The sequence below is a fragment of the uncultured Rhodospira sp. genome (genome assembly GCF_937138205.1).
Lineage (GTDB): Bacteria > Pseudomonadota > Alphaproteobacteria > Rhodospirillales > Rhodospirillaceae > Rhodospira.
In genome coordinates, this window is record NZ_CAKZOT010000014.1 from 1 (window position 1) to 40,503 (window position 40,503).

Sequence of the window (40,503 nt, forward strand, 5' to 3'; positions counted from 1 at the left end):
GAATGGGTGTCCGGATGTTGGTGGAATGGGTGTCCGGATGCCGTGGAATACGCAGTGGATTGCGCATTGTCGCGCAACATTCTCTAAAGTTAATAAAAAACTCCGCCACTTCTCCATAGTTTTTGCGCACGCACATTTCCTGTGGTGCCAATAATGTCACGTTCACAATTTTGCCGCGTGACTTTTTGGCTTCAACAAATTTCCCGATTGCGCCGCCCCTGGAAAATTTCTCAGAACTAAGTCTCTCCCTACTATTCTTATGCTTCAACCTATTTTGCCGCCGAAGCAAAATTGACCGATGTCTTTTCCTCTGCTTGCTCGATAGCTTTTTCATATCAGGGCACCAACAGACCTATCTTTCCTGCAATTCGAACAGAAATGGCACCACCTTAACGCTCACGCCCCCCTCACACATCCAGCCCCTCAACAAACCGCGCGTTCTCCTGAATGAACGCGAACCGGGTCTCGGCTTTCCGCCCCATCAGGCGTTCGACCAGCCCGGCCGTCTCGCGCGCCTCTTCCTGGTCCTCTTCCGTTTTCCTCCCGGGCACCTTCACCCGCAGCAGCACGCGGCCCTTGGGGTCCATGGTGGTCTCGCGCAGTTGCGCCGGTGGCATCTCGCCCAGGCCCTTGAAGCGGCTGACCTCGGTCTTGCCCCGTCCGGTCAGCACCTCGCGCGTCAGCCGCTCCCGGTCGGCGTCGTCGCGGGCGTAGACCACGGTGCCCCCCTGCGCCAGCCGGTACAGCGGCGGCTGGGCCAGGTACAGGTGCCCGCGCTCGATCAGCCCGGGCATCTCGCGGTAGAAGAAGGTCATCAGCAGCGACGCGATGTGGGCGCCGTCGACGTCGGCGTCGGTCATGATGACGACCTTGTCGTAGCGCAACTTCTCGACGTCGAAGCGCGCCCCCATGCCGCAGCCCAGGGCCTCGACCAGATCGGTCAGCTCCTGGTTGGCGCGCAGCTTGTCGGCGGACGCGGAGGCCACGTTGAGGATCTTGCCGCGCAGGGGCAGCACGGCCTGGGTTTCCCGCGCGCGCGCCTGCTTGGCCGAGCCGCCGGCCGAGTCGCCCTCGACGATGAACAGCTCGGTCCCCGCCGCGCCCGACCGCGAGCAGTCGGCCAGCTTGCCGGGCAGGCGCAGCCGGTTGGTGGCGGTCTTGCGGGCCGGGTCCTTGGCGGCCTTGCGGCGTTGGCGTTCCTCGGCGCGTTCCAGGGCAGCGGCCAGCAGCTTGCCGGCGCCGTCCGGGTCGGCCGACAGCCAGTGGTCCAGGTGGTCGCGCATGGCCTGCTCGACCAGCCGGGTGGCCTCGGCGCTGGCCAGCTTCTCCTTGGTCTGGCCCTGGAACTGCGGATCGCGCAGGAACAGCGACAGCAGCACGCAGGCGCCGCCGGTGACGTCGTCGGCGGTGAGCTGGCCGCCCTTTTTGTTCCCCGCCATCTCGGCATAGCCGCGAACGCCGCGCAGCAGCGCGTTGCGCAGGCCGGTTTCGTGCGTGCCGCCGTCCGGGGTCGGCACGGTGTTGCAGTAGGAGCCGAGGAACGGCTCGCCCTCCGCCGGCCAGGCGATGGCCCACTCGACGCGCCCCCGGTCCTCGGCCAGGTCGGCGCTGCCGGCGAAGAGGCCGGGGCCGATCACCGAGCGGCCCTTCAGGGTGGTTTCCAGGAAATCGCGCAGGCCGTTGGGGAAGTGCAGGTCCTCGCTGGCCGGGGTGGTCTCGCCCTCGCCGATCAGCGACTCGTCGCAGCGCCAGCGGATCTTCACGCCCCGGAACAGATAGGCCTTCGACCGCACCATGCGGTACAGCGCCGAGGGGCGGAAGCGGGCGCGCGGGCCGAAGATCTCCGGGTCGGGGCGGAAGCTGAGGGTGGTGCCGCGCCGGCGGCCGGGCAGCGAGCCTTTCTCCAGCGGGCCGGTGGGCACGCCGCGCACGTAGGCCTGGGTCCACAGGGCACCGTCGCGGGCGACCTCGACGCGCAGGTCGTCCGCCAGGGCGTTGACGGCGGAGACGCCGACGCCGTGCAGACCGCCCGAGACCTTGTACGCCCCGCCGCCGAACTTGCCGCCGGAATGCAGGGTGGTGAGGATCACCTCCAGCGCCGATTTGTCCGGGTGCTTCGGGTGCGGGTCCACCGGGATGCCGCGCCCGTTGTCGCGCACGGTCACGCGGTTGTCGGGGTCCAGCCGCACCTCGATGGTGGTGGCGTGGCCGGCCACCGCCTCGTCCATGCTGTTGTCCAGCACCTCGGCGACGAGGTGGTGCAACGCGCGTTCGTCGGTGCCGCCCACGTACATGCCGGGGCGCAGGCGCACGGGCTCCAGGCCCTCCAGCACGGCGATGTGGCGGGCGGTATAGTCGCCGTCTGTTGCCGGGGCGGAGCCGCTTTCGAAGAGATCATCCATGGGCCGGGAGTATAGAGGCGCGGGCGTCGCCGAACAAGGCGATCTGGTAGCCTGATGGCGGGCCGGCTACCCTATGTCGTGGTGTCGGGCCGGTGAGCGTCGTACACGCCTCGCCAGTCGAAGAACGGCGGCAACAAGTCGGGCGCCTGGAAATGCGCCGCCAGCGCCGGAATGGGGCAGAAGCCGGGGATCACCTCCAGCACCCGGTTGGTGGTGTTGCGCTCGGCGCCCTTGTGCGCCTTACGCTTCTCCTTGTGACCGACGTAGCGGGTGTTCTCGAAGCAGTCCCAGTGATCGCGCACCACCGACCCGTGGGTGAACAGGGTGTGGCTCATGTGCTGGGTGGTGCGCCAGCGCCGGTCCGCCCCCAGCACCACGTAACTGGGATAATGGTGGGTGTACAGCACGCGCTGTTCCTGTGGGTGCAGCATCATGGGGCCGCCGGTGGCGGCGTGGACCTGTCGGGAGAACCCGACCATGGAGGCGATGGCCTCCAGCGTGTGCAGGTAGTCGTCCTCGACGAAATATACTAGGCGGTCGGCCCCGGCGGCACGGCGGAACTGGGCGTGCAGCACCGGCCCGGCCAGGGTGTCCTCGGGCGTGCGCAGGGTCCAGGGGACGGTCAGGGCGCCCAGAACGGACTCGATGTGGGCGCGGGCGTCGGGGTCGGAGCGGTCGTCGTCCACCTCGACCGTGAGATCCGACAGGCCGGCGGTCGCGGCGGCGTGGTTGACGCTGGCCACCAGCGAGCCCAGGCAGGCCAGCACCGCCGTCTCCTGCGGCGCGTCGACGATGGGGTGGACGCGCGCGCGGCGCGCCCCGCGCAGGCAGGTGCGGACCATCACCGTCAGGGCATCGGGCGGCGCCGTCCCGTCGCCGGCGCGGTCGAACAGGGCCTGGGCGGCGGCCAGATTGCCGTCGGTGTCGATCCGCTCCAGGGCCTTGACCGGGCGCAGGTGGACCTGTCCGGACCGGACGATGCGGTAACCCTGGGGGCGGACCACCAAGCGGTCGAGGAGTCGCAGGAGTTCGTTCATGGGCAGAACACCATAGAAATACGGCTCGGTTAGCTCCAATATGGATCCGCCATGACGAAAGGGTCCAGCCACTGACTCGAGTTCACAGCTATAGATCGTTTTTTTCGTTTTGCAGTGCCACGAGTTGATTGCGTTTCGGGGAATTTTGGGTATGTCAATTATGAAAATAGAGTTCGGATATCTCCCGCGAAGGTTCAATATGAAATCTGGGCCTATATCAATAGAAACGTTACCGGATTTGAGTGAAAAAATTAGTTCCATAGAATCCGATGAAAGAGTGTATAATGGATGGCTTCACATTGGGTGTGGTTCGCGCGTTTTTGGGCTGCCAAAAACACACTACTTGTGCCACGAAGGATGTGATGATAGCGCGAAAATTGGTTTTTTGGTCTGGGGTTTGTCGTTCTTCACTGGGATGAGACTGACCACAACTGAAGCGGGCTTTCTGGATGCTACTCCCATTAAAATGCATTCATTGGTTGATTTCCACACAACCGACAGCACCCTCGGGACAGCCTTGGAGCTTTGTGAGACCTTTTGGAACAACAACAAACACATAGAAAAACACGTGAAATGGTGGGCTGCCGCCGTTCATGCCTTGTTTCTCAGTAAAAACCCAAAAAATCTACAGTTTGAGAGCTTTATTCTCCTTTATATTGCCCTTGATGCGTGCGCCGCTTTGACAGAGCCGCTTCGTGAACGAAAAAGACCAGTGCACAACAAAAGAATTGATTGGATGTGTTCTGAGTTTGGCATTCCGGTGCCGGAATGGGCATCCTTATTGAAAAGCGAGAATGAAAATGAAAGCGAAAGATCAACAATCTCCGTTCTCCGTAACGCACTCATTCATGAAGCGCTGTTTCTTGATGAACCTCTTGGATTTGCTTTGCACGGGATCGGCACCAATCAAAACATAACTCTTGAGATGCAGGGACTGGTTTGTCGTTTACTGGTAGCTTTGATTGGTGGGGGCAGTGCTGATTACATTCATACACCAGTAAGCACGCGGATGGCATATGGTCTCAGACTTGCATAAAAAACTCAATTGTACACATGGGTCTTTTTTGCTCACGCTTTAATATCCGGTGAATTTGCCATTTTTCGTTGCATAGCCTTGAGGCGAAACACAAGAGATATGTGGCGGCGATGAGATTTGACACTGCACGAGGCACCACATGACCGACCAGGACCGACCGCACGGCGTCGTTTCCATCCGCACTATCGCCATGCCGGCCGACACCAACCCGCACGGCGACATCTTCGGCGGCTGGGTCATGAGCCAGATGGACCTGGCCGGCGGCAGCCATGCCCGCGCCCTGTCGCAGGGGCGGGTGGCGACCATCGCCGTCGACGGCTTCACCTTTCACCGGCCCGTCGCCGTCGGCGGCGAGGTGACCTGCTACACGCGGCTTGTGAAGGTCGGACGCACCTCGCTGACCCTGAAGGTCGAAGCCTGGGCGCGCCGGGCCGAGGTCAACACTTGCGAGAAAGTGACCGAGGGCACCTTCGTGTTCGTCGCCCTGGACGGCGACGGCCGCCCCCGGCCGGTGCCCGACGGCGCCGCCGCGCGCGAGGCCGCGCTTCTGAACGGGCCGTGATCCCCAACCATGTTTCCCAGCCTTGATCCCCTGGAGCGCGCCGCGTACCAAGGCGGTCTCGCCGCGTCGACGTCCGCATGAGGGCCCATGCCCGATCCCGTCCTGATCGTCGTCCACCAGCCGCACTCGGATCCGGGACGGGTCGGCGCCATGCTGCGCGCGCGCGGCCACGCGCTGGATCGGCGCTGTCCGCTGCATGGCGACGCGCTGCCGGAGGACCTGTCGGGATACGCCGGCACGGTGGTCTTCGGCGGCCCGATGAGCGCCAACGACGACCACCTGCCGGGCCTGCGCGACGAACTGCGCCTGATCGACCGGGCGCTGGCGCGGGATCATCCGCTGCTGGGCATCTGTCTGGGCGGACAGATGATGGCCCGCGTGCTGGGCGGGCGGGTGGCTCGCCGGCCCGACGCGCGCGTCGAGATCGGCTACTATCCGATCCAGGGAACGGGCGAGGGCCGGCGGATGGGTCTGTTCGACGGCGAGATGGGCGTGTACCAGTGGCACCAGGAAGGCTTCGACCTGCCCGTGGGCGCCCGGCTGCTGGCGCGCGGTGGGGACTATCCGAACCAAGCCTTCGCGGTGGGGCGCAACGGCTATGGCCTCCAGTTCCACCCGGAGGTCACGCACGAGATGATGGAACGCTGGATGAGCAAGGCCGGGCACATGCTGACCTGGCCGGGCGCGCGCGACGCCGCCGCGCATCGGGCCGGCCGCGCGCGCCACGACGCCGCGCTCGGCCGCTGGCTGGGGCGGTTCCTGGATCGGTGGCTGACGCGGGACCGGTGACGATCCTGGTCGGTGACGGCCACGCCAAAAATAACGGGGGATGGAGGGACCACAATGATCGGAGCCGTTGCCGCCCTGGGGCGGCCGTTTGTCCACGCGCGGGTCGCCTTCGGGTTTGTCGCGCTGCTGCTGGCCGGTGTGGTCGCCCTGCAGGTCTGGCTGCAGACCGGCGGGCGCAACGACGACGCCGAGCTGCTGCTGTTCTCGCAGACGCTGGCGCTGGGCTATGACCCGCTCAACCCGCCGCTGGTGGTGTGGCTGCACTGGCTGATCGCCCAAGCACTTGGTCCGGCCTTGGGGGCGACGCTGCTGTCGACGCGCGTGCTGGTGGCCGTGCTGCTGTTCGCCGCCTATCCGCTGGCTTGGCGGGCGACGCGCCACCTGACACCCGACCGGGGCATGGCCACGCTGGCCGGCCTGTCGCTGGCCGGGCTGGTGGCCTGGAACTGGGCGCCGCACCTCAACCTGACCCACACCCTCGCCCTGACCACCGCCAGTTTCGCCCTGCTGTGGGCGGCGCTGCGGGTACTGCACCGACCAAGCTGGAGCGCATGGCTCCTGCTCGGCCTGATCGCCGGCCTGGGCCTGCTGACCAAGTACAGCTTCGTGCTGGTGCTGGGGGCGGTGGTCCTGGCGGCGCTGGTCGCGCCGACGACGCGGGCCGTGCTGGGCACCTGGAAGATGCTTGTGGCGGTGCTGGTGGCGGCCGTGGTGGCGGCGCCGCACTATGTGTGGCTGCTGCTGCACTGGCGCACGGCCCTGCCGCTGTTCGACCGCAAGCTGGACCTTGACCCCGCTCTGCCCGAGACCTGGGAGGCCGCCGTTCCGGGCCTGCTGGGCCTGGGGGAACACGCGCTGATGGTCCTGTTGCCGGCGGTGGCCGTGGCCCTGCTGCTGTTCCTGCCGGCGGCCGGGCGGGCGCTGGGCCGGCCGGAGCCGATCGCCCCGGTCACCCGCGCCAAGAAGCGGTTCGCCTGGCTGGTGCCGGTGCTGTTCCTGATCGAGCTTCTGATTCTGGTCGGTGTGTTCGGCATGACGCTGAAGCCGCACCACGTCTATCCGCTGATCCTGGTGGTGGTGCCGCTGTTCGCTTGGTTGGCGCGCGGCCGCCCGGGGCCGACCGCGCAGGGGCTGTTCGCTTTGGTGACGGTGCTGCTGGCGCTGGCGGTGCCGGTGTTCCTGGCCCGCTTCATCGTCGTCGACACGGCCCAAACCTGCGAGGGCAAGTGCAACATCGTCCTGCCGTACGAGACCTATGCGGCCGACCTGAAGGATGCCGGGTTTGAGGGCGGAACGGTGGTGCTGCTGGGGCGGGTCCATTTCATGCCGCTGGAGAACCTGCGCAGCCACCTGCCGCCGGCCCGTTTCGTGCGCCCTGCCGATTCGCAGAAGGCCGGATTCGCGCCCCCGGCGAACGCGACGGCGGGGGACTGCCTCGTTCTTTGGCCGGCCGACAGGATGCCGGACATGGTGGACCTGTTGCGCGCGGACGGTGTTCCGGGCCAAGAGGCGACCCTGCCCGAGGACGCGGTGGTTGGGCAGAGCTCCGATGCCCTGGCCCATTCCGACCGCCCGGCGCCGACGCTGGGGTACGCCCTGGTGAAGGGCGGGGTCGGTCTCTGTCGATAGGGCGCGGTGCCCTGCGGACGAAACCGGATCCGGAACGGTTTCGTCCGCACGTCGGTTCGGGCATTTCCTTCTTTTGGCGTGCGAATCCCACCGCTATACTGTGCGGCCCGCGCCGGGCTGTCCGGTGCCGTCCTCCCTCGTGACAACGACCCGGCCATGCAGCTGACCATCGAGCGTTCCGCCCTGCTCAAGTCCCTGGGGCACATCCAAAGCGTTGTCGAGCGCCGCACCACCATCCCCATCCTGTCCAACGTCAGGCTGGACGCGCACGACGGCGCGCTGGGCCTGAACGCCACCGACATGGACCTGGAGATCGCGGAATCGGTCGGCGGCGAGGTGGCCCAGGCGGGCGCCTCGACAGCCCCGGCGCACACGCTTTACGACATCGTCCGCAAGCTGCCCGATGGCGCCCAGGTCGAACTGACCCTGAACGGCGAGGCCGACCGGCTCGTCCTGCGCTCGGGCCGCTCGCGCTTCAACCTCGCCTGCCTGCCGGTCGAGGACTTCCCGGTCATGAGCGCGGGCAGCTACAGCCATGCCTTCTCGCTGTCGGCGGCCGACCTGCGCGGCATGATCGACCGCACGCGCTTCGCCATCTCGACCGAGGAAACGCGCTATTACCTGAACGGCATCCACCTGCACGCCACCACCAGCGACGGCGTGCCCGTGCTGCGCGCCGTGGCCACCGACGGCCACCGGCTGGCGCGGGTCGAGGTGCCCCTGCCCGAGGGCGCGGCCGGAATGCCGGGCATCATCGTGCCGCGCAAGGCCGTCGCGGAGCTGCGCAAGCTGATCGACGAGACCGGCATGGACGTCGCCGTCTCGCTGTCCGAGACCAAGATCCGCTTCGCCTTCGACGACAGCGTGCTGGTCTCAAAGCTGATCGACGGCACCTTTCCCGACTATGAACGCGTCATCCCGATCAACAACGACAAGGTCGTCGAGGTGGACTGCGCCACCCTGGCCAAGGCCGTCGACCGCGTCTCCGCCATCTCGACCGAAAAGTCGCGGGCGGTGAAGATGACGGTCGAGAAGGGGCAGATCACGCTGTCGGCCAGCAGCCCCGACGCAGGCAGCGCGGTCGAGGAGATCGAGGCCAGCTACGACGGACCGCCCATCGAGATCGGCTTCAACAGCCGCTATCTGCTGGACATCCTGAGCCAGATCGAGGGCGACGCGGTGCGCCTGATCATGGCCGACGCCTCGGCGCCGACCATCCTGCGCGATGTCGCCGACGGCTCGGCGGTCTACGTCCTCATGCCCATGAGGGTGTGACGGGGCGGATGTGATGGCCGAGGCCGGATCGGGGCCGCCCGGCGCCCCCGGGGCCGCCACTCTTCCCGCCGTCACCCGTCTGACCCTGACGGACTTTCGCGGCTACCGGCGCCTGCGGCTGGAGGTCGAGCCGGCCGCCGTGGTGCTGACCGGCCCCAACGGCGCCGGCAAGACCAACGTGCTGGAGGCACTGTCGCTGCTCACCCCGGGCCGGGGCCTGCGCGCGGCGCGCCTGGGCGAGATCACGCGGCACGGCGCCGACTCCGGCGCCTGGGCGGTGGCCGCCACCGTGCGGACGGCCGAGGGCGCGGTCTCGCTGGGCACCGGCCTGGAGCCGAACAGCCCCACCGACCGCCGGGTGGTGCGCGTCGACGGCGAGACCATGCGCGGCCAGACGGTGCTGGGGGCGCATCTGGCGGCATTGTGGCTGGTGCCGGCCATGGACGGCCTGTTCCGCGACGGCGCGGGCGAGCGCCGCCGCTTTCTCGATCGGCTGGTGCAGGCGCTGGATCCGGACCACGCCGGCCGCTGCGCCGCGCACGCCCATGCCCTGCGCGAAAGGGGCCGGTTGCTGCGCGAGGGCCGCGCCGACCCCGCGTGGCTGGACGCGCTGGAGGACACCCTGGCCCGCCACGGTGTGGCCATCGCGGCGGCGCGGCGCGATCTGGTGGCGCGCCTGTCGATGGCCCTGGCCGAGGCCGAGGGGCCGTTCCCCGGCGCCGTCCTGGGGCTGGAGGGCTTGGCTGAGCAGGCGCTGGACTCGCAGCCGGCACTGACGGTCGAGGACCGCTTGCGCGAGGCCATGGCGGCGTCTCGCGCCGCCGATGCCGAGGCCGGCGGCACGACGCTGGGGCCGCACCGCACCGACCTGCTGGTGCGCCACGCCCGCCTCGACCGCCCGGCGGCCCAGTGCTCGACGGGTGAGCAGAAGGCCGTGCTCATCGCCCTGGTGCTGGCGCAGGCGCGGGTGGTGGCGGCGGCGCGCGGCGGGCCGCCGCTGCTGCTGCTGGACGAGGTGGTGGCCCATCTCGACGCCGAGCGGCGCGCCGCCCTGGCCGACGCGCTGGCGCGGCTGCGGGCGCAGGCCTGGCTGACCGGCACCGACGCCGCGCTGTTCGGCGATTTCGCCGATCAGGCGCAATTTGTCGGCCTGCGGGACGGCAATCTGGTAGACTGACGTGTTCTCTTCGCTCAAACAGGATCCAGCATGGCGCAGCACGCTTACGACGCCGAATCCATCAAGGTTCTCAAAGGTCTGGACGCGGTCCGCAAGCGCCCGGGCATGTACATCGGCGACACCGACGACGGCTCCGGCCTGCATCACATGGTCTACGAGGTGGTGGACAACGCCATCGACGAGGCGCTGGCCGGGCACTGCGACCGCACCGACGTGATCCTCAACGCCGACGGTTCGGTGACGGTGCGCGACAACGGGCGCGGCGTCCCGGTGGACCTGCACAAGGGCGAGGGTGTGTCGGCCGCCGAAGTCATCATGACGCAGCTGCACGCGGGCGGAAAATTCAACCAGGACAGCTACAAGGTCTCCGGCGGCCTGCACGGGGTCGGCGTCTCGGTGGTCAACGCGCTGTCGGAGTGGCTCGACCTGCGCATCTGGCGCGACGGCCACGCCCACCATATGCGCTTCCGCGACGGCAAGGCGGAGGCGCCGCTGGCCGTGGTGGGGGATTGCGGCGACCGCACCGGCACCGAGATCACCTTCAAGGCCTCGCCCGCCGTCTTTTCCAACACGACCTACGAGTTCAAGACGCTGGAACACCGCCTGCGCGAGTTGGCCTTTCTGAACTCCGGCGTCTACCTGAAACTGACCGACGCGCGGTCGGCCGAGCCAGTGACGGTGGACCTGCATTACGAGGGCGGCATCGAGGCCTTCGTGCGCTACCTCGACCAGTCGAAGACCGCGCTGCACACGCCGCCGATCGCCATTCACGGTGAGCGCGACGGCATCATCGTCGAACTGGCGATGGAGTGGACCGACAGCTACCACGAGACGGTGCTGTGCTTCACCAACAACATCCCGCAGCGCGACGGCGGCACCCATCTGGCCGGATTCCGGGGGGCGCTGACCCGCACGCTGAACCAGTACGCCCAGGACTCCGGCCTGCTGAAGAAGGAGAAGGTCACCCCCACCGGTGACGACATGCGCGAGGGGCTGACCTGTGTCCTGTCGGTCAAGGTGCCGGACCCCAAGTTCTCCAGCCAGACCAAGGACAAGCTCGTCTCCTCCGAGGTGCGCCCGGTGGTCGAGCAGGTGGCCGCCGACAAGCTCGGCCAGTGGCTGGAGGAACACCCGGCCGAGGCCCGCAAGATCGTCGGCAAGATTGTCGAGGCGGCGGCGGCGCGTGAGGCGGCGCGGCGCGCCCGCGAACTGACCCGGCGCAAGGGCGCGCTCGACATCTCCAGCCTGCCCGGCAAGCTGGCCGACTGCCAGAACCGCGACCCGTCGCAGTCGGAACTGTTCATCGTCGAGGGCGATTCCGCCGGTGGCTCGGCCAAGCAGGGGCGAGACCGGGGCTTCCAGGCCATCCTGCCGCTGAAGGGCAAGATCCTGAACGTTGAGCGGGCGCGCTTCGACAAGATGCTGTCGTCGCAGGAGATCGGCACGCTGATCGCGGCCCTGGGCACGGGCATCGGCCGCGATGACTTCGATATCGCGAAAATCCGCTATCACAAGATCATCATCATGACGGACGCCGATGTGGACGGCAGCCACATCCGCACTCTTTTGCTCACGTTCTTCTTCCGCCAGATGCCGGAGATCATTGAGAAGGGCTATCTGTACATCGCCCAGCCGCCGCTGTTCCGCGCCAAGCGCGGCAATTCCGAGGTCTACCTCAAGGACGAGCGCGCCATGGAGCGCCACTTGATCGACAGCGGCCTGAGCGACCTGCGCCTGACCCTGGCCGACGGGGCGTCGATCGTGGGGGAGGACCTGCGGGCGCTGGCCGAACAGGCGCGGCAACTCAAGCACACGCTGGAGGGCCTCAGCCGCCGCGTGCCGGTCTGGATCGTGGAGCAGTTGGCCATCGCCGGGATGTTCGATCCGGAGGTGCTCGCCGACCCCGCCGCCGCCCAGCGCCGGGCGGGGGAGGTGGCCACGCGGATGAACCGGCAGGACGCCCTGAGTGAGGCCGGGTGGGCCGGCGAGGCGCTGGGCGCGGACGGCGGGTTGCAGTTCTCGCGCACCGTGCGCGGCGTGACCGAACGCTATCCGGTCGACCCCACCACCTTGCACAGCGCCGAGGCGCTGTACCTGCACGGCCGCGCCGAGGACCTGCGCGCCGTCTACGAGCAGCCGGTGACGCTGACCACGGCGGACGGAGACCGGACCATCCACGGCCCGGTGGGCCTGGCCGACGCGGTCATGGCCGCCGGCCGCAAGGGCATCAGCCTGTCGCGCTACAAGGGCCTGGGGGAGATGAACCCGGACCAGTTGTGGGAAACCACGCTGGACCCCAACGCGCGCTCGCTGTTGCAGGTGAAGGTGAGCCAGGTGGACGACGCCGAGGCCATCTTCTCGCGCCTGATGGGCGACCTGGTCGAGCCGCGCCGCGACTTCATCCAGGAAAACGCGCTCAACGTGGTCAACCTGGATATTTGAGGGACGCAGGGGCTCGGAAAAGAGTCGGCTTGCCGGACGGGGCGGCAAACACCATCCGACAACCTCCCTGTCACGGGCCGGCCTTGGGGGCGTCCGACACAGGCATCCGGATGCGCACCAGGGCGCCGCCTTCGGGGCCATTGCCGGCCCGCAGGTCCCAGCCGACACTCCGGCACAGGCGGCCGACCGAGGCCAGGCCGTGGCGCAGAAGCGGCCCCCCCTGCGGCGGCACGGTTTCGAATCCGACGCCGTTGTCCGTCACGCTGAGATCATAGGCCTTGCCTTCAATGCGGCCCCGGACCATGAGCTGCTTGCTCGTGTCTTCGGTGGCACCGCCGCCGGGCGGCCAGGCATGACGCAGGGCATTGCGGATCAGGTTCCCCAGCACCCGCAGGCACACCAGGCCGTTGTAGGGCACGACGCCGGCGTCGTCGTCGAGGCTCACCTCCAACGCCACGTCGGGCCGGCCGGCCAACAGGGTGGCGACCACGCCCCGGATATGGCTGTTGGCGACGGCAATCGGGGTCTGGCGCGCCGCGTGTTGTTCTTCCTCCTCAAGCAGGGTCGCGGCGACGTCCTTGAAGATCGCACAGGCCCCGTCCAGCGCCGGATCGTCCGGGTATTTCAGGGCCAGCAATTCCAGATAGCCCAGGACCGGCGTCATCAGGGTCTTCATGTCATGGACGTATTCCTGGCGTTTCTTTTCGTCCTCTTCGCACAGGCGGTCGCGAATCTCCTCGATGTCGATCAGGTGGGCCAGGAAGCCGTCGCCGGGCAGCGGCACGACCCGCCCATACAGAGTCGTGGCGGCCTCGGGGTGGCCGGACCGCGTGCAGGTCTCCTGGAAGGTCACCGGACCGCCGGACAGCGCCGCCTCGATGATCGGCCGGTGGTTCTCGTAGGCGGGTTCTCCCAGCACGTCGCGGACGCGCTGGTTGACCAGATCCTCGCGCGGCACGTTGAGCCACGAGGCAAGCGCTTGATTGACGAACTGGCAGCGCTCACCCTCGGAGACGTGGGCCACCATGCCGGCCACGGCGTCGAGAAGCCGCATGTAATAGTATTCAACATTCGAGCGTGCAGGGCACATGTGGCCTCCGATTGGCAAGGCAAATGCCCCAGAACTCCGACCATGAATAATTCTAGGTTGCGGAGTCTGCCCCCCACACAACTGAATCACTAAGCCACGATCCGCCGATGGCCGTCAAACCAAAACTGATCAATCCTACAGCAAAGCGGCGTGTTTGATCGGCCGGCACAAGACATGCGTGGGGTCGAACGTCCGGTCCTGCTTTGCCCTCCGCGAGGCGACGCTGGCTGGCGGTGGCGCGGCGCCGGCCGTGTGGGGTCCGGGCGTTTTGCCGTCGCGGGGTGGGTCCGGCCTACAGGCTGCCGTAAACGGAGATCGCGGCCAGGACGATATAGGCAATGTATATATGCCGAACGATATTGCTGTGAATGGTCATGTCAGCCTCCAGCGTTCTGCTGAATGTCTGTCTTCACAGTAGCACTCTCGGACTGCCTTTTGAATGGGAGGAACAGTCAAGGACTCCGACCCGAACGGCACTGTGACAATTGACACACGCACGGAAATCAATTGTGTAAAACTTGAGCCGAAACGAGTCGCACACGAACTGGCGAATGCCATCTAAGCGGTTTATAGCGGCCGCGCACCCGGTTAGCGCGCGCTGACCCCGTCCCGGGGCGAGGCGGGCGGGCGGGCCGCGCTCCCACCCGCGCCCCGATCCACCGCGACTCCGCGTCCGCCCCCGGACGGCGCCCGTGGGGGGTTGAACCGGCGCCCCGAACCGGGTTGAGTGGGCGGACGCTGGGTCCGTCGCGGTCCCCCCCCGCCCCCCGTTTCCCGCCCTCCAACACAGAGCCGCCCCATGCCCCGTGCCGAGTTCACCGTCGAGGAGCATGTCGCCGGCGTGCGTTCCGGCGACCGCGCCGCCCTGGGCCGCGCCATCACCCTGGTCGAGAGCCGCGCCCGGCGCCATCAGGACCTCGCCCAGGCCATGCTGCTGGAGCTGTTGCCGCTCACCGGCAAGGCCCACCGGGTCGGCATCACTGGCGTGCCCGGCGTGGGCAAGTCCACCTTCATCGAATCGCTGGGGCGGATGCTCACGGCCAAGGGGCACAAGGTGGCCGTGCTGGCGGTCGACCCGTCCTCCACCCGTTCGGGCGGGTCGATCCTGGGCGACAAGACGCGCATGGAGGCGCTGGCCACCGACCCCAACGCCTTCATCCGGCCGTCGCCCTCGGGCGGGCGCCTGGGCGGCGTCAACCGGGCCACGCGCGAGACCATGGTCGTGTGCGAGGCCGCCGGCTTCGACGTGATCCTGGTGGAGACCGTCGGCGCCGGCCAGAACGAGACCGTGGTCGCCGACATGGTCGACGTGTTCCTGGTGCTGATGCTGGCCGGCGCGGGTGACGAGCTTCAGGGCATCAAGAAGGGCGTGCTGGAACTGGCCGACGTGATCGCCGTCAACAAGGCGGACAGCCTGGGCGCGCAGGCGACCCACCAGGCCGTGCACCAGTACAAGAACGCCGTGCACATCCTGCAGCCGCCCAGTCCGAACTGGTCGGTGCCCGTGCTGACCTGCTCCGGTCTGTCGGGCAAGGGGCTCGATGCGTTGTGGGAGAAAGTCGAGGAGCACTGGCGCACGCTGTCGGCCACCGGCGAGATCGCCGAGAAGCGTCGGCGTCAACGTGTCAACTGGATGTGGTCGATGGTCGAGGACCGCGTGCTCGACGCGGTCAGATCACACCCAGAGGTCCGCGCGCGCCTGCCAGAGTTGTTGAAGGGAATCGATGACGGATCCTTGACCGTTACACTGGCGGCGACGGAGATCCTGGAGCGGTTCGGCGTGTCGGCGGATTAGAACGAAATACGAACATATAGGACGTTCGTCGAGGATCAGGGGCCTCGCGGCGTCAGCGTTCACGCTTTGGCCTCGGTCATTCGGTGGAGGGGGCTCTTGTGCAGCGCACCAAAGGGGCGTGCACCTCCATCGAATGGTCTAACTCTTTTGGGTAGTGCCGAGGAGTTTGGTGCGCAATTTAAAATCGATATGAACAAAAACACATCAAGAGTATACCTGCATCCGTCTTCCCTTTACTTTTGGACGATTGGCGGGTTTCGCCGCAGGCTGTGCCCTTCACTTGTAAAGGCCGGCACAATGGGGGTGCCGGCTTATCCACTTGGGTCCGGTTGGCGCGGCCGGTGGTGGATCCAGCGACCGGACGTCCCCCACGGCAAGGGGGGCCCGGAAACAGGGGGTAAGCCTTTGCAGGTGATCGCCCACCTGGTCAGCGACTCGGGACCACCTCACAGCACCACCCCGCTCCTCCTACCAACCCTCTCACGTGTCCTTGCCGTGAGGGGTGGGAGGAGGAACGGGGTGGGCCGTCCGTCAACCTCGAAGCGTTTAGCCCACGGTATCCCAGCCGTCACCAATCGACGCCACCAGGGTATCCGGCGTTTCAAGCCGGACGTCGCGGATCAGCGTTTCGGCAGCACCCGAGGCGTCCTGATCATGGATGAAGGTGAGGTAGCCGCCGCCGGTGAAGTCGGCGCCCACGTCGATGCTCACCGTGGTCCACTCACTGCCCGCCGTGCCGTCGAGGGTGTAGTCAAGCATATCCCAGTTCACCCGGCCCTGCGTGCCGCCGACGACATAGGCAACATCGTTGCCGTTGTTGGCCGTCGCGTCGGCATCCAGGCCGATGGCCAGGATTTCGGGCACCGCGCCGGTCTTGACGTCGAAGGTCAACACCGTATCGGCCGTGATCTCCGTGTCGAGCGCCATCATCTTCCAGGTGTTGCCCTGGAACTGCAGCGTCGCGCCGTCATCCTGCACGCTGACCGTCCCCGAGCCGTCCTGCGAGCCGGCGTAGGACTTGAACGCGCTCGCCTCGAACGCCATCGCCGTGGTCGTGGTCGTGTCCGTGGTGGAAGACGGGGCAACGACCGTCTCCGTGGCGGAGGGCTGGACGAGCGTCACATCACGGATGAACGTTTCCGCGGCACCCGAGGCGTCCTGATCGTGGATGAAGGTGAGGTAGCCGCCGCCGGTGAAGTCGGCGCCCACGTCGATGCTCACCGTGGTCCACTCACTGCCCGCCGTGCCGTCGAGGGTGTAGTCAAGCATATCCCAGTTCACCCGGCCCTGCGTGCCGCCGACGACATAGGCAACATCGTTGCCGTTGTTGGTCGTCGTATCGGCATCCAGGCCGATGGCCAGGATCTCGGGCATCGCGGACGTCTTGACGTCGAAGGTCAAGACCGTGTCGGCCGTGATTTCGGTGTCGAGCGCCATCACTTTCCAGGTGTTGCCCTGGAACTGCAGCGTCGCGCCGCCATCCTGCACGCTGACCGAACCGGAGCCGTCCTGCGTGCCGCCATAGGAGTGGAACGCACTCGCCTCGAACGCCATCGCCGCAGGCTGGGCTCCATCCTGATCCGTCGGCGAGCCAAGGTCGCCAACACCCACGCTGTCCTTGAACGCCGCGTCCATTTCCTGCGCCAGACTGGCTGATGCCGGTTGAGCGTTCCAGTTGAAGTGAGCGATCTGTGCCTCAACAGTGTTGACCCACCCCGACCCAAAACTCGGCGAGTTGCCGTCCGGCCTTGTCGGGTTTTCGACGGCACCCTCAGCCGCGACGTTCCCGTCAACATAGATGGTCGCAGTCCCAACAACGCTGTCATAAGACAGAGTGATGTGGTGCCACTCGGTGTCGTAAATTTGCGGTGTATCGGAGGTTACTTTCACCTCATCGCCGGCGGCGTCTCTGATCCAGAATACGACCCGTCCAGAGTCGTCCAGAGAGATGCTGTACGATCCCCAACTGCCGAACAGATAACCACCAGGGGACTGCGCGTCATCGAGCCGCAAGCCGATGTCGATCGTGAACGTCTCCAACTCGTACAGATGTGAGACGGTGTGTCTGAGGTGGCCGGGTGGCGGCGTGACAGACAACGACACACCATCACGAAGCGCAAGCACGTCCACACCGTCCACTTCCTGGATTGCCGCAGGGTCGCTGACAGTGAAGCCGACGCCGTACGGCGACACATCCGTCGCCACGCCGCCATCCATGTCGAGCGCCAACAGCGTCGGCGTGTCCATATCGGCGCCATCCTGATCGGTACTGGCACCATCCTGATCCGTGACGGATCCGTCCTGAACCGGCGGAGAGCCAAGGTCGCCAACACCCACGCTGTCCTTGAACGCCGCGTCCATTTCCTGCGCCAGACTGGCTGATGCCGGTTGAGCGTTCCAGTTGAAGTGAGCGATCTGTGCCTCAACAGTGTTGACCCACCCCGACCCAAAACTCGGCGAGTTGCCGTCCGGCCTTGTCGGGTTTTCGACGGCACCCTCAGCCGCGACGTTCCCGTCAACATAGATGGTCGCAGTCCCAACAACGCTGTCATAAGACAGAGTGATGTGGTGCCACTCGGTGTCGTAAATTTGCGGTGTATCGGAGGTTACTTTCACCTCATCGCCGGCGGCGTCTCTGATCCAGAATACGACCCGTCCAGAGTCGTCCAGAGAGATGCTGTACGATCCCCAACTGCCGAACAGATAACCACCAGGGGACTGCGCGTCATCGAGCCGCAAGCCGATGTCGATCGTGAACGTCTCCAACTCGTACAGATGTGAGACGGTGTGTCTGAGGTGGCCGGGTGGCGGCGTGACAGACAACGACACACCATCACGAAGCGCAAGCACGTCCACACCGTCCACTTCCTGGATTGCCGCAGGGTCGCTGACAGTGAAGCCGACGCCGTACGGCGACACATCCGTCGCCACGCCGCCATCCATGTCGAGCGCCAACAGCGCGCTTGGACGGACCTCAAGGTCGATGCTCTTTGTGTTGACCTCTCCTTCCGGACCTTCGGCAAACAGCTGCACTTCGTAGGAGCCGGCCGTCAGACCACTCAGTTGAAGGGTCGATCCCTGGTCCACCATCACGACCTGGCCGTTTTCGTCGATCACCTGCCACCCGAAGTTATATTCGGTGTCCGACAACAGGCCGTGCTCGTCTCGACTCCAGTCCGAGGTCAGTTCGATCACCTCATGTTCGAACAACCTGCCGACACCCCCGTCAATGTTCAGGACCACATCGTCAGGCGTCGGCTCATAAACGGACAGGACCGAGCCACGGCCTTCGGCAATACTACCCGGCCGGATTTGGAGGTCTTGCAGCGTCGTGTGGCCCCCGGCAAAGGGGTTCAAAAAAATATCAGCCTCATGCGATTCATCGAAGTCCGTGACATTATCGTGAACCACAATGTTAGGGCCAGCTGCATCGGAAATGTTTATCGCATCTACAATATTATTACTCACTTCCACCTGATTCGCGACCCTGTTAACATTAATGCTAGGCGCCCACGAAGCACCGCTGCTGTCAACAAGCGTGTTGTTCTTAACAAGCGTGTTGTTTTTAATCACCAACCCTTCAACATCGCCTACCGTTATACCGTTAATGTGACTATTGTGGATCACATTGTTTTCAATTGTGAAGTTCCGGTACAGCATTTCCGGACCGGCACCCTGGCTATCGACAGCTTCATTCCGAATAAAAATGCTTTGCGTATCGACGCCACTCCCATTGTTCATGAAGTTGTTGCGGATGATGACATTCTCGGTCGGGGTTCTAGCACCAGCCGTCCAAAACTGCATCATGTCTTTGTGTTCGATCGACTCTATCGGAGCAAAAGAGTCGTGGAGATGATTGTCTTCAATCACCGCATTTGTGACTTCCACGAACACCATGAAATCATGCCGCATTTGGCTGATTTCGTTGTTGACATAGTGTACATTGTCGATAGTTGCGGTAGTAATCCCGGACTGATAGTGCTGAATAGTGTTGGAGTCCATCGTAATGTGGCTTGAGTCACGGAACTTCACCGCATGGCCGGCAGGATACCCGTGATAGACCGAACCTGGATCGTCGACAGTCCCACCGCGGAAATCGCAGTCCTTTACAGTAATGTGGGAAGAACCATGCGTGACAGACAAGTTGCCCTCGTGGTCCGACGATGCCCTGAAGTTTAGGCCCTCAAGCGTCAGGTTCTCCACCCCAACCAAGTTCATGTTTTCGAAAACAGCCGGATCATCCATGTCGGCTGAACGAATTGTGATCATACCAGGGAACTTCGCCCAGGCATAGTGGTACTTTGCATTCAGGTCAAACCTACCATAATTACCTGCCGCAAGCTCGACAACATCGCCAGCCGATGCGTTCTGAAGAGCATTGAACAGTTCCGTCGCATTCGACGCATAAAACGTATGCATTGCTTTCTGCTCCTGTGCATCACGGGCGAGCACTCGATGCGTCTGCCCAACGTGTTTGTGATGCTCATGAGTATATATGCCGGCACCAGAAAAGCTGTATCCGGCATCACAAATACCTGTGCCTACGCCCGGCATGTAACAGTCAGCTTTTTTCTCGGTTCTATGAAAAAACAGTTCAAAATTGTTTGTTTCCAGTGTCGGGCGCGATGTTCCGTAACCTGTTTTCTGGTCGCGCTCATTCGTACCATTTTTATTAAACATGGTTGCTTCTCCCCACACCGGTCGACCAAAGCCATCCCCCGGGACGGGTGAGATCACCCCGTACCCGGTGCCAACAGGACCCAACTCACGGCCGGGCGGAGGAACGTAGGCGGAAACAACGGCTGACAAAAAAACTAAAAAGGCACAGACGAAAATCCCGAATGCTTTCGCTTTCATTTCTTTCCTCCTGCAACGCTAACGCTGGTATTTTCCGACATCTCATGGGAAACGCCGGCGTGCCTTGGGGCGCCGCTCGCGGGACCCCGGACACGACGCGCGCTTCGATGGCGTTGGCCCTGAGCCCTGGCGGTCCGGGACAGGCTGTTGAGGCCTTTGCGGCGGTCGATGACGCGGCCTGACGCCTGCGGCCCATTGCAGAAAAATGCGCCCGACGTGCGTCTCCCGGGTCGCCGGCGTCGTCAGCATGGGTGCCAGACGCGGCGCGTTGCCGATTGTCTCGCGGGCTGGGACGGGTGCGGCAGGGGATCCGGAGAACGCGCGCTGTGTACGGCAGTGGTACTGAAAAATGGTCGGGGGGCGCTAGGAAAACCTCAAAGCGTTCGACCTTTTCCTAAGTGCCCGTCCGGAAAGTCTCGAAGACCACAATATGTGGAATACCGGCCCCCAGAACGAGCACCGTCCTTGGTACCCATAAGGGCTTTCCAGACAGACACTAAGGGCTGCAGATCGGGCAGGCCAGGGTCGTGCCGCGATCATTTGCCGCCGTCAGGTCGAGCTGCCAAAGCGTGCGCGGGGTGTCCGGCGCCACCTTGGGCTTGCCGCGACGGCGCGGCGCGAGTTTTTGGGCCGGCTGGTCCAGGTCCGGTGCGGTGCCGCTTTCGGGCGCGGCGTCGGTCTTTTCGTCCCCAGCCAGCCCGGGTTCGGCCACCGCCGCCGCCGTTCAACTCCCGTCAGGATCTCCTACCGTATCGTTCGACCCGCTTGCTGACGTCAGTGATGACGTCGTTACCGACGTCTGTAACGACAAACGCTACTCGTTACACGCCAGCGCGCAAGGCGGCCCAAACCGGCCGGTTACTCTGTCGCCTCCCCTCCCCTCCGCTCGCCCACGATTGCGCGCCGAGCCGCGCGCACCTACCCTGCTCGCCTTCCCTCCCCGCCGGAGCCCGCGCCATGCCGCTTCAGGGTCGCCGCGTCCTGTTGATCGTCACCGGCGGCATCGCCGCCTGCAAGGTGCCGGAGCTGGTGCGCCGGCTTCGCGAGGCCGGCGGCGTGACTGCCCTCGCGGGGGTGGTGATCGTGCAGCGTTGGAGCCGAGAGCGTCCGTCGGCGGCGGGGTAGGCAAGGGCGGATCGGATCACGCCGACGGCGCGCCCACACCGGGTCGGTGCCGGCCGCCGTGTGTCGCCGCCTCGGCGCCGATCCAATCCCGCAGGGCGTCGAGAAGGCCGACCAGCCCGGTCGCCGTCACCAGCGCGCCGACTGCCGCCAGCAGGCCGCGCATCAGACGCGCGCGGCCGAACAGGCGGGCCGAGGCGGTGCCGAACGCCGCATAGGCCATGAAGCTGACCAGCGCCACGCCCACCAGCGGCAGGAACAGCGCGGCCAGATCGGCGGTCCCGACCGCACCCGGCTCCACGAACTGGGGAAACAGGGCGATGAAGAACAGCACCGCCTTGGGATTGAACACCGTGATCAGAACGCCGGTCAGGAACCGCCGCCGCCGCTCCGCCGCCACCGAGGGCACGCCGTCCGCCGTCAACCGGGTGCGCAGGGCGGTACGGACCAGACTGATGCCGATCACCATCAGCACCACCGCGCCCACGCCCTGGGTGACCACGAACACGCGCGGGTCGATGGCCGTGACCGTGCGTAACGCGATATAGGCGGCGCCGGCCTGAAGGACGGTGGCCGCGACATTGCCCAGCGCCGTCGGCAGCGTGCCGAGAATGCCGAAGCGCGCGCCGTGGGCGAACGCCAGCGCCATGCTGGGGCCGGGCAGGATGGCCACGGACAGCGCGGTGATCGTGTAGACGACAAGGACGGTTGTGTCCATCGGCTTGCGTCCTTGGTTTCGGCCGGTGACCCGGCGCCAAGAGTCCAGAATCTATCGGCGTTTCAACCCACCGTGCAAACGATTCAGCCCGCCGGGGAAACGAAAAGCCGCGAGCCGCCTTCACGTCGCCAAGCCGAACCGCAGGGCCAGAAGCACGAAGGCGGCGGCGAAGCCGCGACGGCCCCAGGCCATCACGTCCGGCGGCTGATGACATGGCGGCACACGCGCGCCGCGAAGGCGCCATACCCGACGAAGACCACGAAGGTCAGCGCCATGAACACCGCACGCAGGCCGATCATGCGCGACAGCGGCGCCGCCGCGTCGGACGGCACGAACTGCGACAGGAAGGCCAGGAAGAAGATCGACAGCTTGGGACTCAGGATGTTGGTCAGAACCCCGCCGGTCACGACCTGGGTCAAGGGCTTGCTGTCGCCTTCGGGACTCACGGCCAGCGCGCCGTCATGCCGATACCGTGGTTCATGCCGGCCGGGGCGAACCGGTCTTGGCATGGTGGGATCGAGACAGTAGCCTTCGCCCGCGCGGTCGCTCACGACGGCGAGGCCCGAGCCTCTGACCGGAATGGGCGGGCGCTCATTGCACCGCCATAGCGGGAAAGGTCAATGCGCGTTCTTGTCTACAACGAACTGGTTCCCGAGAAGATTCCGAATTTCGACAAGGTCGTCCGCGCCCTGGGGGAACGCGATTTCGCCCGCGCCGATGTGCGCAAGCTGACGGACACGCTCTATCGCGCCCGCCTGAACAAGAGCGACCGTCTGCTGTTCTCGCTGTACCGGGCGCGCGGCGAGACCTGCTGCCTGATCCTGGAGCACATCCGCAATCACGCCTATGAGAAATCGCGCTTTCTCAGCCGGGGCGCCGAGATCGACGAGGAAAAAGTCCCCGCGATCGACGCGGACGCCGCCACGCCGGCCGGCGACCTGCCGCTGCTGGACCCGGACAAGCCGCGCTTCAACATCCTCGACAAGATCCTGACGTTCGACGACGAGCAGGAGGCCATCCACGCCCTGTCGCCGCCGGTCATCATCATCGGCTCCGCCGGCAGCGGAAAGACCGCACTGACCCTGGAGAAGATGAAGCAGATGGTCGGCGACATGCTGTATGTCAGCCTGTCGCCGTACCTGGTCCGGAATGCGCGCGATCTGTACTACGCCCGGAACTACACGAACGACGATCAGGAGATCGACTTTCTTTCGTTCCAGGAATTCCTGGAGAGCATCCGCGTGCCCGAGGGCCGCGAGGTCACGCCCCGCGACTTCCAGGCGTGGTTCGTCCGCCAGCCGGCGGCGCGCCGCCTGCGCGACGCCCACAAGGTGTTCGAGGAGATCCGGGGCGTCATCACCGGCCCAGTCGGCGACGCGGGGTGGCTGAGTCGCGAGGATTATCTCGATCTGGGGGTCAAGCAATCGATCTTCAGCGAGGAGGACCGTCCGGCGGTCTATGACCTGTTCGAGAAGTACCGCGGCTTCCTGCGCGAGTCGGGCCTGTACGACCCCAATATCCTCAGTCACGAATACGTGGGGGCGGTTGAGCCGCGATATGATTTCCTGGTGGTGGACGAGGTCCAGGACATCACCAACATTCAGCTTTATCTGATCCTGAAGTCGCTGCGTACCGCCGGCGAGTTCATCCTCACCGGCGATTCCAACCAAATCGTCCACCCGAACTTCTTTTCCTGGGCACACATCAAGTCGCTGTTCTTCGAGGAACGCGGGCTGTCGGGGGCGCACGACGGCGAGATCGTGCGCATCCTGCGCACCAACTACCGCAACACCCCGACCGTCACCGAGGTGGCCAACCGCATCCTGAAACTCAAGCACGCCCGGTTCGGGTCGGTGGACCGGGAGAGCAACTATCTGGTCCGCAGCGTGGCGCGGGAGCCGGGCCGGCTCCAGTTGCTGCCCCACACCCCGGAGGTCCTGAGCGATCTGGACGACCGCACCCGGCGCTCCACGCGCGTGGCCGTGCTGGTGCTGCACCCGGACCAGAAGGACGAGGCCCGACGCTGGTTCAACACCCCGCTGGTGTTCTCCATCCAGGAAGCGAAGGGCCTGGAATACGACAGCATCATCCTGTTCAACGTGGTCAGCGACGAGGCCAAGGCATTCCGCGAGGTCGCCCGGGACGTCGATCCGGCGGCCCTGGAGACCGAGACGCTCACCTACGCCCGCGCCCGCGACAAGCGCGACAAGTCGCTGGAAGTCTACAAGTTCTATATCAACGCCCTGTTCGTCGCGATCACCCGCGCCGTGCGCAACCTGTACTGGGTCGAATCCGACCACGGGCATCCTCTCATGGATTTGTTGCAGATGGCCCGGTTCTCGGAGGCCACCGTCTCGGCCGAGCGGGAGGACTCCAGTCTGGAACAGTGGCAACGCGAGGCCAGTCGCCTGGAGATGCAGGGCAAGACGGAACAGGCCCAGGACATCCGCGACCGCGTCCTGAAGCAGAAGCCGGTGCCGTGGACCGTGGTGGACCGCGCCACCTTCGACGTGCAGAGCGAGGCCGCGTTCGCCTCCGGTGCCCGCAAGCAGCTTCTGCCGGTGTTCGAACATGCCCTGCTGCACTGCTACCGGCCGATGCTCAACCGGCTCACCCTGGACGGCTTCAAGCCCGCCCTGGACCCCGAGGACAAGGCGGTCACCCTGTTGCACCAGAAACACTTCGAGGCCTACGCGTTCAAGAACCCGGGCGCGGTGCTGCGCGATGTGGAGCGGTACGGCATCGACCACCGCACCCCCTTCAACATGACCCCGCTCATGGCGGCGGCCCGCGTCGGCAATGTTCCGGTCGCGCAAACGCTCATTAAACGCGGGGCCGACCCCACCCTGACGGCCAACCACGGCTTCACCGCCGTGGACTTCGCCCTGGAACGCGGCCTGACCGACGAGCGGTTCGCCCGCCAGAAACTGCCCGAGCTGTTCGACCTTCTGGCGCCTCCCAGCATTGATGTCCAGGCCCGGGGCCGGCTGATCAAGCTCGACCGCCGCCTGATGGAATACGTCCTGCTGCGCATCATGGGGGCGCTGTTCTATCGCCGCCTGGGTCCCTGGATCGCGGAGAGATACGGACACAACGAGGGCTTCACGGCGAAGGCCCTCGCCGAGGTCGTCGCCATCCTGCCCGAGGATGTGCTGCCGGAGCGGCGCAAGCAGCGGACCTACATCTCAAGCATCCTGTCCAAGAACGAGGTCGATGGCACGTCGCCGTACAATCGGTTCCTGTTCCGGCGCTTCCGGCGCGGGCACTATATCGTCGACCCGGACTTGAAGATCCGCGCGGGTTCCGCGTGGGTCCCCTATTACCAGGTGTTCCGACCGGAGGCCTGGGGACCTGACTATCCGCCGGATTATTACGCGCGATCCGGACTGTTCAGCGAAGCCGACATCAAGGCCATGAACACCAGGGATATCGAGAGGGGGATGCAACAGTTGGCGGCGTTTCGCGCTGACGTTCTGGGGCTTAAAACGGATGGGGGAGATCCATAACCACAGTCGTCGTGAACGGGGGTGAGTGGCGTGAGACCGGGTATCCCGAAGCGGCATTTGCCGGACGTGCCCGTTCCTATTGTCCAGAGAACGTCCGACCCCGGCCCCACCCCCTCCGCCAGTTATGCTAGAAAACGCAGGATCCAAGCCCGGCTCCGGCCGGGTTCTTGCGTTGTTTCAACCTTAGTTCCGCAGTTGGGCGCCAAGGATTTGTGCGATCAGGGGTTTGTGCGCCATGGGAGGTTGCGGGCGCGTTTGCGCTTTTCTCGATGGGGTTCAAAGCCCTGCGTTTTGATAAAGCGCGCACCTTCGGAATCTGGGATTGTTGCGTTTACTTCCTTGTCTGGCCTCATGCGGGCACACCTCTCCCGTCAGGCGGCCAAGGTCGGCGCGCGGCGCAGTACACAAGGACGGCGCCCGCGCCGCCCTGATGGGGTTGGGCGAGGTCGTGGCCTGGATGGTCTCCAGCAAGGAGGCCAAAGAGAAGCTGTCTCCGCCGCCCCGCCTGCGCTCGGCCTGGATCAAGGCGGCCGACGACGGCTCCGCCGAATTCCGTGTCGCCGCCGCGCTGGCGAGTCTGGGGTGGCCCGACGGGACCGATCCCGATGCGTCACCAGGACAGGCGATGGCGGACGCTGAAGACGGTAACCCGCCGACCGACTCCGCGCCCGCGCACCCGTCCGATGAGGCGATCGACGGCGAGGACGATGAGGGCGGACAAGACGACCGCTCGCTCTGGTTCCGTTGGCAGGACCAAGCCAATCGCCTCCTGCCCCTGGCCGTGTGAGGCGCGGGCGGGCTGATGCGCACCATGGTCGGGGTGTTGGACCGCCGCCTGATCGAGCAGGCCACGCGTGGCCTGGAGGACAAGCCCCTGGCCGCCGCCGTGCCGGCGCGCCTGGCCAGCACGGCCGGTTATTTTGTTTTCGCTCGACCACCTTCACGCCTGCCGCACTCGACGCTGGCGACTTCCGGCGCGGTCATACCCCGGCCTCATTGAAGCCGCATTCGGCGCGCAAAGCCCATCCTATGAACGCTTCCAACCACGCTTCCCCGGTCAAGGCGCGCACGCTCGCCTTGGACGCGGGCAGGAGTGAATCCTCCGCCGTGAGTGCAATTTCACGGAGGAATCACACATTGATCCCGTCAGCAGGACTTGCAGATTAGAACAGGTCTTGATAATAGGGTCTGCCAGTTAGTCGGCGATGCTATCAATGGAAGATAGAAACAAGACCCTCACTCAAGGCTAAGACAGCGGTGGACGCTGCGGCACGCCGGACGACTGCGAGGATGGGATGGGTGGAGATTTAGGGCGACGTTGGCTGGCCCGCGTGGCTGGCCAAGGGGACATTTGCGCGACGGCCCCGCACCGGGAGCGGGCCGCCAAGGGGTGCCCGCGGCACGTCAGCGGCGCTATCGCGGCGATCCTGTTGCTGGTGCTGGCCGGGATGGTGACGCTCCCGTCGCCGTTGCGTGCGAGCGGGCCGCCGTCAGGCACGCGGGCCGATCACGCGATCGCGATCCGGACCACCGAGACCGTGACCGAAGGCGGCTGGGTCTGGATTCTGGAGCAGGCCAAGGCGGCGGGGATCACGCGCATCGACGTCCTGGTGAAGCAGGACGAAGACGACTATTACAGTCAGCGGACCGACCGGGTGCTGCAATCCGGCGAACTGCTGGTGGCGTTGCCGGGAGAGGTCACCGCCGAAGGCTGGGAAGACTCCGCCTGGCTGGAAGAAATGCTCGTCCGGGGCGACGAGCTGGGGATCGAGATCTGGGCCTGGTGGCCGGTGTTTCACGATTCCGTCGCGGCGCGCGCCTTTCCGGAGGCCGGCTATACCGCGGGCGACGGGTCGGTCTTTGTTGATGCGGCGGTACCCGCCGTGCGCAACTACCAGACGACTCTCCTGACCAAGCTGCTGGAGACCTATGCCTTCGACGGTATCTCGCTTGACTGGATCCGGTACGACACCTGGCCGGACGGTGGCGACGGACCGCTCGCCGAGGTGTACCGCGAGCGTACGGGCCAAACCTGGAGCGAGCTTGGACTGCGCGACCCGCTCAATCGGGCGATTTGGGGCGATATCCGCGAGACCAGCGTGGCCAGTTGGCTGGAAACCATGGTCCGCAAGGCCAAGGCGCGCTGGCCCGAGGTCGCCTGGGGCGGCTACCTGTTGCCGCCGCAGTTCAAGGAGGTCTCTCAGGACTATGCGGCGCTGACGGCCGCGGGCCTGGAGGCCGTGCAGCCGATGATCTACTGGTCGCTGTGGCACTATCCGGCCGTCTGGTCCGGCGAGGTGGTCGGGCAGCACGCGTTCTGGGCGCAACCCGACACCAAGCTGGTGCCCACCCTGGATCTGAACCGGCCGGACCAAGAACACATGGCCGCGGCGGCGGCCATGCGCACGGCCCCGGTATCAGAATACCTTTGGTACCTGGATACCGCCTGGACCGAACGGCACTTCAAGCGCGTCCGCACGCTGGCGCACCGGATGCGGGAAGCGCGGGCGCAGGCGGACCCCCACCATCTGGCGCTGCCCGACACACTGGACCAGGGTCCGACCCCCGCCCGGTTTCCACCCGACAGCACGGCCTGGACCCTCGTGCTGTTCGCGGCGTTGCACGATCAGGGGCTGCTTGCCGGGTCGGACCCGATCGTGCCGGTGCTGGCGCTTCACCGCTTCACGCCTGGGCCGGCGCGTGCGGACGGCCCGGCGTGGAGCAACAGCGCGGGCTACGTCCGACGGCTGTTCCGCTTCCTGGACGACCGGGGCTTTTCGGTCATCCCGTTGCGGGACCTTCAGGCCGCGATGCTGCAGGGCTACGCGCAGGATTTGCCGGCAAAAGCGGTCGTGTTGACGGTGGATGATGCGGCGCAATCGGTCGCCCGGCACTTCCACCCTCTGGCGGTCGAATTCGGATATCCGTACACGCTGTCCGTGATCACGCGCCCGCTCAATGGACCCGACGCCTACCTCGACGAGGCGAGAACCGACCCGCAAATGGATTGGGATACCCTGGAGCAGTTGGCGGACTCCGACCTTGTCCAGCTCGTCTCTCACAGCCATGCCTTGCACACCTATGTCGGTCAGGGGCCGGAAGGGACGAATCTGGAAGCCGCCGCCATGGCGCGGCGCTGGCTGGCGGACGCCCAGCGCACGGAGACGGACGCCGAGCGTTTCGAGCGGGTGCGGACCGATCTCGCCCGCTCGCGCGCCGCGCTGGAGTCTCTCACGGGCGCACGCGTGACCGTTCTGGCCTGGCCCTACGGGCGATTCGATCGGCTCGCCGAGCGCGCCGCGCGCGCCGCTGGATTCCGGCACTTCCTGCTGTTTGGCGGGTCGCGCTATGCCAAGCCCGCCTGGGCGCCCCACCGAATCGGCCGCATTCCGGTCGGCCGTGGGGAGGAGGGGGTGGCGCTGTCTCTGCCGGAGGATCCCGCCGTCGAGCAGGCATGGTGGCTCGCCTATCTGACCTACGCTCGGCACACGGCGGCGCGCCCGTTGATAGAGGCCGTCTTGTTGCAGCTCGACGACCAAGCGGCCGCCCATCCCGAAGCCGTGCTCGCGCGCGCGGCCCTGGACGTCCTCGCCGGGCGCACGGCCCGGGCGAACGTGCGGATCGCGCGCCTTGGCGCCGCCTATCCAGAGGACCGCGCATTCGCGCAGGCACTTCAGACATTCCGCGACATCTACCGCTTGACCGAGTGACCTCGAACGGCGGAACCAGGGGAGGCACTCATCATGCCGGAGTTCGTGGCCGACGGGCTTTTTGTGTTTTTGCTGGCGCATCCCTTCTGCGTCAGTGTTCTGTGGACCATTTACGGTCTGATCGACCTTGCGCGGCCTGCGGCCTCAAAGCGAGACCCGACCACCGACACGGCCCTGGATTACACCGTGATCATCCCCTTCTACAACGAGCCGGAAGGGGCATTGGTCAGCGCTCGATCGCTGGCCGGGGTCAGTCCGGAGCCGCGAGAGATTCTTCTGATCGACGACGGGTCCGTTCGGGGAATGCCGGACGATGTCGCGCTGCCCCGGAAGACGCGGGTTTTGCGGCTGGAAACGAACGGGGGCAAGGCCCGCGCGCTCAATGCGGCACTGCGTGCCGTCCGGACCGAACTCGTGGTCTGCCTTGATGCGGACACGCAGGCGGTCAGTCAGGACTGGCGCGTCATGTTGGCCCGGTTCCGCGACCCGACGCTGGGCGCCGTGACCGGCAAGATCTGGCCGGCACAGCCGACCCGGCTGATCCAACAGTTTCAGCACCTTGACTACGTTGCGGTGATCGGGCTGATCAAGGCGGCGGAGACGAACTGGGGCGCCCTTCTGACGGTCTCGGGCGCTTTTGTCGCCTACCGCCGTCGCGCCCTGGAGGCGATCGGCGGCTGGCGCGACTGCACCGCGACCGAGGACATCGACGCCAGTTGGCGCCTGCAAGAGTTGGGATGGCGCCTCGGCTACGAGCGGCGTTGGGTCTGCCAAGCGGAGATGGTGCCCTCGATCCGCGGGCTGTGGCGCCAGCGCCGACGCTGGAGCATGGGAATGGGTCGATGCGGGCGCGATCACCTCCTGAAGGCGGCCCGGCCGCGAGCGCGCCAGTTGCCGGTCGCCGTCACCGCAACATTCAATGTCGGCTGGATCTTCGCAAGCCTGGCGGCCGCCAGCGCGCTTCTTGCGGATTTTCTGTTCGCGACCGAGGGTGCGAGCCTTGGCTGGATCCCCGAAGCCGAGGATCTGTCGATCTACCTGCTGGGCAGCGTGGTGATTTTCAGTGCCCAGTTGATCTGCGCCGCGGCGCTTGACGGCAAGCCCTGGACAGCCTACGCGCGGCTATTTCTTCTCGGCCCATTCTACCCATTTTACTATTGGAGCCTGCTGTTCACCAGCTTTCTGGTCGGGTTCCCTCTCGGCCTGATGCGTCGCGATCGGGGGAAATGGCGGCGAACCCTGCGGCAGCGCGAGGCCGCCCTCGCGGAGGTGCGCGCATGATGATGACACTGCGCCGGATCGGGGCGATGCTGGCCCTGCTCGCCGGGTATGGCCTGATCCTTGCCGGAATCGCGACCGTGCTGGGTCCGCGCTGGAGCGGCGGGCTGGAGCCGGCCTTGGTTCCGGGCCTTCTGTTGACGGGGTTCAGTTCGTGGTGGCTGGGATGCCGCCTGGCGGCCGGACCGAGCCACGGGCCGCCCGACGGTCTGGCTCTACCGCGAACAGTTGGTCCCGGCGAAGGTGGTCGAGGACCTGTTCGCCCCGTTCGACGGCGCTCCGCGCGACCTGGGCTTTCTGGCGATAGGCGGGCCGATGATCGATGCCGCCATCGTGCCGGGGCCGAAGCAGCGCAACACGCGCGAGAACAACGTCACCATCAAGGCGGGTGAGGCGCCGCAGGATTGGGAGGACAAACCCGCCAAGCGCCGCCAGAAGGCCACCGACACGGCCCAGGCCGTCGCCGCCCTTTTCGCCGCCATCGGCGCGTCGACCAACCCAGCCGATTTCGAACCCGAGAGAGGCCAGACGTGACCGATTCAATCCGACGCTCTCGCCCACTCTGTGCGCCCGAACAGTCGCGACGCGCTGTGTGGGCTGGTTAGCGCTTCTATCCTTGCAATGGCAGTTGGCTGATGACGCGCCACAGAGCGGACGCTTCCACGCTCGTGACTAAACCCATTTCAGGTCTTCCTGTCCTAGGCATGGGGACCTGGACTACGTTCAACGTGGGCGAGGATGACGGCCCATCTCGACGATGCGCTGGCCATCGGCTTCATCTTCACGGCCCTCAGCATAGTCCGATCTTACCTGCTGCGCCGGCTGTGGACAGCGCCGCCCCGGCTCCTCCGAGGCGGCGTGTCGGACCCAGTATGACCCAGGTCAGGCGAGGACCACATCCGGGTCGGTGCGTTAGACCCGGCCGCGTTCGCCCTCCTTTTCGGAGGTGACGGTCAGGCCCAGTCTCTCCTCAGGGCCTCGGCGAAAGGGCCGCGAACCGTATGCGGCTGCCATCCGGTGGCCTCGACCAATTCGGCGATGGTGGCTCCCTCGGGCCGCCGCAGCATGTCAACCACGAAGGCCTGCTTGGTGTCGCCCCGGACCCGTCGGGTGGCGGGCTCGGCCGACACCGTCTCGGTGGGTTCCGTGGGCGCGTGCTCCGAGGGCGCGTCGTCGCCCACGGGCCAGAACGGGTGGTCTTGACGAGCGTCACCGTCTGGGCCAACGGGGATCTCCCGTCAGGGCCGGATGGAAGACGAGAAGGAGTGCATCCTGGTCATCGCCGAAGCCAAGAGAACGTCCGGTTTCGGGAACGAGGCCGTGCGATCCGAGCAACCGACTTGGGCGCAAATCTGAAGCTGATGAGTCGTACCCGTTTTGGGTCACCGATGCATCAGTTGTCACACCAGGATGGTGGCGTCTGCGCGGCTTTGCCGCCGCGCGTCGGGCTCTCGTGAACCGAGCCGCCTCTCGGCGTCTCGGCCTACGCCCTCGATCCCTGCCGCAAGGAAGACAAAGGAAACTTGGGCGACGGTGCAGGCGGTCAGCGGCCGCCCGACGAAGCCTGCCGTCTGTCCGCTGAAAGCCTGCCCGACGATGGCCTTTTCGGTCTCCAATGTCGTCCGGGTCCTAAGCGCGCGACCATCCCTGCAGGTCTCCGGAAGGCCGTGGACCCGCGCCGCGCCGGTCCAACCCCGCGCCCCGACAAATTTCCCCTGGCCGGGTCTTTTGAAAAGCCCATCGTCGCGTCCCGCGCCGATGGGTGGGGGTCATTCCTCGCGGAACAAATTTGCCGGGCCCCGGAGCCGATTCAGGGGAATCGTCTCCAGACCCATAATACCGTGCGACGATAGGAACGACTCGTCCGGTCAGGATCACTTCGACGCACCGATGATGCCGAGTCTTTGTTTTTGTCGCCGCGGCGCCCCTTAGGGGCGCGCGGCTCCGGGCGTCCGGTAAGGTCACGCTTTCCGGAGGCCGGACTCACACCGCCTGACTGTGCCGTTTCTCGCCCACGTTCAGGTATTTGTCGAACTTGGCGCACACCGCCCGCACCAGCGGCCGGCCCAGGTCGGTGACGCGCAGCCGCCAGCCGTCGCGCACCACCACCCCGTCGCCTTCCAGGTCGGCGAGTTGCGACAGTTCGGGCTCGAAGTCGGCGGGCGAGGCGCCGTATTCCGCCGCCACCGTTTCCAGGTCCACGCCCATGTCGCACATCAGGCGTTCGATGATGGCGCGGCGCAGCTTGTCCTCGTGCTTGACCTCCAGCCCGCGCGTGATCGGCGGCGTGCCCTCGCGTACCGTGCGCTTGTAGGCGCCGATCTCGCCCTGGTTGCCCACGTACCCTTGCGGCAGCGAGCCGATGCCCGACGCACCGAAGGCGATCAGGGCCGGCGCGGTGTCGGTGGTATAGCCCTGGAAATTGCGGTGAAGGGTCTGCTTGTTCAGGGCCAACGCCAGTTCGTCGTCGGGTGCCGCGAAGTGGTCCAGGCCGACCGTGACATAGCCGTTGTGCTCGAACCGCTTGGAGCCGTTGAGGTACTGGCTCCAGCGCTCGGGCACGCTGGGCAGCGCCTCTTCCGGGATCATCTTCATGTGCGTGCGCATCCACGGCACGTGGGCATAGCCGAAGTACGACACCCGGTGCGGTTTCAGCGCCAGCGCGCGGTCGATGGTCCGTTCGATGCTTTCTGTGGTCTGGTGCGGCAGGCCGTACATCAGGTCCATGTTGATGTCGGTGATGCCGTGTTTGCGCAGCCAGTCGATGACCTGGACCACCTGCTCGTACGGCTGGACGCGATGGACCGCCTCCTGCACCTGCTCGTCGAAGTCCTGCACGCCGATGCTGGCGCGGGTGACGCCGACGGCGGCCATGGCCTTGACGTAGTCCTCGGTGGCCGTGCGCGGGTCCATCTCCACCGCGATCTCGGCGCCGTCCAGCATGTCGAAGCGCGCGCGCAGGTGGGTGATCAGGCGCTGGAAGTCCCCGGCCGACAGCACGGTCGGGCTGCCGCCGCCGAAGTGCATGAACTTGAAGCCCATCTTGGCGGGCAGCAGGCCGGCGATCAGGTCGATCTCGGCCAGAACCGCCTCCAGGTAGTCGGCGATCGGCTCGTAGCGCTTGGCGATCTTGGTGTGGCAGCCGCAGAACCAGCACATCTCCTCGCAATAGGCGATGTGGGTGTACAGCGACAGCGGCGTCGCCGGGTCCAGCTCGCCCAGCCAGCGCGCATAGGTCTCCGGGCCGACCTCGGGCGAGAAGTGCGGGGCGGTGGGGTACGAGGTATACCGGGGCAGCCGCAGATCATACTTCGCGGCCAGGTCCTGAATGGTCATGATGAGGCGTCCGTCCTTTCCAGATGGGCCGCATTTTAACGCGCCTGGGGCGGCAAAAAACCTATATTTTCCGTAAGAGCCCGCCGGTCAACCGGGAGAACTGGCCCCATGCCCCGCTTCGCCGCCAATGTGTCCCTGCTGTTCACCGAGGTCCCCCTGGCCGAGCGCTTCGCCGCCGCCGCGCGCGCCGGGTTCAAGGGGGTCGAGTGCCAGTTCCCCTACCAACTTTCCGCCGAGCAGATCGGCGACCTGGTGGCCGTGAGCGAGCTGGCCATGGTGTTGTTCAACGCACCGCCGGGCGACTGGGCGGCGGGGGAACGCGGGCTGGCGGCGCTGCCCGGGCGCGACTCGGAGTTTCGCGACGGGCTCGACTTGGCGCTGGACTACGCCGAATTCCTGGAGTGCGAGCAAATCCATGTGATGGCCGGCGTGGTGGCCGAGGAGGACTGGGGGCCGGCACTGGACACGTATCTGGACAACCTCGCCTGGGCCGCCGACCGAGCACGCGAGCAGGGCGTGCGCATCCTGATCGAGCCGATCAACCCGGTGGACATGCCGGGGTACTTCCTGACCCGGCCGGAGGACGCCCTGCGCGTGATCGAGGACCTGGACCACCCCAACCTCGGCCTGTTGTACGACGTCTACCACGCGCAGATGGAACGCGGCGCGCTAACCGACACGCTGGAGGCCGCCCTGGCCCACATCGCCCACATCCAGATCGCCGGCGTGCCCGGCCGTCACGAGCCCGACGCCCAGGGCGAGATGAACTGGCCCTATCTGTTCGACCTGCTGGACGCGCACGGCTATGCGGGATGGATCGGCTGCGAATACCGCCCCCGCGCCGGCACCCTGCCCGGCCTGCGCTGGGCGCGGCCGTGGGGGATTGGGGCCTGACATGGCCACGCAGCCTCCCGACACACCCCACGACGCCCTCTTCCGGCCCTTGCTGTCCGATCCCGGCGACGCGGCGGTGCTCTTACGCGAGCAGTTACCGACGGAGATCGCCGGCTTGATGTCCGATGACCCACCGCGTCTGCTCGACGGCCATTTCGTCGACGCGCATTTGCGAAACAGCACCGGGGATTGCTTGTTCTCGGTGACACTGCGGACGGGGCGACCCGCATTCCTGTACGTGCTGCTGGAACACAAGAGCACGCCCGATCCGCGTACGCCGTTGCAAGTGTTGGGCTACATGGTGCGCATCTGGGAACGCCACGTGCGGGAACACCCCGGCGATGCGAGCCGGTTGCCGCCGATCCTGCCGCTGGTTCTGTACCACGGCCAGGCCCCGTGGCGCGTGCCGACATCGCTCTTGGACAGTCTGGACCTGGACGACGACCTGCATCCGGTGGTTCGAGATTTCCGCTATACGGTGCGCGACCTGGGCCGCATGGCGCCGGAGTCGCTGTCGGCGGCGCCGCATGTGCGCGCCGTGCTGATGGCCCTGCGCATCGGCACTGGCGATGACGCGCCGCTGGACCGGCTGGTCGAGATCGTAGCCGCACTGCCGGACAACACCCTGTTGGAGCGCCAGGTGATCCGCTATATCCTGCATGTGGTCGCACGGTTGACAGGGGCCGACTGGCATCAGGTCGCCGTCCGCGCCAAACCGCAGCGGGAGGACGCCATGGTTTCGCTGGCCGCGCAGGAATGGATGGCACAAGGACGCCAGCAGGGGCTTGAACAGGGGCTTGAACAGGGGCTTGAACAGGGTCGGACAGAAGCCATGCGCGAGTCCGTGGCCGAGGTTCTAGAAAGCCGGTTCGGGCGGTTGCCACAGGCCACCCGGGATCGGCTGTCGGCGCTGGCGCTGCATGACCTCCGCCCCTTGTTGGCGCGGGCGGCAACGGCGCCGACGCCTGAGGCCGTGTTCGACGAGTCTTTCCGGCACTAGGCCCGCCAATGCCCCGCCTGACCGCCGGCCTGCGCGCCCGCGCCATCCTGCGTCTGGTCGAGACGCGCGGCGGCTTCGCGGCCGTGGCCCGGCGGGGGGATGACACCGCCGGCGACCTGCTGTTGCGCGTACGCGATCCGGCGGGCGGGGTGGACCTCTACAGCCCGGCCACCGCTCCCGACGGCACCGCCGGCTGGATGCGGCTCGGCCGCCCCGGTTTTGCCGACGCGGCCGCCGCCGACGCGGCCATCGACCGCGCCATCACCCGCGATCCCGACCTGTGGGTGCTGGATCTGGAGCCGCCCGAGCCGGGATTCCCGCTCGACGACCCGGTGCTGGACACCACCCCGGAACCCGACCCGACCCGTGCGGCGGCGGAAGCCCTGTTCCGCGCACGGCGCGCTTGATCCAACCTGACCGCTCGGGCATCGTCCGGCCGTTTCCCGTTCGCGGCCCGGATGGCGCCGCCCCTGGAGGTGATTGGCGTGGCCGCCTCGCGTATCGCAGAGTCCTTGTCGGCGGTTCGTCCCCTGGACGGGCCGCCGGTGCGGTTCCTGGTGGTGGATGGCTACCCGGCGGACCGACGCCGCGCCATCGAACAGGCCGGCGCCACGGTCGCCGGCGCGCTCTACTGTCAGGTGCTGCTGGCCCTGGCCCCGCCCGGCTCGCGTTGCGCGGTCGTCCAGGCCGCCGACCCCGGGGCCGAGGCGCTACCCGGCGGCCTCGACTGGGGCCAGATCGACGCCGTGGCCTGGACCGGCTCGGCCCTCAGCCTCACCGCCATGACCCCGGAGGTCACGCGCCAGCTCGACCTGTCGCGCGCCGTATTCGACACCGGCCGGCCCTACTTCGGCAGTTGCTGGGCCTTGCAGGTCGCCGCCGTGGTCGCCGGCGGCACGGTCGAGGCCAACCCACGCGGGCGCGAGGTTGGCGTCGCCCGCAAGATCGCGCTGACCGAGAGCGGCCGGACGCATCCCCTGTATCGTGGCCGACCGTCGGTGTTCGACGCGGTGGCCATTCATACCGACGAGATCACGCGGCCGCCGCCGGGCTGTGTCATGCTGTCCGGCAATGCGATGAGCCCGATCCAGGCCGCCGAGATCCGCCATGGCAACGGCGTCTTCTGGGGTATTCAGTACCATCCCGAATTCGACCTGCACGAGATCGCGCGGCTGGTGACCTTGCACACCGACGCCCTGATCGCCGCCGGCCTGTTCGCGGACCCGGAGGCCGTCAGCCGTTTCACGGCGGAGGCCGATGCCCTGGCCGTCGATCCGGCGCGCCGCGACCTGGCGTGGCGTCTGGGCGTGGACCGCGACATTCTGGACCCCTCGACCCGGTTGACCGAGGTCCGGAACTGGATCGAGCATCAGGTGTTGCCATCGCTCGGCAATCGGTAAGCGCCGTCCCGTTCCAATCCGTATCATCCCAATCCGTATCATCGTCGTTTCCGCCCCACCGGAGCCCCGCCGTCATGTGGCTTACGTTCCGTTCCATTGCCTCTTTGCTGATCGGCGTCAGCATCATGTTCCTGGGCCAGGGCCTGTTGGGGACCCTGCTGGGCGTCAACCTGGCCGCCTCCGACCTGCCCTCGACGGTGAGCGGCCTTGTGATGTCCGGCTACTTCCTCGGGCTGGTGCTGGGCTCGCTGTTCGCCATCCATATCATTCGGCGGGTCGGGCACATCCGGGCCTTCGCCGCCCTGGCCTCGATCTTTTCGGCGGCGGCACTGACGCACGCGTTCTTTTCCGACCCGATCCTGTGGGGCGTCTTGCGGGTGATCGCCGGCTTCTGCATGGCCGGCCTGCTGATGTGCACCGAAAGCTGGTTGAACGAGAAAGCCACGCGCGAGACCCGGGGCACCGTCCTGTCCCTGTACATGATCGCCACCTATCTGTCCCTGGGTGTGGGGCAGTTCCTGCTGCAATTGGGGGATACCGCCGGCTATATGCTGTACGCCTTGGTGTCCATCCTGCTGTCGATGGCCCTCGTGCCGGTCGCCCTGACCACCATGCCCGGTCCGGCGTTGCCGACCCCGCGCCGCTTCGGCATCACCCACCTGTTCCGGATTTCACCGGCCGGCGTGATGGGCTGCCTGGGCTCCGGGCTGGCGCAAGGCGCGTTCTACGGCATGGGACCGCTGTTCGCGCGCCAGCTCGGGCTGGATCTGGCGGGCACGGCGGCGTTCATGTCGGCCGTCATTCTTGGCGGGCTGGTGCTGCAATGGCCCCTGGGGTGGATGTCCGACCGGCTGGACCGGCGCCTGGTCATCGTGCTCGTCAGTCTGGCCATGGCGGCCTCCGGCGCGGGCGTGGTGGCGCTCAGCTTCGGCGGCCTGGATGCGGATTCGTTGACGTTCGTGGCCAGCCTGCTCGGCCTGTCGGCCCTGTTCGGTGCCCTGTTGAGCACCCTGTATCCGCTGGCCATCGCGCTGGCCAACGACTGGATCGAGCCGCAGGACATGGTGCCGGCCAGCGGCGGCCTGCTGCTGGCCTACAGCATCGGCGCGGTGGCCGGGCCGATCGCCGCCTCGCTGCTGATGGACCTGATCGGGCCGGCGGGCCTGTTCGTCCTGGTGGTCGCCGTGGGGATCGTCGTGGCGATCTTTACGTGGGTGCGGATGCAGATGCGCGAGTCCGTGCCGATGGAAGAGCAGGCCCCGGTGCAGATCGTGCCGCGCATGACCGCCGTGGCCTACACCCTGCTGCCGACCGAGGACGAGGACGGCCAGCTCGCCTTCGACTTCGACGCCCCGCCCGACCCGGTCAACGATCCGGACGCGGACCCGGCGGTCGAGGCCGAGGCGGCCGCCTGAGGACGCGCGCATGGCCTCCCGCCCCCGTACCCCGGCGCCCGCGCCGCCGACCCGGCCGGAAACGCACGCCCGCCTCGCCACGCACGCGCCGCGCACGTGGCAGCGGATGCTGTCGGGCCGGCGGCTGAACCTGCTCGACCCCTCACCCATGGACATCGAAATCGGCGACATCGCCCTGGGCCTGTCGCGCAACACGCGCTGGAACGGCCAGACCGAGGGCGATCACGCTTGGTCGGTGGCGCAGCATTCGGTGGTCGTGGTCGAGGTGGTGCGCCGGCTGCTCGCCCCCCGCCGCGACAGCGAACTGGAGATGGCCGCGCTGCTGCACGACGCCTCCGAATACGTTACCCACGACCTGATCACGCCCTTGAAGGCGGTGGTCGGCGACGTCTTCAAGGAGGTCGAGGACCGCCTGATGGTGGCCGTGCATCTGCGCTTCGGCCTGCCGCCGCGCCTGGACGTGGAGCGCAAGGCGCTGGTCAAGCGCGCCGACCTGATTGTCGGCGCCACCGAGGCCGTGCAACTGGCCGGCTTCCGCGCCGGCGAGGTCAAGACCCTGCTGGGCATCAAGGAAAAGCCCTGGCCGGACCTGACCTTGACCCCGCTGCCCTCGCGCGAGGCGGAACGGCGCTTCCTGGAGACGTTCGAGGCCATCGGTGCTAGGCTGGCGCTGGAGCGGCGGTAGGGGGCGGTATGCGGATCATTTCGCGCGGCTCGGTTTGTCGGGACACATGCCGAGTACGATCGCATCGACGCGGAGTCCATCTGATGCCGCCTGTCACCGTCCATCCCATCCGCACCGACGCCGACCACCGGGCCGCCCTGGCGCGGATCGAGCATCTGATGGCGGCGGACAACCCGGCCGACGACGATGAACTCGCCGTGCTGGCGGCCCTGGTCGAGGACTGGGAGGATCGGCATATGCCCATGGATCCGCCCGAGCCCCTGGCCGCGATCCGTTTCCGCATGGAGCAGCAGGACATGACCCTCGACGATCTGGCGCATCTGTTGGGCGGACAGGCCGAGGCCGAGGCGGTCTTGGCCGGTCGGCGCGACCTGACCGTGCCCATGATCCGCGCCCTGCGCGACCATCTGGGGATCCCGGCCGATGTTTTGATCGGCCATGGCCCCGCGTCGGCGGCGTAAGCCATCGCGTTGACTGTTTCGGGTTGATTTCCATGCCCATCACCCTGCGTCCCCTGACCGGCGCTGACCTGGAGGCCGCGTTGCCCGATCTGGCGCGGTTGCGCATCAGCGTGTTCCGGGCCTTCCCGTACCTCTATGACGGGGACGAGGCCTACGAGAGACGCTACCTGCGCACCTACGTCGAGACCCCCGGTGGCGTGCTGATCGCCGCGCTGGATGGCGACCGGGTGGTTGGCGCCGCGACCGGTGTGCCGCTGGCCGGCGAGCCGGAGGACGTGCGCGCCGCCGTCGCCGCCGCCGGCCTGGACGTGGCGACCACCTTCTACTTCGGCGAATCGGTTCTGGAGCCGGCCTACCGGGGCCAGGGGATCGGCGTGCGCTTTTTCGAGCACCGCGAGGCGCACGCGCGCGCCCTGGGCGGGTTCACCCATGCCGTCTTCTGCGCCGTCGAGCGCCCCGTCGATCACCCGCGCCGCCCGCCGGGCTATCAGCCGCTGGACGAATTCTGGCGCCGGCGCGGGTATGCGCCGCTGCCAAACGCCCGCTGCACGTTCTCATGGCGCGACCTGGACGACGCAACGGAGAGCCCCAAGCCGATGGCGTTCTGGGGTCGCCGCCTGGAGACGGAACAGGCGCGGACCGGCGCCTGACCGCTTTCCCTGACCGACCGGCGCGCGGTCGTCGGGTCGTGTTGGCGTGGGGATCGAATCCGGGGGATGCCTTCTCGGTTCGCTATTGCAGGACCGTCGACGCCGCAACGCCGGCAAGACGCCCGCGGGGCGGAGTCGGCGCGCGTCAGCGGGCCAATCCGCCGCCCGGACCGTGGATGGAGGCTTGCGCATGGGACGCGAAGGCGGCCTGCGGGCTCTGGGGGCCGCGCCATGGGC

At 66.5% G+C, this 40,503-nt stretch carries 33 protein-coding genes and 1 pseudogene; 23 read left to right on the forward strand and 11 right to left on the reverse strand.

The window, feature by feature from the left end; translation table 11 throughout:
• The 3 genes from Q0309_RS01800 to Q0309_RS01810 form a co-directional block, all read right to left on the reverse strand.
• On the reverse strand, positions 1-334 hold a 334-nt coding region (locus tag Q0309_RS01800; RefSeq protein WP_299436831.1), incomplete at its 3' end, for a hypothetical protein.
• A 73-nt stretch (positions 335-407) separates the two neighbouring features.
• Entirely contained in the window at positions 408-2,402 is a 1,995-nt protein-coding gene (gene parE / locus Q0309_RS01805; protein WP_299436832.1) for a DNA topoisomerase IV subunit B, read from the reverse strand.
• A 71-nt stretch (positions 2,403-2,473) separates the two neighbouring features.
• Positions 2,474-3,439: a hypothetical protein gene (locus Q0309_RS01810; protein WP_299436833.1), complete on the reverse strand. Its 966-nt coding sequence runs from the start codon at positions 3,437-3,439 to the stop codon at positions 2,474-2,476.
• 151 nt (positions 3,440-3,590) lie between these two features.
• Here Q0309_RS01810 and Q0309_RS01815 point away from each other — a divergent pair, with 151 nt between their 5' ends.
• From Q0309_RS01815 to gyrB, 7 genes are all read left to right on the forward strand, one after another.
• Positions 3,591-4,475, forward strand: coding sequence for a hypothetical protein (locus Q0309_RS01815; RefSeq protein ID WP_299436835.1), 885 nt, complete (start codon positions 3,591-3,593; stop codon positions 4,473-4,475).
• A gap of 139 nt (positions 4,476-4,614) precedes the next feature.
• On the forward strand, positions 4,615-5,037 hold the full coding sequence (locus tag Q0309_RS01820; RefSeq protein WP_299436837.1) for an acyl-CoA thioesterase: 423 nt from the start codon (positions 4,615-4,617) through the stop codon (positions 5,035-5,037).
• Between the two features lie 87 nt (positions 5,038-5,124).
• The gene (locus Q0309_RS01825; protein WP_299436839.1) at positions 5,125-5,826 is read left to right on the forward strand and encodes a gamma-glutamyl-gamma-aminobutyrate hydrolase family protein; all 702 of its coding nucleotides are present in this window, start codon (positions 5,125-5,127) and stop codon (positions 5,824-5,826) included.
• Between the two features lie 54 nt (positions 5,827-5,880).
• Positions 5,881-7,455: a glycosyltransferase family 39 protein gene (locus Q0309_RS01830; protein ID WP_299436841.1), complete on the forward strand. Its 1,575-nt coding sequence runs from the start codon at positions 5,881-5,883 to the stop codon at positions 7,453-7,455.
• A 156-nt stretch (positions 7,456-7,611) separates the two neighbouring features.
• Positions 7,612-8,730, forward strand: a complete 1,119-nt coding sequence (dnaN, locus tag Q0309_RS01835) for a DNA polymerase III subunit beta (RefSeq protein WP_299436843.1) — start codon at positions 7,612-7,614, stop codon at positions 8,728-8,730.
• 13 nt (positions 8,731-8,743) lie between these two features.
• Positions 8,744-9,907, forward strand: a complete 1,164-nt coding sequence (recF, locus tag Q0309_RS01840) for a DNA replication/repair protein RecF (RefSeq protein WP_299436845.1) — start codon at positions 8,744-8,746, stop codon at positions 9,905-9,907.
• Between the two features lie 30 nt (positions 9,908-9,937).
• Positions 9,938-12,349 (forward strand): DNA topoisomerase (ATP-hydrolyzing) subunit B, encoded by a 2,412-nt coding sequence (gyrB, locus tag Q0309_RS01845; protein WP_299436847.1) that lies wholly within the window; start codon positions 9,938-9,940, stop codon positions 12,347-12,349.
• A 70-nt stretch (positions 12,350-12,419) separates the two neighbouring features.
• Here gyrB and Q0309_RS01850 read toward each other — a convergent pair whose 3' ends face one another.
• Positions 12,420-13,439, reverse strand: a complete 1,020-nt coding sequence (locus Q0309_RS01850; RefSeq protein WP_299436849.1) for a PAS domain-containing sensor histidine kinase — start codon at positions 13,437-13,439, stop codon at positions 12,420-12,422.
• 799 nt (positions 13,440-14,238) lie between these two features.
• On the opposite strand from Q0309_RS01850, the gene meaB reads away from it, so the two are divergent.
• Positions 14,239-15,234, forward strand: a complete 996-nt coding sequence (gene meaB / locus Q0309_RS01855; RefSeq protein ID WP_299436851.1) for a methylmalonyl Co-A mutase-associated GTPase MeaB — start codon at positions 14,239-14,241, stop codon at positions 15,232-15,234.
• Between the two features lie 546 nt (positions 15,235-15,780).
• Here meaB and Q0309_RS01860 read toward each other — a convergent pair.
• A complete protein-coding gene (locus Q0309_RS01860; RefSeq protein ID WP_299436853.1) occupies positions 15,781-20,091 on the reverse strand; it encodes a LamG-like jellyroll fold domain-containing protein in 4,311 nt (1,436 codons plus the stop codon).
• A gap of 496 nt (positions 20,092-20,587) precedes the next feature.
• Positions 20,588-20,803, reverse strand: a complete 216-nt coding sequence (locus Q0309_RS01865; protein WP_299436855.1) for a hypothetical protein — start codon at positions 20,801-20,803, stop codon at positions 20,588-20,590.
• A gap of 245 nt (positions 20,804-21,048) precedes the next feature.
• On the opposite strand from Q0309_RS01865, the gene Q0309_RS01870 reads away from it, so the two are divergent.
• On the forward strand, positions 21,049-21,216 hold the full coding sequence (locus Q0309_RS01870) for a hypothetical protein (RefSeq protein ID WP_299436857.1): 168 nt from the start codon (positions 21,049-21,051) through the stop codon (positions 21,214-21,216).
• A 16-nt stretch (positions 21,217-21,232) separates the two neighbouring features.
• Here the strand turns inward: Q0309_RS01870 and Q0309_RS01875 are convergent, their stop codons facing one another.
• Positions 21,233-21,931, reverse strand: coding sequence for a LysE family translocator (locus Q0309_RS01875; protein ID WP_299436859.1), 699 nt, complete (start codon positions 21,929-21,931; stop codon positions 21,233-21,235).
• A 191-nt stretch (positions 21,932-22,122) separates the two neighbouring features.
• On the reverse strand, positions 22,123-22,482 hold the full coding sequence (locus tag Q0309_RS01880; protein ID WP_299436861.1) for a LysE family transporter: 360 nt from the start codon (positions 22,480-22,482) through the stop codon (positions 22,123-22,125).
• A gap of 69 nt (positions 22,483-22,551) precedes the next feature.
• On the opposite strand from Q0309_RS01880, the gene Q0309_RS01885 reads away from it, so the two are divergent.
• The 6 genes and pseudogenes from Q0309_RS01885 to Q0309_RS01910 form a co-directional block, all read left to right on the forward strand.
• On the forward strand, positions 22,552-25,437 hold the full coding sequence (locus tag Q0309_RS01885) for an ankyrin repeat domain-containing protein (RefSeq protein ID WP_299436863.1): 2,886 nt from the start codon (positions 22,552-22,554) through the stop codon (positions 25,435-25,437).
• 457 nt (positions 25,438-25,894) lie between these two features.
• Positions 25,895-26,224 (forward strand): hypothetical protein, encoded by a 330-nt coding sequence (locus Q0309_RS01890; RefSeq protein ID WP_299436865.1) that lies wholly within the window; start codon positions 25,895-25,897, stop codon positions 26,222-26,224.
• Between the two features lie 15 nt (positions 26,225-26,239).
• The gene (locus Q0309_RS01895; RefSeq protein ID WP_299436867.1) at positions 26,240-26,437 is read left to right on the forward strand and encodes a hypothetical protein; all 198 of its coding nucleotides are present in this window, start codon (positions 26,240-26,242) and stop codon (positions 26,435-26,437) included.
• Positions 26,438-26,885: 448 nt separating this feature from the next.
• A complete protein-coding gene (locus Q0309_RS01900; protein WP_299436869.1) occupies positions 26,886-29,147 on the forward strand; it encodes a polysaccharide deacetylase family protein in 2,262 nt (753 codons plus the stop codon).
• A 33-nt stretch (positions 29,148-29,180) separates the two neighbouring features.
• Positions 29,181-30,428, forward strand: coding sequence for a glycosyltransferase (locus Q0309_RS01905; protein WP_299436871.1), 1,248 nt, complete (start codon positions 29,181-29,183; stop codon positions 30,426-30,428).
• A gap of 177 nt (positions 30,429-30,605) precedes the next feature.
• Positions 30,606-30,863: pseudogene (locus Q0309_RS01910) on the forward strand (IS5/IS1182 family transposase); the annotation flags it as partial.
• 515 nt (positions 30,864-31,378) lie between these two features.
• Here the strand turns inward: Q0309_RS01910 and Q0309_RS01915 are convergent.
• From Q0309_RS01915 to hemN, 3 genes are all read right to left on the reverse strand, one after another.
• The gene (locus tag Q0309_RS01915) at positions 31,379-31,606 is read right to left on the reverse strand and encodes a DUF3489 domain-containing protein (protein WP_299436873.1); all 228 of its coding nucleotides are present in this window, start codon (positions 31,604-31,606) and stop codon (positions 31,379-31,381) included.
• 219 nt (positions 31,607-31,825) lie between these two features.
• Complete coding sequence (locus Q0309_RS01920; RefSeq protein ID WP_299436875.1) at positions 31,826-32,041, reverse strand: hypothetical protein; 216 nt, start codon at positions 32,039-32,041, stop codon at positions 31,826-31,828.
• 367 nt (positions 32,042-32,408) lie between these two features.
• Positions 32,409-33,761 (reverse strand): oxygen-independent coproporphyrinogen III oxidase, encoded by a 1,353-nt coding sequence (gene hemN / locus Q0309_RS01925; protein ID WP_299436877.1) that lies wholly within the window; start codon positions 33,759-33,761, stop codon positions 32,409-32,411.
• 108 nt (positions 33,762-33,869) lie between these two features.
• Between hemN and otnI the strand changes: the two genes are divergently transcribed.
• From otnI to Q0309_RS01965, 8 genes are all read left to right on the forward strand, one after another.
• Entirely contained in the window at positions 33,870-34,655 is a 786-nt protein-coding gene (otnI, locus tag Q0309_RS01930) for a 2-oxo-tetronate isomerase (protein ID WP_299436879.1), read from the forward strand.
• A gap of 1 nt (position 34,656) precedes the next feature.
• Entirely contained in the window at positions 34,657-35,655 is a 999-nt protein-coding gene (locus Q0309_RS01935; RefSeq protein WP_299436881.1) for an Rpn family recombination-promoting nuclease/putative transposase, read from the forward strand.
• Between the two features lie 8 nt (positions 35,656-35,663).
• A complete protein-coding gene (locus Q0309_RS01940) occupies positions 35,664-36,062 on the forward strand; it encodes a DUF1491 family protein (RefSeq protein ID WP_299436883.1) in 399 nt (132 codons plus the stop codon).
• Between the two features lie 78 nt (positions 36,063-36,140).
• Positions 36,141-37,055 (forward strand): type 1 glutamine amidotransferase, encoded by a 915-nt coding sequence (locus Q0309_RS01945; protein ID WP_299436885.1) that lies wholly within the window; start codon positions 36,141-36,143, stop codon positions 37,053-37,055.
• Between the two features lie 74 nt (positions 37,056-37,129).
• Complete coding sequence (locus Q0309_RS01950; protein ID WP_299436887.1) at positions 37,130-38,470, forward strand: MFS transporter; 1,341 nt, start codon at positions 37,130-37,132, stop codon at positions 38,468-38,470.
• A 10-nt stretch (positions 38,471-38,480) separates the two neighbouring features.
• Complete coding sequence (locus tag Q0309_RS01955) at positions 38,481-39,155, forward strand: YfbR-like 5'-deoxynucleotidase (protein WP_299436889.1); 675 nt, start codon at positions 38,481-38,483, stop codon at positions 39,153-39,155.
• An 83-nt stretch (positions 39,156-39,238) separates the two neighbouring features.
• Entirely contained in the window at positions 39,239-39,616 is a 378-nt protein-coding gene (locus Q0309_RS01960; protein ID WP_299436891.1) for a transcriptional regulator, read from the forward strand.
• A 32-nt stretch (positions 39,617-39,648) separates the two neighbouring features.
• Positions 39,649-40,266 carry a GNAT family N-acetyltransferase gene (locus Q0309_RS01965; protein WP_299436894.1) on the forward strand — a complete coding sequence of 206 codons (618 nt, stop codon included), beginning with the start codon at positions 39,649-39,651 and terminating at the stop codon, positions 40,264-40,266.
• Positions 40,267-40,503: the final 237 nt, after the last annotated feature.

What these genes read in the sequence shown, in the direction of transcription:
- parE (WP_299436832.1), bottom strand. Translation starts at nt 2,402, where the DNA reads ATGGATGATCTCTTCGAAAGCGGCTCCGCCCCGGCAACAGACGGCGAC.
- Q0309_RS01810 (WP_299436833.1), bottom strand. Translation starts at nt 3,439, where the DNA reads ATGAACGAACTCCTGCGACTCCTCGACCGCTTGGTGGTCCGCCCCCAG.
- Q0309_RS01815 (WP_299436835.1), top strand. Translation starts at nt 3,591, where the DNA reads ATGTCAATTATGAAAATAGAGTTCGGATATCTCCCGCGAAGGTTCAAT.
- Q0309_RS01820 (WP_299436837.1), top strand. Translation starts at nt 4,615, where the DNA reads ATGACCGACCAGGACCGACCGCACGGCGTCGTTTCCATCCGCACTATC.
- Q0309_RS01825 (WP_299436839.1), top strand. Translation starts at nt 5,125, where the DNA reads ATGCCCGATCCCGTCCTGATCGTCGTCCACCAGCCGCACTCGGATCCG.
- Q0309_RS01830 (WP_299436841.1), top strand. Translation starts at nt 5,881, where the DNA reads ATGATCGGAGCCGTTGCCGCCCTGGGGCGGCCGTTTGTCCACGCGCGG.
- dnaN (WP_299436843.1), top strand. Translation starts at nt 7,612, where the DNA reads ATGCAGCTGACCATCGAGCGTTCCGCCCTGCTCAAGTCCCTGGGGCAC.
- recF (WP_299436845.1), top strand. Translation starts at nt 8,744, where the DNA reads ATGGCCGAGGCCGGATCGGGGCCGCCCGGCGCCCCCGGGGCCGCCACT.
- gyrB (WP_299436847.1), top strand. Translation starts at nt 9,938, where the DNA reads ATGGCGCAGCACGCTTACGACGCCGAATCCATCAAGGTTCTCAAAGGT.
- Q0309_RS01850 (WP_299436849.1), bottom strand. Translation starts at nt 13,439, where the DNA reads ATGTGCCCTGCACGCTCGAATGTTGAATACTATTACATGCGGCTTCTC.
- meaB (WP_299436851.1), top strand. Translation starts at nt 14,239, where the DNA reads ATGCCCCGTGCCGAGTTCACCGTCGAGGAGCATGTCGCCGGCGTGCGT.
- Q0309_RS01860 (WP_299436853.1), bottom strand. Translation starts at nt 20,091, where the DNA reads ATGAAAGCGAAAGCATTCGGGATTTTCGTCTGTGCCTTTTTAGTTTTT.
- Q0309_RS01870 (WP_299436857.1), top strand. Translation starts at nt 21,049, where the DNA reads ATGCCGCTTCAGGGTCGCCGCGTCCTGTTGATCGTCACCGGCGGCATC.
- Q0309_RS01875 (WP_299436859.1), bottom strand. Translation starts at nt 21,931, where the DNA reads ATGGACACAACCGTCCTTGTCGTCTACACGATCACCGCGCTGTCCGTG.
- Q0309_RS01885 (WP_299436863.1), top strand. Translation starts at nt 22,552, where the DNA reads ATGCGCGTTCTTGTCTACAACGAACTGGTTCCCGAGAAGATTCCGAAT.
- Q0309_RS01890 (WP_299436865.1), top strand. Translation starts at nt 25,895, where the DNA reads ATGGTCTCCAGCAAGGAGGCCAAAGAGAAGCTGTCTCCGCCGCCCCGC.
- Q0309_RS01895 (WP_299436867.1), top strand. Translation starts at nt 26,240, where the DNA reads ATGCGCACCATGGTCGGGGTGTTGGACCGCCGCCTGATCGAGCAGGCC.
- Q0309_RS01900 (WP_299436869.1), top strand. Translation starts at nt 26,886, where the DNA reads ATGGTGACGCTCCCGTCGCCGTTGCGTGCGAGCGGGCCGCCGTCAGGC.
- Q0309_RS01905 (WP_299436871.1), top strand. Translation starts at nt 29,181, where the DNA reads ATGCCGGAGTTCGTGGCCGACGGGCTTTTTGTGTTTTTGCTGGCGCAT.
- hemN (WP_299436877.1), bottom strand. Translation starts at nt 33,761, where the DNA reads ATGACCATTCAGGACCTGGCCGCGAAGTATGATCTGCGGCTGCCCCGG.
- otnI (WP_299436879.1), top strand. Translation starts at nt 33,870, where the DNA reads ATGCCCCGCTTCGCCGCCAATGTGTCCCTGCTGTTCACCGAGGTCCCC.
- Q0309_RS01935 (WP_299436881.1), top strand. Translation starts at nt 34,657, where the DNA reads ATGGCCACGCAGCCTCCCGACACACCCCACGACGCCCTCTTCCGGCCC.
- Q0309_RS01940 (WP_299436883.1), top strand. Translation starts at nt 35,664, where the DNA reads ATGCCCCGCCTGACCGCCGGCCTGCGCGCCCGCGCCATCCTGCGTCTG.
- Q0309_RS01950 (WP_299436887.1), top strand. Translation starts at nt 37,130, where the DNA reads ATGTGGCTTACGTTCCGTTCCATTGCCTCTTTGCTGATCGGCGTCAGC.
- Q0309_RS01955 (WP_299436889.1), top strand. Translation starts at nt 38,481, where the DNA reads ATGGCCTCCCGCCCCCGTACCCCGGCGCCCGCGCCGCCGACCCGGCCG.
- Q0309_RS01960 (WP_299436891.1), top strand. Translation starts at nt 39,239, where the DNA reads ATGCCGCCTGTCACCGTCCATCCCATCCGCACCGACGCCGACCACCGG.
- Q0309_RS01965 (WP_299436894.1), top strand. Translation starts at nt 39,649, where the DNA reads ATGCCCATCACCCTGCGTCCCCTGACCGGCGCTGACCTGGAGGCCGCG.